The sequence below is a fragment of the Ralstonia sp. 1B3 genome (assembly GCF_036631435.1).
Map to the genome: position 1 here is coordinate 57,672 of NZ_JAPNUG010000010.1, position 54,696 is coordinate 112,367.

General features: G+C 64.9%; 45 protein-coding genes and 11 pseudogenes (1 of these 56 cut by a window edge). 34 read left to right on the forward strand and 22 right to left on the reverse strand.

The genetic code is table 11. The annotated features are described in order from the left end of the window. The 6 genes from OWR21_RS02820 to OWR21_RS02845 form a co-directional block, all read left to right on the forward strand. Positions 1-836, forward strand: partial view of an efflux RND transporter periplasmic adaptor subunit gene (locus OWR21_RS02820; RefSeq protein ID WP_332394565.1) — the 3' portion only. Its footprint begins 310 nt before the window's first position; the window shows 836 of its 1,146 coding nt (coding positions 311-1,146); its start codon lies beyond the left edge, outside the window; the stop codon is at positions 834-836. Further along, positions 833-3,928 carry an efflux RND transporter permease subunit gene (locus OWR21_RS02825; RefSeq protein ID WP_147215258.1) on the forward strand — a complete coding sequence of 1,032 codons (3,096 nt, stop codon included), beginning with the start codon at positions 833-835 and terminating at the stop codon, positions 3,926-3,928. Before OWR21_RS02820 ends, OWR21_RS02825 begins: the two co-directional genes overlap by 4 nt. 48 nt (positions 3,929-3,976) lie before the next feature. Next, entirely contained in the window at positions 3,977-4,747 is a 771-nt protein-coding gene (locus OWR21_RS02830) for a crotonase/enoyl-CoA hydratase family protein (protein ID WP_332394566.1), read from the forward strand. Positions 4,748-5,131: 384 nt separating this feature from the next. Next, positions 5,132-5,815: a CsgG/HfaB family protein gene (locus tag OWR21_RS02835; RefSeq protein WP_004634882.1), complete on the forward strand. Its 684-nt coding sequence runs from the start codon at positions 5,132-5,134 to the stop codon at positions 5,813-5,815. Positions 5,816-5,864: 49 nt separating this feature from the next. Continuing rightward, positions 5,865-6,230, forward strand: a complete 366-nt coding sequence (locus tag OWR21_RS02840; protein WP_004634880.1) for a DUF4810 domain-containing protein — start codon at positions 5,865-5,867, stop codon at positions 6,228-6,230. Continuing rightward, positions 6,230-6,892 carry a DUF799 domain-containing protein gene (locus OWR21_RS02845; protein ID WP_147215261.1) on the forward strand — a complete coding sequence of 221 codons (663 nt, stop codon included), beginning with the start codon at positions 6,230-6,232 and terminating at the stop codon, positions 6,890-6,892. The genes OWR21_RS02840 and OWR21_RS02845 overlap by 1 nt, the downstream gene beginning before the upstream one ends. 73 nt (positions 6,893-6,965) lie before the next feature. Here OWR21_RS02845 and metE read toward each other — a convergent pair whose 3' ends face one another. Beyond that, positions 6,966-9,296, reverse strand: coding sequence for a 5-methyltetrahydropteroyltriglutamate--homocysteine S-methyltransferase (gene metE, locus OWR21_RS02850; RefSeq protein ID WP_147215263.1), 2,331 nt, complete (start codon positions 9,294-9,296; stop codon positions 6,966-6,968). A 124-nt stretch (positions 9,297-9,420) separates the two neighbouring features. Between metE and OWR21_RS02855 the strand changes: the two genes are divergently transcribed. After that, a complete protein-coding gene (locus OWR21_RS02855; protein ID WP_027680114.1) occupies positions 9,421-10,338 on the forward strand; it encodes a LysR family transcriptional regulator in 918 nt (305 codons plus the stop codon). On the opposite strand, the gene OWR21_RS02860 is transcribed toward OWR21_RS02855, so the two are convergent. Beyond that, entirely contained in the window at positions 10,339-11,259 is a 921-nt protein-coding gene (locus OWR21_RS02860) for a LysR family transcriptional regulator (RefSeq protein WP_206272010.1), read from the reverse strand. A 112-nt stretch (positions 11,260-11,371) separates the two neighbouring features. Here OWR21_RS02860 and OWR21_RS02865 point away from each other — a divergent pair, with 112 nt between their 5' ends. Beyond that, on the forward strand, positions 11,372-12,529 hold the full coding sequence (locus OWR21_RS02865; RefSeq protein ID WP_332394567.1) for an acyl-CoA dehydrogenase family protein: 1,158 nt from the start codon (positions 11,372-11,374) through the stop codon (positions 12,527-12,529). A gap of 104 nt (positions 12,530-12,633) precedes the next feature. Beyond that, positions 12,634-13,272 carry an FMN-binding negative transcriptional regulator gene (locus OWR21_RS02870; protein WP_332394568.1) on the forward strand — a complete coding sequence of 213 codons (639 nt, stop codon included), beginning with the start codon at positions 12,634-12,636 and terminating at the stop codon, positions 13,270-13,272. Positions 13,273-13,311: 39 nt separating this feature from the next. Here OWR21_RS02870 and fahA read toward each other — a convergent pair whose 3' ends face one another. The 3 genes and pseudogenes from fahA to OWR21_RS02885 form a co-directional block, all read right to left on the reverse strand. After that, a complete protein-coding gene (fahA, locus tag OWR21_RS02875) occupies positions 13,312-14,583 on the reverse strand; it encodes a fumarylacetoacetase (RefSeq protein ID WP_332394569.1) in 1,272 nt (423 codons plus the stop codon). 299 nt (positions 14,584-14,882) lie between these two features. Beyond that, positions 14,883-16,227 (reverse strand): annotated as a pseudogene (gene hmgA, locus OWR21_RS02880) (homogentisate 1,2-dioxygenase). 63 nt (positions 16,228-16,290) lie between these two features. Then, a pseudogene (locus OWR21_RS02885) lies at positions 16,291-17,689 on the reverse strand (MFS transporter). A gap of 133 nt (positions 17,690-17,822) precedes the next feature. On the opposite strand from OWR21_RS02885, the gene OWR21_RS02890 reads away from it, so the two are divergent. Beyond that, positions 17,823-18,740: a LysR family transcriptional regulator gene (locus OWR21_RS02890; protein WP_332394570.1), complete on the forward strand. Its 918-nt coding sequence runs from the start codon at positions 17,823-17,825 to the stop codon at positions 18,738-18,740. Between the two features lie 3 nt (positions 18,741-18,743). Here the strand turns inward: OWR21_RS02890 and OWR21_RS02895 are convergent, their stop codons facing one another. Genes OWR21_RS02895 through kdgT form a run of 4 tightly spaced genes read right to left on the reverse strand, consistent with a single transcriptional unit; the run spans position 18,744 to position 21,910 of the window. Further along, entirely contained in the window at positions 18,744-19,592 is an 849-nt protein-coding gene (locus tag OWR21_RS02895) for an ureidoglycolate lyase (RefSeq protein ID WP_332394571.1), read from the reverse strand. 38 nt (positions 19,593-19,630) lie between these two features. Then, positions 19,631-20,392, reverse strand: coding sequence for an SDR family oxidoreductase (locus OWR21_RS02900; protein WP_332394572.1), 762 nt, complete (start codon positions 20,390-20,392; stop codon positions 19,631-19,633). Next, on the reverse strand, positions 20,389-20,847 hold the full coding sequence (locus tag OWR21_RS02905; protein ID WP_332394573.1) for a nuclear transport factor 2 family protein: 459 nt from the start codon (positions 20,845-20,847) through the stop codon (positions 20,389-20,391). The genes OWR21_RS02900 and OWR21_RS02905 overlap by 4 nt, the downstream gene beginning before the upstream one ends. A 46-nt stretch (positions 20,848-20,893) precedes the next feature. Then, a complete protein-coding gene (kdgT, locus tag OWR21_RS02910) occupies positions 20,894-21,910 on the reverse strand; it encodes a 2-keto-3-deoxygluconate transporter (RefSeq protein ID WP_027680125.1) in 1,017 nt (338 codons plus the stop codon). 277 nt (positions 21,911-22,187) lie between these two features. On the opposite strand from kdgT, the gene kduI reads away from it, so the two are divergent. The 4 genes from kduI (at position 22,188) to OWR21_RS02930 (ending at position 25,911) form a co-directional block, all read left to right on the forward strand. Further along, positions 22,188-23,024, forward strand: a complete 837-nt coding sequence (kduI, locus tag OWR21_RS02915) for a 5-dehydro-4-deoxy-D-glucuronate isomerase (RefSeq protein WP_332394574.1) — start codon at positions 22,188-22,190, stop codon at positions 23,022-23,024. A gap of 4 nt (positions 23,025-23,028) precedes the next feature. Further along, on the forward strand, positions 23,029-23,814 hold the full coding sequence (gene kduD, locus OWR21_RS02920) for a 2-dehydro-3-deoxy-D-gluconate 5-dehydrogenase KduD (protein WP_147216520.1): 786 nt from the start codon (positions 23,029-23,031) through the stop codon (positions 23,812-23,814). An 83-nt stretch (positions 23,815-23,897) separates the two neighbouring features. Continuing rightward, positions 23,898-24,749 (forward strand): DNA-binding transcriptional regulator KdgR, encoded by an 852-nt coding sequence (gene kdgR / locus OWR21_RS02925; protein WP_147216518.1) that lies wholly within the window; start codon positions 23,898-23,900, stop codon positions 24,747-24,749. 109 nt (positions 24,750-24,858) lie between these two features. Continuing rightward, positions 24,859-25,911, forward strand: a complete 1,053-nt coding sequence (locus OWR21_RS02930) for an aldo/keto reductase (protein ID WP_147216516.1) — start codon at positions 24,859-24,861, stop codon at positions 25,909-25,911. Here OWR21_RS02930 and prfH read toward each other — a convergent pair. The 5 genes and pseudogenes from prfH to OWR21_RS02955 form a co-directional block, all read right to left on the reverse strand. Beyond that, positions 25,908-26,300 (reverse strand): peptide chain release factor H, encoded by a 393-nt coding sequence (gene prfH / locus OWR21_RS02935; RefSeq protein ID WP_332394575.1) that lies wholly within the window; start codon positions 26,298-26,300, stop codon positions 25,908-25,910. The two genes, OWR21_RS02930 and prfH, sit on opposite strands and share 4 nt — an antisense overlap. A gap of 223 nt (positions 26,301-26,523) precedes the next feature. Further along, the gene (locus OWR21_RS02940) at positions 26,524-27,651 is read right to left on the reverse strand and encodes an RNA ligase RtcB family protein (protein ID WP_147216512.1); all 1,128 of its coding nucleotides are present in this window, start codon (positions 27,649-27,651) and stop codon (positions 26,524-26,526) included. Between the two features lie 262 nt (positions 27,652-27,913). After that, complete coding sequence (locus OWR21_RS02945; RefSeq protein WP_147216510.1) at positions 27,914-28,120, reverse strand: DUF2783 domain-containing protein; 207 nt, start codon at positions 28,118-28,120, stop codon at positions 27,914-27,916. 18 nt (positions 28,121-28,138) lie between these two features. Next, positions 28,139-29,814 (reverse strand): annotated as a pseudogene (locus OWR21_RS02950) (FAD-dependent oxidoreductase). Between the two features lie 2 nt (positions 29,815-29,816). Then, entirely contained in the window at positions 29,817-30,776 is a 960-nt protein-coding gene (locus OWR21_RS02955) for an MBL fold metallo-hydrolase (RefSeq protein ID WP_332394576.1), read from the reverse strand. Between the two features lie 297 nt (positions 30,777-31,073). Here OWR21_RS02955 and OWR21_RS02960 point away from each other — a divergent pair. From OWR21_RS02960 to OWR21_RS02975, 4 genes and pseudogenes are all read left to right on the forward strand, one after another. Continuing rightward, positions 31,074-31,955: pseudogene (locus OWR21_RS02960) on the forward strand (IclR family transcriptional regulator). A gap of 114 nt (positions 31,956-32,069) precedes the next feature. After that, a complete protein-coding gene (locus OWR21_RS02965; RefSeq protein WP_147216502.1) occupies positions 32,070-33,122 on the forward strand; it encodes a branched-chain amino acid ABC transporter permease in 1,053 nt (350 codons plus the stop codon). 4 nt (positions 33,123-33,126) lie between these two features. Beyond that, on the forward strand, positions 33,127-34,953 hold the full coding sequence (locus OWR21_RS02970; RefSeq protein ID WP_332394577.1) for a branched-chain amino acid ABC transporter ATP-binding protein/permease: 1,827 nt from the start codon (positions 33,127-33,129) through the stop codon (positions 34,951-34,953). 11 nt (positions 34,954-34,964) lie between these two features. Continuing rightward, positions 34,965-35,708 carry an ABC transporter ATP-binding protein gene (locus OWR21_RS02975; protein ID WP_102065191.1) on the forward strand — a complete coding sequence of 248 codons (744 nt, stop codon included), beginning with the start codon at positions 34,965-34,967 and terminating at the stop codon, positions 35,706-35,708. Between the two features lie 18 nt (positions 35,709-35,726). Here OWR21_RS02975 and OWR21_RS02980 read toward each other — a convergent pair whose 3' ends face one another. Continuing rightward, a complete protein-coding gene (locus OWR21_RS02980; protein ID WP_332394578.1) occupies positions 35,727-36,065 on the reverse strand; it encodes a hypothetical protein in 339 nt (112 codons plus the stop codon). A 104-nt stretch (positions 36,066-36,169) separates the two neighbouring features. Continuing rightward, positions 36,170-36,679: a GNAT family N-acetyltransferase gene (locus OWR21_RS02985; RefSeq protein WP_332394579.1), complete on the reverse strand. Its 510-nt coding sequence runs from the start codon at positions 36,677-36,679 to the stop codon at positions 36,170-36,172. Positions 36,680-36,841: 162 nt separating this feature from the next. Between OWR21_RS02985 and OWR21_RS02990 the strand changes: the two genes are divergently transcribed. Continuing rightward, on the forward strand, positions 36,842-37,711 hold the full coding sequence (locus OWR21_RS02990) for a D-amino-acid transaminase (RefSeq protein ID WP_332394580.1): 870 nt from the start codon (positions 36,842-36,844) through the stop codon (positions 37,709-37,711). A gap of 65 nt (positions 37,712-37,776) precedes the next feature. Continuing rightward, positions 37,777-38,330, forward strand: a pseudogene (locus OWR21_RS02995) (surface-adhesin E family protein). Between the two features lie 42 nt (positions 38,331-38,372). Here the strand turns inward: OWR21_RS02995 and OWR21_RS03000 are convergent. The 5 genes and pseudogenes from OWR21_RS03000 to OWR21_RS03025 all read right to left on the reverse strand — a co-directional run. Beyond that, positions 38,373-38,681 carry a hypothetical protein gene (locus OWR21_RS03000; protein WP_316874331.1) on the reverse strand — a complete coding sequence of 103 codons (309 nt, stop codon included), beginning with the start codon at positions 38,679-38,681 and terminating at the stop codon, positions 38,373-38,375. A gap of 96 nt (positions 38,682-38,777) precedes the next feature. Next, positions 38,778-39,725: pseudogene (locus tag OWR21_RS12555) on the reverse strand (alpha/beta fold hydrolase). 81 nt (positions 39,726-39,806) lie between these two features. Then, entirely contained in the window at positions 39,807-40,247 is a 441-nt protein-coding gene (locus OWR21_RS03015) for a substrate binding domain-containing protein (RefSeq protein ID WP_332394590.1), read from the reverse strand. A 5-nt stretch (positions 40,248-40,252) separates the two neighbouring features. Continuing rightward, positions 40,253-40,447 carry a LysR substrate-binding domain-containing protein gene (locus OWR21_RS03020; protein WP_332394582.1) on the reverse strand — a complete coding sequence of 65 codons (195 nt, stop codon included), beginning with the start codon at positions 40,445-40,447 and terminating at the stop codon, positions 40,253-40,255. A 196-nt stretch (positions 40,448-40,643) separates the two neighbouring features. Next, positions 40,644-40,790 (reverse strand): annotated as a pseudogene (locus OWR21_RS03025) (hypothetical protein); the annotation flags it as partial. A gap of 39 nt (positions 40,791-40,829) precedes the next feature. Here OWR21_RS03025 and OWR21_RS03030 point away from each other — a divergent pair. From OWR21_RS03030 to OWR21_RS03040, 3 genes are all read left to right on the forward strand, one after another. Then, positions 40,830-41,081, forward strand: a complete 252-nt coding sequence (locus OWR21_RS03030; RefSeq protein ID WP_332394583.1) for a DUF2798 domain-containing protein — start codon at positions 40,830-40,832, stop codon at positions 41,079-41,081. Positions 41,082-42,049: 968 nt separating this feature from the next. Beyond that, entirely contained in the window at positions 42,050-42,445 is a 396-nt protein-coding gene (locus OWR21_RS03035) for a hypothetical protein (RefSeq protein ID WP_332394584.1), read from the forward strand. Positions 42,446-42,524: 79 nt separating this feature from the next. Continuing rightward, on the forward strand, positions 42,525-42,992 hold the full coding sequence (locus OWR21_RS03040; RefSeq protein WP_316902207.1) for a GNAT family N-acetyltransferase: 468 nt from the start codon (positions 42,525-42,527) through the stop codon (positions 42,990-42,992). 12 nt (positions 42,993-43,004) lie between these two features. Here OWR21_RS03040 and OWR21_RS03045 read toward each other — a convergent pair whose 3' ends face one another. After that, a complete protein-coding gene (locus OWR21_RS03045; protein ID WP_147216479.1) occupies positions 43,005-43,208 on the reverse strand; it encodes a hypothetical protein in 204 nt (67 codons plus the stop codon). Between the two features lie 99 nt (positions 43,209-43,307). Between OWR21_RS03045 and OWR21_RS03050 the strand changes: the two genes are divergently transcribed. From OWR21_RS03050 to OWR21_RS03100, 11 genes and pseudogenes are all read left to right on the forward strand, one after another. Next, positions 43,308-43,613, forward strand: a complete 306-nt coding sequence (locus OWR21_RS03050; protein ID WP_316874325.1) for a recombinase-like helix-turn-helix domain-containing protein — start codon at positions 43,308-43,310, stop codon at positions 43,611-43,613. Positions 43,614-43,692: 79 nt separating this feature from the next. After that, entirely contained in the window at positions 43,693-44,760 is a 1,068-nt protein-coding gene (locus OWR21_RS03055; protein ID WP_004634822.1) for an aromatic ring-hydroxylating oxygenase subunit alpha, read from the forward strand. Further along, positions 44,753-45,526, forward strand: coding sequence for an SDR family oxidoreductase (locus OWR21_RS03060; RefSeq protein ID WP_332394585.1), 774 nt, complete (start codon positions 44,753-44,755; stop codon positions 45,524-45,526). The genes OWR21_RS03055 and OWR21_RS03060 overlap by 8 nt, the downstream gene beginning before the upstream one ends. A gap of 58 nt (positions 45,527-45,584) precedes the next feature. Beyond that, positions 45,585-46,094: a cupin domain-containing protein gene (locus OWR21_RS03065; RefSeq protein ID WP_332394586.1), complete on the forward strand. Its 510-nt coding sequence runs from the start codon at positions 45,585-45,587 to the stop codon at positions 46,092-46,094. A 4-nt stretch (positions 46,095-46,098) separates the two neighbouring features. Next, entirely contained in the window at positions 46,099-47,001 is a 903-nt protein-coding gene (locus tag OWR21_RS03070) for an alpha/beta fold hydrolase (RefSeq protein WP_332394587.1), read from the forward strand. 12 nt (positions 47,002-47,013) lie between these two features. After that, positions 47,014-47,841, forward strand: coding sequence for an IclR family transcriptional regulator (locus tag OWR21_RS03075; protein WP_024974095.1), 828 nt, complete (start codon positions 47,014-47,016; stop codon positions 47,839-47,841). A gap of 86 nt (positions 47,842-47,927) precedes the next feature. Next, positions 47,928-50,365, forward strand: a pseudogene (locus tag OWR21_RS03080) (thiamine pyrophosphate-binding protein); the annotation flags it as partial. 32 nt (positions 50,366-50,397) lie between these two features. Continuing rightward, positions 50,398-51,201 (forward strand): aspartate dehydrogenase, encoded by an 804-nt coding sequence (locus OWR21_RS03085; protein WP_147216471.1) that lies wholly within the window; start codon positions 50,398-50,400, stop codon positions 51,199-51,201. A gap of 16 nt (positions 51,202-51,217) precedes the next feature. Further along, positions 51,218-52,717 (forward strand): annotated as a pseudogene (locus OWR21_RS03090) (aldehyde dehydrogenase). 36 nt (positions 52,718-52,753) lie between these two features. Further along, positions 52,754-53,715, forward strand: a pseudogene (locus OWR21_RS03095) (VOC family protein). Positions 53,716-53,765: 50 nt separating this feature from the next. After that, a pseudogene (locus OWR21_RS03100) lies at positions 53,766-54,682 on the forward strand (PDR/VanB family oxidoreductase). Positions 54,683-54,696: the final 14 nt, after the last annotated feature.

Genomic DNA, 54,696 nt, shown 5'->3' on the forward strand with positions numbered 1-54,696 from the left:
CCATGCGAGCCGATGTGGCCGCGCAGCGTGCCAGCCTGGCCGAAGCCGAGGCATCGGCCGCGCAAGCCGCCGGCGAGGCGCACCGCGCGCATGAACTCGACAAGAGCGGTGCGATCAGCCAACAGGATCTGATCCAGTACGACACGCAGGCCAAGACGGCGGCTGCCAAGCTGGCCGCCGCCCGGGCGCAGTTCGAGAGCCAGCAATTGCGCTTGCGCTACACGCGTGTGGTCGCGCCCGACGACGGCGTGATCAGCGCACGCACGGCCACCGTGGGCGCCGTGGTGTCGTCCGGCACCGAACTCTTCAAGCTCATCCGCAAGAATCGCCTGGAATGGCGCGCTGAAATGCACGGCGACGTCCTGCCGCGCATCCAGCCCGACCAGGCCGCGCGCGTGCGCCGCATGGATGGCGGGGTGGTGAACGGCCGCGTGCGCCAGGTCGCTCCCACTGTTGACGCCAACACGCGCAATGGCCTCGTCTATGTCGATCTGCCGCCGGAAGCTGCAACGTCCGGCGTGAAAGCCGGCATGTATCTCTCGGGCGATGTGCTGCTGGGTGATGCGCCGGCCGCGACCTTGCCGGAGACCGCTGTCTTCTCGCGCGATGGTTACGACTACGTGATGGTGATCGGCCAGCAAGGCCGCGTGCGCCAGACCAAGGTCACGGTCGGCCGCCGCCAGGCCGGAAACGTCGAAATCGTGCAGGGCATCGGCGCGAATGACGGCGTGGTCGCCGCGGGCGCTGCCTTCCTGAGCGATGGCGATGTGGTCCGTGTGGCGGCCGCCGGTGCAGCGTCCACACCCGCAGCGCCGGCAGCCGGAGCCAAGCCATGAACTTTTCCGCCTGGGCGATCCGCAAGCCGATCCCCTCGATCCTGCTGTTCATCCTGATCACGGTGGCGGGGCTGGTGTCGTTCAAGATGCTGTCGATCCAGAACTTTCCGGACATCGACTTTCCAGCGGTTTCCGTGACGGCCAGCCTGCCGGGCGCCACGCCCACGCAGATGGAAACCGAGGTCACGCGCAAGATCGAAGACAGCATTGCGAGCATCGGCGCGATCAAGCACATCACGTCCACCATCAACGACGGCAGCTCGACCACGATGGTCGAGTTCCAGCTCGAGAAGGATGTGCAGGAAGCCGTGAACGACGTGCGCGATGCGGTCAGCCGCATCCGCGCGCAGTTGCCGTCCGACGTGCAGGAACCGGTTATCTCGCGCGTGACGTTCGCCAGCCTCCCTGTGCTGACGTACGCCGTGGAAGCGCCTGACATGGATGCGGAGGATCTGTCCTGGTTCGTCGACAACACGGTCAACAAGCGGCTGCTGTCGGTGCATGGCGTGGCCAAGGTGACACGCCAGGGCGGTGTGGACCGCGAAGTGCGCGTGCAGCTTGACCCCGTGCGCCTGCAGGCGTTGAACGTGTCGGCGGCGGATATCAGCGCCCAAGTGCGCGGCATGCAGCAGGAAGCGCCGGGTGGGCGCGGCAACATCGGCGGGCAGGAGCAGGCCGTGCGCACGCTCGGCACGGTGAAGAGCGCGCGCGAACTGGCGCAGATGGACATCCCGTTGTCCGACGGCCGGCGCATTCGCCTGTCGGATGTGGCCGACGTGCGCGATACCGCGGCTGAGCCGCGCCAGATGGCGCTGTTCGACGGCAAGGCTGTCGTGAGCTTCCAGGTGTTCCGCTCGCGCGGCGCAAGCGAAATCTCGGTGGCCAAGGGCGTGCGCGAAGCGCTGGCCGCGCTGCAGGCCGAGCGGCCCAACGTGCATGTGACCGAGGTCTACAACATGGTCAAGCCAGTGTCGGACGCGTACACCGCGTCGATGCACGCGCTGTACGAAGGCGCCATCCTGGCGGTGATCGTCGTGTGGCTGTTCCTGCGCGATTGGCGGGCCACGTTCGTGTCGGCCGTGGCGTTGCCGTTGTCGATCATCCCGACCTTCGCGGCCATGCAGTTGCTCGACTTCACGCTCAACGGCATCACGCTGCTGGCGCTCACGCTGGTGGTCGGGATTCTCGTTGACGACGCCATCGTGGAGGTGGAGAACATCGTGCGCCACCTGCGCAATGGCAAGAAGCCGCTGGAGGCCGCCATGGAAGCGGCGCAGGAGATTGGCCTGGCCGTGGTGGCGACATCGCTCACGCTGGTGGCGGTGTTTCTGCCGACGGCCTTCATGGGCGGTATCTCGGGCAAGTTCTTCAAGCAGTTCGGATGGACGGCGTCGCTCGCGGTGCTGGCCTCGCTGCTGGTGGCGCGGCTGCTCACGCCCATGATGGCCGCCTACATGCTCAAGCCGCAGGACGAGCCCAACCGCGACAGCTGGATCATGACGCGCTATCTGCAGGCGGCACGCTGGTGTCTGGTGCACCCGTGGAAGACGGGCGGCATGGCGGCGGCGTTCTTCGTTGTGTCGGTCGCCATCATCGGGCTGATTCCCGCAACGTTCCTGCCGCCCGAAGACTGGGCGCAGCTGCAGATGACGGTGGAAAGCCCGCCCGGCAGCACCATCGCGCAAACGCGCGACAACACCGAGCGCGTGCGCAAGATCGTGATGCAGCACAAGGAAGTCCGTCACGTCTATACGGCCATCGGCTCGGGCGTGATGGCTGGCGTGCCGGGCTCCAGCGGCGGCGAGGTGCGCAACGGCACGCTCACGATCTCGCTGACTGACCGGCACGATCGGCACGTCAAGCAGCAGGACGTCCAGCGCCAGTTGCGCGAAATGCTCGAAGGCGTGCCCGGCGTGCGAATCTCGTTTGGCGCGGTGGGTTCCGGCGAACAACTCCAGGTGGTGCTAACCGGCGACGACCCGGCCACGCTTCAGCAAGCCGCGCGCGATGTGATGCGCGATCTGCGTACCGTGCCGGGGCTCGGTGCGGTCACGTCGTCAGCGAGTCTGCTGCGGCCCGAAATCGTCATCCGCCCGGACTTTGCGCGCGCGGCACAGCAAGGGGTGACCGCCGCAGCGATTGGCCAGGCCGTGCGTGTGGCCACCGCAGGCGACTACGACGTCAACCTGCCGAAGCTGAACCTGCCCGAGCGGCAGGTGTACATCCGCGTTGAACTCGATCCGAAGGCGCGCAACCAGATCGACACGATCCGCCAGTTGCGCGTGCCGGGCCGCAACGGCGCGGTGCCGCTGGAAAACATCGCCGATATTTCCATCGGCAGCGGCCCCGCACAGATCGACCGGTATGACCGCAGCCGCAACGTCACCATCAGCGTCGGGCTGGAAGGGCGCGCACTGGGCGACACCAACATGGCGGTGGAGGCGCTGCCGTCCATCAAGAACTTGCCGCCGGGCGTGCGCCGCATTGCCTCGGGCGATGTGGAGGGCATGCAGGAGCTGTTCAGCAGTTTCTTCCTCGCCATGTTTGCCGGCGTGCTGTGCGTGTATGCGGTGCTGGTGCTGCTGTTCCACGACTTCACGCAACCGGTGACGATCCTGGCGGCGCTGCCGCTGTCGGTGGGCGGAGCGTTCGGGCTCTTGGCGCTGTTTGGTTTCAGCTTGTCGTTGCCGGCGTTGATCGGCTTGCTGATGCTGATGGGCATCGTCACCAAGAACTCGATCCTGCTGGTCGAATACGCCATCGTTGCGCGGCGCGATCTCGGCATGTCGCGCACCGAGGCGATCATCGACGCGTGCCACAAGCGCGCCCGCCCCATCGTCATGACCACGGTGGCCATGACGGCCGGCATGGTGCCGATGGCGCTCGGCTTAGAAGGCGATGCCGGCTTCCGCGCACCGATGGCCGTGGCGGTGATCGGCGGTCTGCTGACTTCTACGCTGCTGAGCCTGCTCGTGGTGCCGGTGGTGTTCGAGAAGGTGGACGACTTCAAAGAGTGGGCCTTGCGCAAGTTCCGCGGCGTGCGCCATCACGGGCACCGCGCCGAGGCCGCGTCGGAGCACGGTCCGCGCTAGGTGTAACATCGGGCGGTCTGCCAACGTACCGCGCTGCGGAGACCGCCCATGCCCGATGCTGTGCTCTTCCAGACCGATGGCCCGGTCTGCACCATCCTGCTCAACCGGCCCGAATGCCGCAACGCGGTGGACGGGCCGACTGCTGCCGCGCTGCTCAATGCGTTCGAGCGTTTCGAAGCCAATGACGCGCTGCGCGTTGCCGTGCTTGGCGGCACCGGCGGCCACTTCTGTGCCGGCGCCGACCTGACGGCCGTCGGCGATCCTTCCAGACGCAATCATCTCGATCCTAACGGCGGCATGCCCGGCCCGATGGGCCCTTCGCGCATGGCGCTGTCCAAGCCGCTCATCGCCGCGGTAAGCGGCTATGCCGTGGCGGGCGGGCTGGAACTTGCGCTGTTGGCCGACCTGCGCGTCATGGAGCGCGACGCCGTATTCGGCGTGTTCTGCCGGCGCTGGGGTGTGCCGCTCATCGACGGCGGTACGGTGCGCTTGCCGCGCATCATCGGCATGGGCCGAGCGTTGGACATGATTCTGACCGGCCGCGCTGTTTCCGCTGACGAGGCGCTCGCCATGGGGCTTGCCAGTCGTGTGGTCGGCCCCGGTGAGTCGCTTGCCGCGGCGCAGAAGCTTGCCCGAGACATCGCCGCCTTCCCGCAGCAATGCATGCTGGCCGATCGGGCGTCGGCGTATGCGCAGTGGGATTTGCCGTTGGCGGCAGCGCTGCAGCAGGAAGGTGCGCGCGGCACGCCGATGGTGTTTGCCGAAGGGGTGGAGGGCGCCGCGCGATTTGCAGGTGGTGCTGGCCGGCATGGCCAATAACCGAATCGCTCGCCGAGCAGGTTTTGCCCTTTAAAAAGTCAACCCGAAATCCGAGGGGGCTTTGAGTTGACCGATTGCTGCCTTCATCCACCGCGTCAGCCGTTACAATTCGCGCTTTGCTGAGAATAATGGACGCAATGACGTCCAGATAATGCAAGGGTGAGGTGGGAGTTTCGTCGCGGCATACAGCGTTGCCAACGCTGTCGGCGCGCGCATCCGCGATGGGTTTGCCTCTCGCGCGGAGCGGTGCGGCCGATCCAAATTTCCTCTGTTTTCGAATCAAGCGCGGGCCATCCCGTGCCGATAGTGCCTGTGCGCTTCGCGTGAGTGCTCGAAATAATATTTTAGAAAATCAGATTTAAGAATTTTTAAGGGAGAAGTCGAATGAAGCAAACCTCGAAATTGATGATTGCCGGCGCCGCAGCGGTGGCACTCGGCATGCTCGGCGGGTGCGCGACCGAATCGTCGCAGGCGCTGCCGGTTGCCAAGGTGGAAAGCGCGAGCCGCCCATACGCCGGCGTGCGGGCCCCGATTGCGGTAGGCAAATTCGATAACCGCTCGGCGTACATGCGCGGCGTGTTCTCGGATGGCGTGGACCGCTTGGGCGGCCAGGCCAAGACCATCCTGATCACGCATCTGCAGCAGACGAACCGCTTCTCGGTGCTCGACCGCGACAACATGGCCGAGATCAAGCAGGAAGCCGCCATCAAGAACACCGCGCAGAAACTCAAGGGCGCCGACTACGTCATCACCGGCGACGTGACCGAGTTCGGCCGCAAGGAAACCGGCGATCAGCAACTGTTCGGCATCCTCGGCCGCGGCAAGGAGCAGGTGGCCTACGCCAAGGTCGCGCTGAACGTGGTGAACATCTCGACGTCGGAAGTCGTGTATTCGGTGGGCGGCGCGGGCGAGTACAAGCTGTCGAACCGTGAAGTGATCGGCTTTGGCGGAACGGCCAGCTACGACTCGACGCTCAACGGCAAGGTGCTGGACCTGGCCATGCGCGAGGCGGTGAACAACCTAGTCAACGGCATCGAAAGCGGTGCCTGGAAGCCGGGCGCGCAATAAGCTCAGGCGCAGTCAAAACAAAAACACGAAATAAGGGGTAACAACAGTCATGAGCAAGGTGTTTGCGATGTGGCGCGTGGCGGCCGGTGTGGCCGTCGGGAGTGCAATGCTGGCCGGTTGCGCTGGTCCGAAGCCGCTGTACCAGTGGGAAGGCTACCAACCGCAGGTGTATCAGTACTTCAAGGGTGAAGCGAAGGAAGCTCAGGTGGCTGAGCTGGAGCGCGGCCTGGAGAAGATCAAGGCGACGAATGGCGCCGTGCCGCCGGGCTATCACGCCCAGCTGGGCATGCTGTATTCGGGCCTGGGCAAGGACGACCAGATGGTCCAGGAGTTCAATACCGAGAAGGCACTGTTTCCGGAATCGGCGACGTACATCGATTTCCTGATGAAGAACGTGAAGAAGGGGACCAACTGATGGCAAAGCGCTTTCTGAAACTGTTTGCCGCGGCCAGCGTGGTGACCCTGATGGCGGGTTGTGCTGTGCCAACCAAGAACGTCGACTATGCAGCTTTCAAGGCCAGCAAGCCGCGTTCGATCGTGGTGCTGCCGCCGCTGAATGAATCGCCCGACGTGGGCGCCACCTACGGCATGCTGTCGCAAGTGACGGTGCCGCTGGCAGAGGCGGGTTATTACGTACTGCCGGTCGCGCTGGTGGATGAAACGTTCCGCCAGAACGGCCTGAACACCGCAGGTGACATCCACGGCGTGCCGGTGGCCAAGCTGCATGACATCTTCGGTGCAGATGCGGCGCTGTACATCACGGTCACGCAGTACGGCAGCAAGTACATGGTGGTGAGCAGTGCCACCGTCGTGTCGGCCGATGCCAAGCTGGTCGACCTGAAGAGCGGGCAGACGCTCTGGACCGGGCACGCCAGCGCGTCCAACAACGAAGGCGGAAACAACTCCGGCGGCGGCCTGATCGGCATGCTGGTGTCGGCGGCCGTCAACCAGATCATCGCCAACGTGACCGACCAGGGCTACAAGGTGGCCGGTACGACCAGCGCGCGTCTGCTGTCGGCCGGGCAACCGGGCGGACTGCTGTATGGTCCGCGCTCGCCGAAGTACGGTACGGACTAAGCTGCCGTCTGCCGCAAGAAAAAACGCCAACCAGCGCAAGCCGGTTGGCGTTTTTATTTGGTGCTATCGACTTTTAAGCCGTCGCACCTTCGCGCTGCGTAGCCTTGCTGCCCGCATGCAGCGCATTGGCATGCTTGGCGCGCAAGCGGCGCGTGGCTTCCACCATGCCTTGCAGTGCCGCTTCCACTTCCGGCCAGCCGCGCGTCTTCAGGCCGCAGTCGGGGTTGACCCACAGGCGTTGCACGGGCACGACCTGCGCGGCCTTGTCGAGCAACGCTTCCATTTCTTCCACACGCGGCACGCGCGGCGAATGGATGTCGTACACGCCCGGCCCAATCTCGTTCGGGTACGCAAACTCCCCAAACGCGTCCAGCAGTTCCATGTTCGAGCGCGAGGTCTCGATCGTGATCACGTCGGCGTCCATCGATGCGATGGCCGGCAGGATGTCGTTGAACTCCGAATAGCACATGTGCGTGTGGATCTGCGTGTCGTTACGCACGCCGGAGGCCGACACACGGAATGCACGCGCCGCCCATTCCAGGTAGCCCGGCACATCGGCGGCGCGCAACGGCAGGCCTTCGCGGAAAGCCGGCTCGTCGATCTGGATGGCGGCAATGCCGGCGGCTTCCAGATCGCACACTTCGTCGCGCAAGGCCAGGGCGATCTGCAGTGCGGTCTGCTCGCGCGGCTGGTCGTCGCGCACGAACGACCACTGCAGCATCGTCACAGGGCCGGTCAGCATGCCCTTCATCGGCTTGGTGGTCAGGCTTTGTGCGTACTTGGACCACTCGACCGTCATCGCTTCCGGGCGATACACATCGCCGTAGATCACGGGCGGCTTTACGCAGCGCGAGCCGTAGCTCTGCACCCAGCCGTTGGCGGTGAAGGCGTAACCCCACAGCAGTTCGCCGAAGTATTCGACCATGTCGTTGCGCTCGGCTTCTCCGTGCACGAGCATGTCGAGGCCGAGCGCTTCTTGGCGGCGCACGACGTCGGTAATTTCGGCGCGCATGCGCTGCAGGTAATCCAGCGCCGGGAGTTCGCCGCGCTTGTGTTGCGCGCGCGCCTGGCGAATCTCGGCCGTCTGCGGGAACGAGCCGATGGTGGTGGTCGGCAGCAGCGGCAGGTTCAGGCGGGCTTGCTGCGCTTCTGCGCGGTCGGCGTAAGGTGCGGCGCGTTCTGCATCTTCTGCGCGGATCGCGGCCACACGTTTCTTGACGCCGGCGTTGTGCACGCGGCGGGATTGGGTGCGCGAGGCGATGGCAGCGCGGTTGTCATCCAGCGCCTTCTGTACGGCAGCCTGGCCTTCGACCAACGCGAGCTTGAGGATCGCCAGTTCGTCGAGCTTCTGGCGCGCGAAGGCCAGCCAGCCTTTGAGTTCGTCGTCGAGCTTGGTTTCGGCGGACAGGTCCACCGGCACATGCAGCAGCGAGCAGCTCGGCGCCACCCACAGGCGATCGCCAAAGGCTTCGGCCAGCGGCGCCACGCGTTCGAGCACGCGCGCAAGATCGGAGCGCCAGATGTTGCGGCCGTCGACCACGCCAACGGAGAGCACCTTGTCTGCGGGCCACGGTGCGAACGCGCCAAGCTGTTCCGGCGCACGCACGAGATCCAGGTGCACGCCATCGACCGGCAGGGATTTGATCAGTGCGGCGTGGTGAGACGCGGCTTCGAAGTACGTCGCCAGCAGCAGCTTCGGGCCGTTGGCAGCGGCCAGCGCCTGGTAAGCGGGGCCGAATGCGCCCACCCAGGCTTGCGGGAGATCCAGCACCAGCGCCGGTTCGTCGATCTGCACCCATTCCACATTCAGCGCGGCCAGGCGCTGCAGCACAACCGCGTAAGCCTGAAGCACTTGCGGCAGCAGCGCGAGCTTGTCGGCCAAGCCGTTGCGAGCCTTGGCCAGATGCAGGAACGTGACGGGCCCGATGAGCGCCACCTTCACGCGGTGCCCGGCAGCCTGTGCCTCGCGCACTTCTTCGAACAGCCACTCCGTGCCGGGGCCCCATTGCCGATCGAGGAGGTCGGGCGTGAGTTCAGGCACGAGGTAGTGGTAATTCGTGTCGAACCACTTCGTCATTTCCATGGCCGCGTGGTCGGCATTGCCGCGGGCAAGCACGAACGATTGCGCCAGCGTCAGTTGCGCGGCGTCAAAGCCGTAGCGCGTGGGAATGGCGCCGAGCAGGGCGGCCGTTTGCAGCACCTGGTCGTACCAGGCGAAATCGCCCACGGTTACAAAGTCGAGGCCGGCGTCGCGCTGGGCAGTCCAGTGGCGCTCGCGCAGGGCGCGGCCGGTGGCACGCAGGTCGTCTTCGGACGAGGCGCCCTTCCAGAACGATTCGAGCGCGAACTTCAGCTCGCGTTGCGCGCCGATGCGCGGGTAGCCGAGGGTGTGGATGGTCGTCATAGTGGTCGCAGGAGAGGCGATTCGGTTTTCAGTCCTGCGATGATCGGCGACCCGTTGTCATGAATCAAATGATATTATTTTCGATAACGTTGAATGAAATTCATATATTGGAAATCCCACGAACATGCTTGAAATCCGCCATCTGCGCACGCTGATCGCCCTGGCCGACGGAGGCTCCGTCTCGCGCGCGGCCGAGCGGCTGCACCTGACGCAATCGGCGCTGTCGCATCAATTGCGCGCGCTGGAGTCGCACTATGGGTTGGCCGTCGTCCGCCGCAAGGGCCAGACGGTGGAATTGACCGAAGCCGGCGAGCGCATGCTGGAACTCGCGCAAAAGGTCGTCGCCGACATCCAGACCGCCGAGCGCGACCTTGAACGCATCAAGGGCCGCGCGGCCGGCACGCTGCGCATCGCGCTGGAATGCCACACCTGCTTTGACTGGCTGATGCCCGTGATGGACGCCTTCCGCCAGCGCTGGCCGGAAGTGGAGATGGACCTCGTGTCGGGCTTCCACACGGATCCGCTCGCGCTGCTCAAGGACGGCCGCGCCGACGTCATCATCGGCTCCGACGCCAAGATGCGACGCGGCGTGGTGTTTGCACCGCTGTTCCGCTTCGAGATCCTCGCCGTGCTGCCCGTTGACCACGCGCTGCGCAACAAGAAGTGGCTGGAGGCGAAGGACTTTACGGACCAGACGCTTATCACCTACCCCGTGCCCGAAGAGCGCATCGATCTGATCCGCCAGGTGCTGACACCGGCCGGCATCGCATTCAACCGCCGCACGGCAGAGCTGACCATCGCCGTGCTGCAGCTCGTTGCCAGCCGCCGCGGGCTGGCCGCGCTGCCGAGTTGGGGCATCAAGAATTACGTCGATTACGAATACGTGGTGGCCAAGCGTGTCGGCAAGGAAGGCCTGTGGAGCGATCTCTACGCCGCCATGACGCGCGACTATGCGCAGGCGCCGTTTGCGCAGGACTTTATCGAGACGGCCAAGTCCATCTGCTTTGCGCAGTTGCCGGGCTTGATGCCGCTGGAAGCGTAATCAGGCGTGCCCCTTGCGGGGCAGGCGCGGCAACTTGCCTTGCAGACCGTCTTTCAGGAAGTCGAGCAAATGCCGCGTCGCGAGTGTGCGGTATCGACTCGGCATTGCCAGCATGTAAAGGCGGCTGCCAAACACGCTGAACCGATACGCGGGCAGCACGCGTTTGACGTGGCCGTCGCGCAGATCATCGGCTGCGGCGTAATAGGGCAGGATTCCGAGCCCATTGCCCGAACGCACGGCGGCTTGCAGGAACAGGTAATTGTCGGACGAGACGCCCGGGTCCAGCGTCACGAGTGTCCGCTCATCGCCCAGTTGCGCCGACAGCCGCAACGGTTGTCCGACGGCCGGCGCGCTGACGATGGTGTGGGCTGCGAGGGCGTCGAGCGTCTTCGGCACGCCATGCACGGCCAAGTAGTCCGGCGCGGCGCACAGCACCCAGTCGACTTCATCGAGCAGCGTGGCGACGAGCGATTCCGGCGGGTTGGAGACGATGCGCAGCGCCACGTCGACGTCCTCGCCAATCAGGTCGGACACGCGGTTGTCGAACCGCACATCCAGCCGGATGTCCGGATACGCACGCTTGAAGGCCACCAGCAGCGGCGACACCAGCAAATGCCCCAACCCCGTCGGCACCGACAGCCGCACGCTGCCTTGCAACGACTTGCCGAGCGACGAGACGAGCGCGTCGGCGGCGGCCATTTCGCGCAGGATGCTTCGGCCGTGTTCGTAGATGCCGGCGCCCACCTCCGTGGGTTCCACGCGGCGCGTGGTCCGGCGCAGCAGTTGCACGCCCAGTGCGCGCTCAAACGCCTTCAGCCGGTGGCTTACGTTCGAGCGCGTGGTCTGCAGCCGGCGTGCCGCCGCCGACAGGTTGCCCGCGTCGACGATTTCCACGAACAGCTTGAGCGCATTCAGATCCATGACGGCCCGCCAGATTGGTGAATGAGACTCGACATTCTGTTGATGCCGGCCCGGATTGTCAAAACGTGCCAACCCGGTAACATCGGCCGGAACATCCCCAGGAACCAGCGACATGGCGCTCGACGACGAATCCTTCGGCCTGCTGCAGCAATCGGTGCAGCGCTTCATCCAGGAACGGCTCATGCCGGCGGAAAACATCCTCGAGGAAGAGGATGACGTGCCCGCCGACATCGTTGCCGACATGAAAGAGATGGGCCTGTTCGGCCTGTCGATTCCGGAGGAGTACGGCGGCATTGGCCTGGCGATGGGCCAGGAATGCGAGGTGGTGTACGACCTCGGGCACACGGCGCTGGCCTTCCGCTCGGTGTTCGGCACCAACGTCGGCATTGGCTCGCAGGGCATCCTGATGGACGGCACCGATGCGCAGAAGGGCGATTATCTGCCGCGCATTGCCAGCGGTGAGCTGATCGTCTCGTTCGCGCTGACGGAGCCGAACGCGGGTTCGGACGCCGCATCGCTGCAGACGCGGGCCACGCTGGACGGCGATCACTACGTCATCAACGGCACCAAGCGTTTCATCACCAACGCGCCGCGCGCCGGGGCGTTCACGCTGATGGCGCGCACAGGCAGCGAGGGCGCGGGCGGCATCTCCGCCTTCATCGTGCCGGCCGATACGCCGGGCATCACGCTCGGCAAGGCCGACAAGAAGATGGGCCAGCGCGGCACCAAGACCTGCGATGTCATGCTCGATAACGTGCGCGTGCCGGCGGCCAACATCATTGGCGGCGTGGCGGGGCAGGGCTTCAAGACGGCGATGAAGGTGCTGGACCGCGGCCGCTTGCACATCTCGGCGCTGGCATGCGGCATGGCGCACCGGCTGCTGACCGACGCAGTGGCCTACGCCAAGGAGCGCAAGCAGTTCGGCCAGCCCATCGCAGACTTTCAGTTGATCCAGGCCATGCTGGCCGACAGCCAGGCGGAGCTGTACGCCGGCATGTCGATGGTGCGCGACTGCGCGCGCCGCTACGACGCCAAGCCCATCGGAAAACAGGACCACGAAATCAGCATGCTGGCGTCCTGCACCAAGATGTTCTGCACCGAGATGGTCGGTCGCGTGGCGGATCGGGCGGTGCAGATTCACGGTGGCGCGGGCTACATTGCCGAGTACAAGGCCGAACGCTTCTATCGCGATGTGCGTCTGCTGCGCCTGTACGAAGGCACCACGCAGATCCAGCAGCTCATCATCGCCAAGAACCTGCTGCGCGACTAGGCTGGCTCTAATAATTTGCCTGAATCTGGCTCTATTTTGGAGCCACGTTCTGGTTCAGAATGGGCGCTTTCCTGTTCGATTGCACGATCGTTGCCGGAGTCGCCATGTACATCCCCGCCCACTTTGAAGAATCGCGTCCTGACGCGTTGCACGACCTGATCGCGCAGAACCCGTTCGGGACGCTCGTCACGCATGGCGAGCAGGGGCTGGATGCGAACCACATTCCGTTCTTGCTGCTGCCCGAAGAGGGCCAGCTTGGCGTGCTGCATGCCCACGTGGCGCGCGCCAACCCGGTGTGGAAAGACGTCGCCAACGGCGATGAAGTGCTGGTCATCTTCCGCGCGGGCGATGCGTACATCTCGCCGACGTGGTATCCGAGCAAGCACGAGCACCACAAGGATGTGCCGACCTGGAACTATCGCGTGGTGCATGCGCATGGCCGTATCACCGTGTGTGACGACGCGCGTTTCGTGCGCGGCGTGGTGGCTCGCCTGACGCGCGCGCATGAGGCCGCGCAGCCTAAGCCGTGGAAGATGTCGGACGCGCCTGCCGACTACATCGATGAGTTGCTGAAGGTGATTGTCGGCATCGAGATCGAGATCACGCGCCTTGAGGGCAAGCTCAAGCTCGGCCAGAACCGGGAAGCGCGCGATGCACGCGGCGCTGGCGAGGCGCTCAAGGCCAGCGGCGCGCATGTCGTGGGCGACGCGATGCTTGCTGCGCTGGCGGCAAAGACGGAATGATGCGAGCGGCGGACTGTTAATCCGTCGCTCCACACCGCGTTACTTCACACTGCGCGCCGGCAGAATCTCGCCGCGCACTTCCCCAAAGCCCACGCGATAGCCATTGCCCTGGCACCAGCCCGTCATGGTGACTTCGTCGCCGTCTTCCAGGAAGGCGCGCGTGGTGCCGTTGCCGAGGTCCAGCGGCTGCTTGCCGTTGACAGTCAGCTCCAGCAGGCTGCCGTAGGAATCTGGCGTCGTTCCGCTGATGGTGCCCGAGCCCATCAGGTCACCCACGCGCACGTTGCAGCCGGACACGGTGTGGTGCGCAAGCTGCTGCGCCATCGTCCAGTACATCGCGCGGAAATTCGTGCGCGCGATCGTGGTGCGCTCCCCGCCGTGCGGACGCAGCGCGGTTTCGAGGGCGATGTCGTAGGCGTTCGGCCGGCTCTGGCGCAGGTATTCCAACGGCTCAGGCGATTGCGCGGGGTTGGCCACGCGGAACGGCTCCAGCGCTTCCATCGTCACGATCCACGGCGAGATCGATGTGCCGAAGCCCTTCGAGTTGAACGGGCCGAGCGGCACGTATTCCCATTGCTGGATGTCGCGCGCGCTCCAGTCGTTGAGCAGCACGACGCCGAACATGTAGTCGGGTGCGGCGTCCACGGAAACCGGTTCACCCAGCGCACTGGGCTTGCCGACTACAAAGGCCATCTCAAGCTCGTAGTCCAGCTTGCGGCAGGCCGTGAAGATCGGGCGCGGCTGGTCGGGCAGCTTGATCTGGCCCATCGGGCGGTGCAGCGGTGTGCCGCTCACCACCACGGAGCTGGCGCGGCCGTTGTAGCCGATCGGGATTTCCAGCCAGTTGGGCAGCAGCGCGTTCTCGGGATCTCGGAACATGCGGCCGACGTTGGTGGCGTGTTCTTTCGATGAGTAGAAATCCGTGTAGCCGGGGATGTCGATCGGCAGATGCATCACCGCATGCGCCTGCGGCACCAGCGCGCGGGCGTGCAGCGTGGCGTTGTCGCGCACGTGGGTGTCGGCCACGCTGAACAGCGCCTGCAGCTTCTTGCGTGTTTCTGCCCACACGGGCTTGCCAAGGGCGATGAATGTGTTGAGTTTGCCGGTGCGGAATGTGCCGCGTGTTGCTGCGGGGAGCAGGCCGGCGTCATCCAGCACGCCGAGATCGATGACCTGATCGCCCAGGGCTACGCCTGCGCGCGGCGACGGGTTTTCTTTGGTGGAGAAGATGCCGAAGGGCAGGTTTTCCAGGGGGAAGTGGGTGTCGGGGGTGTTGGCGGATTCTAGCCAGCTTAGTTGGCGGGTGGTCATGATGGGGCGATGGTTTGTTTGTTGAGTCGGTTATTGCTTGACGTTGCTGGTGCATCCCTTGTTTCACCCTGCCGGGGCCGACTCACTTTCTTTGTCTTGCCAAAGAAAGTAAGCAAAGACGCGCCCGAGATGGCGAAAGATTCCTTGAATTTCCGTAACCGGGCGGAGAAGGACCGAAACTCGCTGCGCTCAGACAGCGGTCCTTCTTTTTCCGCCCGCTTACGAAAATTCAAGGCGCCATCTAGGGCAAGGTACGGCCACACCTTCTGGATGCTCGCGTTGGCGCCAAGGCGAAGTTCTTAGGGCTTGGTCGGGTCGAAATGCTTCTTCAGGCCTTGCCAGCATTCGAAGTACTTGGCTTGCAGTTGCGCCGATTCCGCTGCGAAGCGCGTGGGGCGGATCACGGCTGGCGTTTCGAACATGAAGGCCATCGTTGCGTCGACCTTGTGCGGCTTGGTGGTGTCGCCGTTGCTGGCTTTCTCGAACGTGTCGGCGTCGGGGCCGTGGCCGCTCATGCAGTTGTGCAGGCTGGCGCCTCCAGGCACGAAGCCTTCGGCCTTGGCGTCGTACACGCCCTGGATCAGGCCCATGAATTCGCTCGCGACGTTGCGGTGGAACCAGGGCGGGCGGAATGTGTTTTCGGCGGCCAGCCAGCGCGGCGGGAAGATCACGAAGTCGATCGTGTCCACGCCCGGCGTGGCGGAGGGGCTTTGCAGCACCAGGAAGATCGACGGGTCCGGATGGTCGTAGCTGATCGACCCGATGGTGTTAAACAGGCGCAGGTCGTACTTGTACGGCGCGAGGTTGCCGTGCCAGGCCACGACGTCCAGCGGCGAGTGGCCGATCTTCGCGCTCCACAGGCTGCCCTGGAATTTTGCGACGAGTTCGAAATTGCCCTCGCGGTCTTCGTACCACGCGTGCGGGGTGAGGAAGTCGCGCGGGTTGGCCAGGCCGTTCGAGCCGATGACGCCCAGGTCCGGCAAGCGGAAGAGCGCGCCGAAGTTCTCGCAGATGTAGCCGCGCGCGTCGCCATCCGGCAGTTCGACGCGGAAGCGCACGCCGCGCGGGATGACGACAATCTCCAGCGGCTCGACATCGACCACGCCCATCTCCGTCAGCAGGCGCAGGCGGCCTTGCTGCGGGACGATCAGCAGTTCGCCGTCGGCGTTGTAGAAGAAGCGGTCGGTCATTGACGCGTTGGCGGCGTACAGGTGGATGCCGCAGCCGGTTTGCGCGTCCGGCCCGCCGTTGCCGGCGAAGGTGACGATGCCGTCGATGAAATCAGTGCCGGCGGCAGGTGCGGGCAGCGGGTCCCAGCGCAGTTGGTTGGGCGAGGGCGGCACCTCGTTGAAGTTGCTGTGGAAGCGTCCCTGCGCCATGGCCTCGAACGGCAGATGCACGGCGCCCGGACGGATGCGATACAGCCACGAGCGGCGGTTGTGCGCGCGCGGGGCGGTGAACGCCGTGCCGGAAATCTGCTCCGCATACAGGCCATACGGCGCCTTCTGGGGGAGTTCTGGCCGTGCGGCAGCGCGCCGGGCAGGGCTTCGGTGGCGAACTCGTTGCCGAAGCCGCTCTGGTAGGCGGGCCGGTCCAGCGACGCGGGGTGAATGCGTTCTTGACCGTCGGGGCGAGCATATTCATGGTGAAGTCCTTGGAGAAAAAGTCAGGAGCGTCTTCAGGGAAAGCGTAGTCGTTACCGGGCCATCAGGCGGGCTTGCTGGTTGCGCGACGTGAGGCAAAGCGTGCGGCGTCCGGGCCACTGGCGGCCAGCGTAAGCGCCAGCACCATGCCGAATGACATCATCGCCGGCACCGCCGCGGCCGAGAACAACGCGGGGCCGCTCCACTGCATGGCAATCAGTTGTCCGCCGATTACCGGGCCGATGACGGAGCCGATGCGGCCCACGCCCAGGCTCCAGCCGATGCCGGTGGCGCGCAGCGTGGTGGGGTAATACGTGGCGGCCAGCGCATTTACCGCAGGCTGTCCGCCGACGATGCAGAAGCCCGCCACGAACACCACCGCCACCAGCACGGGCAGCGCAGCCGCCACATGGCCGATCAGCCCGACGGTGACGCAGGCGATCAGGAAGCACACGGCCAGCACGCGCACAAAGCCCAGGCGATCGATCAGCCGGCCCAGCGTGAGCGTGCCGATCACACCGCCTACCTGCAGCGCGGTGGCGACCAGCACAGCGGTATCCGTCGGGTAACCGGCATCGCGAATCAGCGTCGGCAGCCAGTTCGACAGGAAGTACAGGTCGATCAGGTTCATGAAGTTGATGACCCACAGCACGAGCGTGACCTTGGCGCGGCCTTCCGTGAAGAGCGCCGAGACCGGCATGCCCCGCGCCGGCGCCTCGGGCACCACGAATCGCGTCTGCGCGTTCACCTGCAGTTGCGGGGCGAGCTTGCCCAGCCAGCGAGCCAGACGTTGATGGCGCGTCTGCGAATCACCCTTGAGCACGAGGTATTGGAGGGATTCCGGCAGCCACAGCACCATCATCACGCCAATGGCGAGGGTACAAGGCCGCCCACCAGAAACACCGACTGCCAGCCGAAGCGTGAAAGCAGCGCTGCGCTCACAAAGCCGCCGAGTGCCGCGCCGACGGTAAAACCGCATGACACGAGCATCATCCAGGTCACGCGCGTGCGTGCGGGGCTGAACTCGCCGGCCAGCGCCATCGCGTTGGGCATGATGCAACCCAGCCCCAGGCCCGTGATAAAGCGCAGCACCAGCAGCGCCTGCACCGTTTCCACCTGCGTGGTGGCCAGCATGCACGCTGCAAAAAGAAGGTCGCAACGATCAGCACCGGCCGCCGCCCGAAGCGGTCGCCCAGCACGCCAAACACCAGCGAGCCGACCAGCATGCCGAACAGCCCCGCGCCGAACACCGGCCCGAGGCTCGCTTTGGTGATGTTCCAGTCCTTGATGATGGCGGGCGCCACATAGCCCATGGCCTGCACATCAAAGCCGTCGATGATCAGGCACAGACCGCAGATGGCGAGCAGCAGGATCTGGAAGCCGCCGACCTTGCCTTGATCGATCAGGCGGGCGAGGTCGATGGGCGTGGATGGCGCTTCATGAGCAGCGGGGGCAGGGCGCATGGTGGTCTCCGGTGGCGGCGTTGCCGCTCTGTTTTGGATTCTTGGTATGCGCGTATTGTCCGGATCGGATGAAAATTTGGAATATCAATGCGAGAATGAACGCTATTGAAATTGTGAATGTTGGGGCGCTGCCATGCTCAACCTGCGGGATGTCGACCTGAACCTGCTGGTGCTGTTTCAGGAAATCCTGCGCGAAAAGCGCATCTCCGTCGTGGCCGAGCGGCTGGGCCTGTCGCAGCCGGCGGTAAGCAACGCGCTGTCGCGCCTGCGCCAGACTTTCGACGACGAACTCTTCGTGCGCACCCCGCGCGGCATGATGCCGACCGCACTTGCCGAGCAATTGGCCGAACCGGTGGCGATGGCGCTCGACACGCTGCAGCGCGCCTTCGGCCAGCGCACGCATTTTGAGGCGGCCACTTCCACGCGCACCTTCACGATTGCCATGAGCGATGTCGGCGAGGTGTATTTCATGCCGGTGCTCGCGCAGTTGTGTGCCGAGCAGGCACCAGGTGTGCGGCTCGACACGCTGCGTGCGGGCGGGTTCGACATGAAGGCCGAAATGGAGGCTGGCGCCATCGACCTTGCGATCGGCGCGTTCGATGATCTTTCCGGCGAGAGCCTCTTCCAGCGCCGCCTGTTCCGGCAGGATTACGTGACGATGTTCCGGCGCGGCCATGCGCTGTCGGAGGGCAAGCTCACGCTGGAGCGCTTTCGCGCAGCGTCGCACCTGGTGGTGGCGAGTTCGGCCAGCCCGTACAGCGCGATCGGGCCGCTGCTCGACAAGGCGGGGATCACGCAGTCGGCGCGCTTTTCGGTGCCGCACTTCGTGGCGGTGCCGTACATCGTCAGTACGACCGACCTGGTGGTGACGGTGCCGCGTAAGCTGGCCGAGCGTGCGGCGCCGCCGTTCGGGCTGGAGTTCGTGGCGCCGCCGCTCAAGCTGCCCGCGTTGCAGACCAATGTCTTCTGGCACCGGCGTTTCCATCAGGACGCCGGCAACCAGTGGCTGCGCAACCTCGTTGCGCAGCGCTTTGCCGAACTGGAAGGTTAGGCGTCAGCCGGCCGAGACCGTGCGTTGCAACTGTTCGCCCAAGCCGGCGATGCCCAGGCGCATGGTCTGCCCAGGCTTGAGGTAGACCGGGTTCGGCTTGATGCCCAGTCCCACGCCCGGCGGCGTGCCTGTGGAGATGACATCGCCGGGCTGCAGGCTCATGCAGCGGCTTAGATACGCCACGAGTTGCGCGACACCAAACACCATCGTCCGCGTATTGCCGTTCTGATGGCGGTGGCCGTCCACCTCCAGCCAGAGGTCCAGTGCCTGCGGGTCGGGCACCTCGTCGCGCGTGACCAGCCACGGCCCGAGCGGACCGAACGTGTCGAAGCCCTTGCCCTTGTCCCACTGGCCGCCGCGCTCGATCTGCCATTCGCGCTCGGAAACGTCGTTGACGATGCAGTAGCCGGCCACGTAGTCCAGCGCGTTGGCTTCGTCGATGTACTTGGCGGGCTTGCCGATGACCACGCCCAGTTCGACTTCCCAGTCGGTCTTGACGGAGCCGCGCGGGATTTCGATGTCGTCGTTCGGGCCGCAGATGGCGCTGGTCCATTTGTTGAAGACGACCGGCTCGGACGGTACCGGCAGGCCGGATTCCGCAGCGTGGTCGGCGTAGTTCAGCCCGATGCAGATGAACTTGCCGACACGCCCGACGCACGGGCCAATGCGGGGTTGCCCGTTGACGGCCGGCAGCGTGGCAGGGTCCACGTCGCGCAGCTTGGCGAGCGATGCATCCGACAGCACGTTGCCCGCAATGTCGTCGACGATGCCCGACAGATCACGGAGAGTGCCGGTGGCATCGAGCAGGCCGGGTTTTTCTTGGCCTTGGGGGCCGAAGCGCAGCAGTTTCATGAAAAGCTCAGATCGGTTGGGGGAAAGGCATCAAGGTATCAATTTGACCAGCCGCCGTCGATCAGGTGGACTTGCCCCGTCGTAAAGGCGGCCTCGTCGGAAGCCAGATAGGCGGCCAGCGCGGCAATCTCTTCCGGCTGCCCGAGGCGCCCCATCGGCTGGCGTGCGACGAACGCCGCTTCGACTTCCGCGCGCGGTTTGCCTTGCGTGCGGGCTTGCTCATCGATGCGCTGGGCGAGCGATGGCGACACCACCGTGCCGGGGCAGATCGCATTGCAGCGGATACCGCGCGCCACAAAGTCTGCCGCCACGGATTTGGTCAGCCCGATCACCGCCGCCTTCGATGCGCCATACACAAAGCGGTTCGGCACGCCCTTGATGCTCGACGCGGCGGACGACATGTTGATGACACTGCCGCCGCCGCGTTCCAGCATGCCCGGCAGGAACGCGCGGAGGGTGCGGTACATCGACTTGACGTTGAGGTCGAACGAGAAATCCCACGCATCCTCATCGCACTCCAGCACCGAGCCGGCGTGTACGAAGCCCGCGCAGTTGAAGAGGATGTCGATGCCGCCAAGCTCGGCAGCGAGCGCATTGACCTGCTGGGTATCGCGCACATCGAGGCGGCGGACCTCGAACGGCACATCGTTCAACGCATCGATGCGCAGGTCGGTGGCGATGACGCGTGCACCTTCGCGGGCGAAGCGCTCGGCGCAGGCACGGCCGATGCCTTGCGCAGCGGCGGTCACGAGCGCGGTCTTGCCTGCCAGGCGCCGCCCGGGAAAAGCAGCGCCGCTCATTCTTTGGGCAGCAGGTAGGCCTGGCGCGCAAACAGGCGCCAGCCGTCCGGATGCTTCTTCCACACCTGCAGCACGCCGATATGCGCGGTGCTCGTCTTGCCGTCGGGCAGGTTGTTGACGGAGTCGAACACGTGGCGCACCCAGGCGTTGTCGCCGTTGACCTGCACGGTCTGGTTGGTCAGCGCAATCGACTTGAATGAATTCGTGCCGTCCAGCGTCTTCAGGAAGGCCGCGCGGTCTTCCAGCTTGCCCGACGAGTGGCCGTAGGTCAGATCGTTCTCGATCAGCTTGGTGAGCGTGGCGCCATCGCTGGCCACCATGGCAACGCGCAGGCGCTCCACGGCTTGCGCAACCGTGTCGGCATCGGTGGCCGCATGGGCGGGGGCGCTACCGGCTGCGAGCGCGGCGGTCATCGCAACGCCCGCAATGCGGCGGACAAACGTGTGCAACAGCATGGGCAATCTCCTCTCTGATGGTGTGTGCGCTGCATCGCAGGCGGGGTCAGAAATGGGCTTCGCGATGCGCGGCCTGGGGCGGCAGGCTCGCGGTTTCCGGCTCGGGCAACGGGGCCGCGCGGCCCACACGCCGCACCCACATCGCGGTCAGGATCGGCACGAGAATCGCTGTGACGAGGCAGGCTGTGGCCACCAGCGCCGTGGCAGCCGGCACCATGGGTTTGAACCGGGGAATCATCTCGCCGATGATGGCCGGATTGGCGACCGCCGCTCCGGCCGTGGACGATGCCGCCAGCCCTGCGGCGCCGTTGCCGCCGGCGATGAACTTGTCCGCCAGAATGAGCGGCACGCCTGTGATGACGATCACCGTCAGGCCGAGCAGCAGGCCCGAGAGCCCGCTGTTGGCAATCACATGCAGATCGATGCCGTTGCCCAGCGCAAAGCCGAAGAACGGAATGAGCGGATGCACGCAGCGGCCGAACAGCTCGCGCAATTCACTGTCGAGATTGCCCAGCGTAAAGCCGATCAGGAACGGCAGCACCGCCCCCACGAACAACCGGGGCTCGAACACCGCAACGCCCGTCGCCCCCAGGATCAACATGCTGACGAGCGGGCCCGATTCGACCGACATCAGCACGAACGCGCCGGCTTCTTCCTTGGTGCCGTACTGCTGCATGACCGCGGCGTAGAGGCCGCCGTTGGTCATGTCCATCGACGTGGTGATTGCCAGCACCGACAGCCCGGCAAGGATGCCGGTCTTGATGCCTTCGTCCGGAATGAACTGCGCAGCCACCAGCGTCGCCAGCCACGCCACGGCAATCTTGGTGACGAGCAGCGTGCCGGACTTGCGCAGCACCACGCCGGTGGCATGCAGGTCGATGGTCGCGCCCATGCAGAAGAACCACACCGCCAGGATCGGCACCGTGCCGGTGATCAGGCCGTTGGTGAACGAGCCGAAGTACTTCCCGGCATCGGGCGCGAACGTATGCACGCATGCGCCCAGCAGCAGCGGCACGAGCATCAGCCCGCCCGGAATGCGGTCAATCGCCTTCTTGATCTTCACGTCTCCTCCATGAGCCTCTATGGGCTCGGTTGGTCAGGGTCCAACATCGTGGAGTGACTATAGCGGATGATGTGGAACGATGTTCCATGTTTTTTGACGTCGTGGATTTATCGTTTACCCTCAGGCGCAAATGTGTGCGGCGCAGCGTGACCCAGCTTGATTTCGGCTTCATCTCAAAAATATGGATCGACGTTCCGTATTTCTGTTTTGTGCTTCAATCCAACCCAGAACGGCCGGCGGCGCAGGACATGCCGGTGCATCCCAACGGAGAAACGGCATGGAAGTGCGGCAAGGAATCCACAGCGAACACGCAAAAACCCTCGACACGGCGGGGCTGCGCCGGCAGTTTCTGGTGGAACAGGTGTTTGAGCGCGATGCGCTTCAGTTCACGTACAGCCATATCGACCGGATCATCGTTGGCGGCGCGTGGCCGGCGACGCGGCCGGTGGAGGTGCCGGCATCGCTGGCCAAGTCGATGGGCGTGAGCCATCTGCTGGAGCGCCGCGAGCTGGGTGCGATCAACATTGGCGGCGCGGGCTGGGTGGAAGTCGATGGCACGCGGCACGCCGTTGGCAATGAAGAGGCGATCTACATCGGCCAGGGCGGTCAGAACATCGTCTTCGGCAGCGACGATGCAGCGCGGCCCGCCAAGTTCTACATCAACTGTGCGCCGGCCCATACGGCGTATCCCACGCGCACGATCACGCTGGCGCAGGCGTCGCCCGAAACGCTCGGCGATCCGGCCACGAGCAACCGGCGCACGATCTACAAGTTCATCGTGCCCGACGTGCTGCCCACCTGCCAGCTCTCGATGGGCATGACCAAGCTGGAGCCCGGCAGCCTGTGGAACACCATGCCGTGCCACACGCACGAGCGCCGAATGGAGGTCTATTTCTATTTCAACCTGCCGGACAACGCCGCCGTGTTCCACATGCTCGGCGAGCCGCAGGAGACGCGCCACATCCTCGTCCACAACGAGCAGGCGGTGATCTCGCCAAGCTGGTCGATCCACTCCGGCGTGGGCACCCGGGCGTACACCTTCATCTGGGGCATGGTCGGCGAGAACCAGGTGTTCCACGACATGGACCACATCGCCATTGCCGACTTGCGCTGACACCATGCGGCTCGAGAATCCCTATCTGCAGAGCGCAAGCCTGTTCGACCTGACCGGCAAGGTGGCCATCGTCACCGGCAGCAACACGGGGTTGGGCGCGGGCATGGCGACGGCGCTCGCGGCGGCTGGTTGCGACATCGTCGGCGCCAACCGGTCCGACCCGGCCCAGACGGCCGCGCGCGTGGAAGCGGCCGGGCGGCGGTTTGTCGACGTGCGCGCCGATCTATCTTCGCTCGAGCCGATCGGCAGCATTGTCGAAGCCGCGATGGACACCTTCGGCCGCGTCGACATCCTCGTCAACAACGCCGGCATCATCCGCCGCTGCGACGCGCTGGAATTTTCCGAAGCCGATTGGGATGCGGTCATCGACGTCAACCTCAAGGGCGTGTTCTTTCTCTCGCAGGCGGTGGCACGGCAGTTCGTGCAGCAAGGCGGGCGCGGCAAGATCATCAACGTGGCGTCGATGCTGTCGTTCCAGGGTGGCATTCGCGTGCCGTCTTACACGGCATCCAAGAGCGGTGTGCTGGGGCTTACCCGGCTGCTGGCGAACGAGTGGGCGGGGCGCGGCATCAACGTCAACGCCATCGCGCCGGGCTACATGGAAACCGACAACACAGCGCAACTGCGCGAAGACCGGCAGCGCAGCGAAGAGATCCTGGCGCGTATTCCGGCCGGGCGCTGGGGCGTGCCGGACGACCTTGCGGGCGCCGTGGTGTTTCTGGCGTCGGCCGCATCGGACTACGTGCACGGCCACACGCTCGCGGTGGATGGCGGCTGGCTGGCGCGATAGGCAAATCGGCGGGTGGATTGATGGAACGCGGTATGAGACCGGTTATGCTCTCTCCAGATTTTGAAATCACGGAACCACGAGAGATGAAAGCCACGCCCCGGCAACGCAAGCCGGAAGATCCGTCCGCCAACGAACCGCTTGATACCGGTGCGGATAAAGCCGAATCGGTCTCGGCGGTCGACAAGGTGTTCACCATCCTGGCCGCGATGGGCGAGCTTGGCGCCGTTGGCCCGAGCGAACTGTCGCAGCGGCTCGGCATGTCCAAGACGACCGTGCACCGTTTCCTGCAGTCGCTCAAAGGCCTCGGCTATGTCGCACAGGAAGGCGACACCGACCGATACCGGCTGACCATCCGCTTGTTCGAGCTTGGCGCCAAGGCCCTGGAAAACGTCGACCTCGTTCGCGAGGCCGACACCGAAATGCGCCGCATTGGTCAGCTCACACGCGAGGCCGTCCACCTCGGCGCGTTTGACGAAGACGCCATCATCTACATCCACAAGATCGATGCCGATTACGGCTTGCGCATGCAGTCGCGCATCGGCCGGCGTAATCCGCTGCACAGCACGGCCATCGGCAAGGTGCTGCTGGCCTACATGCCGCCGGAAGAGGCACGCGAGGTGCTGTCGAAGGTCGAGTTCAAGAAGTCCACGCAGAAGACGCTCGCTTCGGCCGAGGCCGTGCTGAGCATCCTGCCGCGTGTGCGCCAGCAAGGTTTTGGCGAAGACAACGAAGAGCAGGAAGACGGATTGCTGTGCATCGCCGTGCCGGTATTCGATCGCTTTGGCCGCGTGATTGCGGGGCTGTCGATCTCGTTCCCGACCATGCGTTGCGGCGCCGATACCAAGGCGCATTACGTCGCGCTGCTGCAGCAGGCAGGGGCGGCGATCTCGTCGCGTCTTGGGCATCACCCCGCATCCGCATCCGCATCTGACTGAGCGCTCTGCAGGATCAGCCAGTCCGTCCTATCCTCTGCGTTGTCTCTCGCATCTGAGATCTGAGCCTGTGCGCTCTGCATTCCATTCCCACCGTATTGGAGTCGATCACATGCGTTACAACCAGTTGGGCCGGACCGGCCTGTTCGTATCGGAGCTGTGCCTGGGCACGATGACCTTCGGCGGCAACGACGGCATCTGGCAGCACATTGGTGATTTGCAGCAGGCCGATGCCGAGCGCCTGATCGGGCGTGCGCTCGACGCGGGCATCAACTTCATCGACACGGCGGATGTGTACGCCAACGGTGTCGCCGAGCAGATCACGGGGCAGGCGCTCAAGAACCTGAAGGTGTCGCGCGACAGCGTGGTCGTCGCCACCAAGGTGTTCGGCCAGACCGGTGAGAGCGTGAATGCGCGCGGCGCTTCGCGTTTCCACATCATGGACGGCATCAAGGCCAGCCTGAAGCGCCTGCAGCTCGACCATATCGACCTCTATCAGATCCATGGTTTCGACCCGGCCACGCCCATCGAGGAAACGGTGCGTGCGCTCGATACGCTCGTCCAGCACGGTCATGTGCGCTATGTGGGCGTATCGAATTGGGCGGCGTGGCAGATCGTCAAGGCGTTGGGGATTGCGGAACGCCTGGGCTGTGCGCGCTTCGAAAGCCTGCAGGCGTATTACACCGTCGCCGGCCGCGACCTCGAGCGCGAACTCGTGCCGATGCTCCACAGCGAAGGCCTCGGCCTGATGGTCTGGAGCCCGCTGGCCGGCGGGCTGCTCAGCGGCAAATACACGCGCGAGCAGCACGGCGAGCAAGACAGCCGCCGCAACAAGTTCGACTTCCCGCCGGTGGACCAGGCGCGCGCCTACACCTGCGTCGATGCCATGCGCGTCATGGCCACGGTGCGCAGCGTGTCGGTCGCGCAGATTGCGCTCGCCTGGCTGCTGCATCAACGCGCGGTCACCACCGTGATCGTCGGTGCGAAGAAGATCGAACAGCTCGACGACAACATCGCTGCCACCAAGGTTGAGTTGACGGCGGAAGAGCTGTCGCAGCTCGATGAACTCAGCAAGCTTCCGCCCGAATACCCGGGTTGGATGCTGGAGCGGCAAGGCGAGTACCGGCGCGGCCAGCTTGCCGGAATCCGGCACGCTGCGCGCTAGTCTGCCGGCGCAAAACGTTCGCCTTTGAAAACGCGGCGCGGGTTGCCGCGCTCCAACTGGTGATGGAGCGCGCGCCGCTGCGCACGCTGTGCCGCATCGGCAGCCGCTTCGTGCTCCGCCAGCTTGTGAGCGAGCAGCAGCACCGCCAGCCGCTTGTTGGCGTGCTGGCTGCGCTCCGTCTGCACCTTCACGCTGATGCCCGTGGCGATATGCGTGGCCCGCACGGCCGACTCCGTCTTGTTGACATGCTGGCCGCCCCGTCCCGAAGAACGCGTGGTCTCGAAGCGGATCTCGCCCGGTAGCGTTTCCGACGGCGCCGCACAGCGCGCCACCCCGAAGAACCAATTCTTGCGCGCGTGCCGCGGTCGGTAGGGCTCGGGCAGGTCCATTGGATCGTGCCTTCCCAGGCTCGCGCCACGGTCTCCTCAGCATGGCCGTCCAGGCTGATCAAGGCGGAACGCAGCGTGCCGGCGTATTCACCGTCTCCCTGTTCCAGCAGTTCGAGTTGGACGCCCGCGTTTGCGGATTCGCGTTGCAGGCGGTCCAGTGCTTTCGCCACGGCCAGCTCGCATTCGGCTGGACCTTGCGCAGAAGAGAGTTGCAGCAACACCATCAGCAGCACTCCCCACGCGTCTTGTACGTCAACACCGGGCGCAGGCGCGCGAGCACCTTGACCAGGCCAGCGTCCACCAGCGGCGCGATCACGCTTTCGATCGGCTTGTAGGCTTCGGGCGCTTCTTCGTAAATCAACTGCTTGTCTTCGCAGATGACGTGGCCGCCGAGCTTTGTGCGATTGAGCTGCGCAGGCGTGAAGCGGCGGACCAGCCGGTCCTTGCACTCGCTGCGCATCCACTTGCGGCCCGCGCCGTGGGCGAGCGAAAACAAGCCGTGCTCGCTCGGGCGTGGCGCGACGAGGTAGCTGTAATCGCCGCGCGAACCGGGAATGACGACCACGCCGGCATCCGACGGCGTCGCGCCCTTGCGATGCAGCCAGCCGCGTTCGCCAAACACCGTGGCCGGTGCGACAAAGTTGTGATGCACGTCGAGCAGCGCCTTGCCCTGCGCGTGCAGGCGATCAAGCATGCGACGCGCAATCAGTTCGCGGTTGGCCTTGGCAAAGTGCAGCGCCGTGTCGTGGCGCGTCAGATAGGCGGCGCACGCCGCATCGTCCTGCGCGAGCCCGGCGTGCCCATACGCGCGCACGTGCTCATCGAGGATGGCTTGGCCGAGCCCGCGCGAGCCGCTATGCACGAGCAGCAGAAGCTGGCGCGGGTCCAGCGGCAGTTCCTCTGCATCGTAGATCTCATCGATGCGCTGCAGCTCTGCAAAGTGGTTGCCGCCGCCGATGGTGCCCAGCGCGGCATCGAAGCCCGTATCCGCCGGCGCCAACGCGGCGGCAAGCTCGCGCCAGCTTTCGTCGAGCGGCGTATCGATGTTGCCCAGACGCTTTTCAAGCTTGTCGAGGCTGACTTTGCTGGCATCGAGGTCGGTCGACCACAGCGTCATGCCGCAGCCGATGTCGTTGCCGATCAGCGCCGGATACAGGCGGCCAACGGAGAAAAATGCGGCGCCAACGGGATAACCGCGACCGGGATGCAGGTCGGGCATGCCGGCCACATGGCGCACGCCGTCGAGCGCTTTGGTGGTTTGAAGTTGCCGGATCGCGTCGCCTTCAATCCAGGTGTCGTCCGAGGCGATCAGCGAGACGCCGTCGAACAAATGCAAGATGCAATTGCCCATGAATGGTCCATATCAGGTCTGAAGAAAAATCTGATGTGGCAGGCCGAAGGCCGGGGCAATGCGAAGACGCTGCGAACTACAGCGCGAGAGATTCGATCAACCCAGGCAAGGGCCTGCAAAGGGGAAAGCAAGGTGACGCATGATGTTTTTTCCTCCTATGCAAAATGGTTGATCGGTAAGCGGGGCGGATACTAGCACCGCGCTTTGCGCACTCGCAAGTACGATCAAACGTAAGTGTTGGATTGTTGAAACGCGACCGCGCTCAGGCGGCCCCGGCAGGCAATGCCAGTCGCGCCGCGGTCAGCGCTTCGCGCAGGACCGCCATGTCGCCGATATGGTTTGCGAGCAGCAGAATCAATTGCGCATTGAGCATCGCGCTCTGCTCGTCGCTCAGGTTGCGGTGCGCATCGATCAGCGCCTCGTAGAAATCGTCCGGGCGAGGCAGGTTGGGTTGCGTGTTCAGCGGCATGGTGATCGCGGTATTGGCTCAAGCGGAGACGGCCGCGCGCGACGTTGCCGCAGGCGCGGTCTGGCCGGTGGCGCGGAGCAACGCGGCGGCCAGCTTGGCCGGCACAAGCGCGCGCCAGCGTGCGCAGACGTGCTGGTCCGGGCGGACAAGATAAATCGTGCCGGGGCGTGCGTCATAGCGTTGCGCGACCAGCCCGTCGATGTCTTCCAGCGCCGTCACGTTGGCCGAGACTGTGCCCATGCCGCCAGCCGGGAAGATGGCCAGCGTCGACAGCGGCAGCGCGTCGACGTGTTCTCCCGCGCCGCAGAAGCGCAAGGCGGTGAAGCCGCCGTGCAGATGGCTGAGGAGCCAATCCGCGCGGCCATCGGCCTGGCGTACCGGCGCATCGAGTGCGACAGCGCCGGGCACGAGCGTGCCGGCGAAGGGCGCTTCATCCGCGGTCTGCAACGGAGAACCTTCAAGCACCGTCGGCATCGAGAGCCGCCCGCTGTTGACCAGCGTCCGCGCAAACGGATAGTGCTTGGCCAGGCGCAGCGTGGCATCGCGAAAGAGCCGGCTGACGGCGCTCTTGGGTGTGATGAAATCGGTTGAGCGGGTGGAGTGGCGGATGTTGTCGTCGGCGGCAAACTCGCGCTCGCTCGCGTAGGTGTCGAGCAGCGTGTCGGGCGCATCGCCGGCCAGCACCATGCGCAGTTTCCACGCGAGGTTTTCGGCGTCTTGCAAACCACTGTTGGCACCGCGCGCACCGAACGGCGAGACGCGGTGTGCCGCATCGCCGATAAAGAGCACGCGGCCGTGGCGGAACCGATCCATGCGTTCGCACGAGAACGTATAGACGCTGACCCATTCCAGTTCGAAATCGACGCCTTCCCCCAGCAGCGCGCGCGTGGGATGACGCGCTCGGGTTGCTTCTCGGCTACGGGGTCGGCGTCCCAGCCGAGCTGGAAATCGATGCGCCAGACGTTGTCAGGCTGGTGGTGCAGCAGCACCGACTGATTCGGGTGGAACGGCGGATCAAACCAGAACCAGCGCTCGCTCGGGAAGGGCGCATCCATGCGCACGTCGGCGATCAGGAAGCGGTCTTTGAACGTCTGGCCGCGGGCTTCGAGGCCCATCATGTGGCGTACCGGGCTGCGCGAGCCATCGGCGGCGACCACGTATTGAGCACGCTGCTCGTACGTGCCGTCGGGCGTCTCGATGCTGAGCGTCACGCCGTCGGCATCCTGCGTGAGGGCCGTCACCTTGTTCTTCCAGCGCAGCTCGATGTTCGGCAAGGCTTGCGCGCGTTCAACGAGAAAGCCTTCCACGTAGTACTGCTGCAGATTGATGAACGCTGGTCGGCGGTGGCCGGTTTCTGGCAGCAGGTCAAAGCTGTAGAGCAGTTCGTTCTTCAGGTAGACCTTCCCGACGTTCCAGCTCACGCCCTTGTCGACCATGCAGTCGCCGCAGCCGAGCCGATCGAAAATCTCCAATGAGCGCTTGGAGAAACAGATCGCGCGCGAGCCGGTCGACAGCGTGCAATCGTCGTCCACAACGACCACGGCCACACCTTGCTGCGCCAGATCGATGGCCGTTGCCAACCCTACCGGCCCCGCGCCGACGATGACGACGGGGCGAGCTGCAGGTGCCGCGCCGGGCTGCTGCTCGGCACACGGCGCATACGCGAAGACGCGATTCTGGAAGTCGGGATTCATGTTCAGCCTTGCAGGGCGGCCCACATTTCCTTGTCGCGCTCGGCTGTCCAGATGCGCGGGTGCTTGATGCCGCTGGCCTCGTCAAAGGCGCGCGTCACGTCAAACGGCAGGCAGTGCTCGTAAATGAAGACGCTGCCGAATTTCGGGTCCATGGCCGCGCGGGTGTGCGCCATGGCGGCCTTCAGGTCCATCTTCTGCGCGACGGCTTCTTTGCCACGTTGCAGCAGCGTCGACACGAAATCCCGCGTATAGGCGAGGCCCTTGTCGACCTCGGCCGGATTGAGCAACGCGGGGCCGCGGCCCGGCACGAGCTTGTCGGCGCCGAGCGCGCGCAGCGCATCGAGTGTGGCGGGCCATTCTTCGAGCTGCGCGTCGCCACAGTAGCAGGCGGCGTCGTATTCGACGAGGTCACCGGAGAACAGCACCTTCTGCGACGGAATCCACACCACCGTGTCGCCCTTCGTGTGGCCGGGGCCGAGGTGCAGGATCTTCACTTCCAGCTGGCCAAGGAACAGCGTGAGTTCGCGCTCGAATACCAGCGTCGGCCAGGTCAGGCCGGGCACGGTTTCAACGCCCGCGAACAGGCGCGGAAAGCGTTCGATCTCGGACTTCATATCGGCTTCACCGCGCTCGACGATCATTTCGTACGTGCCGCGGCTGGCAATGATGTTCTGCGCGCCCTCGGTAAAGTACGCCGACGCGCCCAGCACGCGCACCGCGTGATAGTGCGATAGCACCACGTGCTTGATCGGCTTGTCGGTGAGGGCGCGGATGCGCGCGATCAGGTCTTGCGCCATCGCTGGCGTGGCGGTGGTGTCGACGATCAGCACCGAGTCGTCGCCGATGATGACGCCCGAGTTCGGGTCGCCCTCGGCGGTATAGGCGTAAGCGTTGGGGGAGAGCTGGGTAAAGGTGACTTGTTTGGCCTCGAGGTCGGCTTGCGAGGCGAAGGCTTTGGCCATTCTGTCACTCCTGGTGTAGTGAATTACGGTTGGGGGAATTATTCGTCTACGTGTATGGGCGGAAACGCCAGGGTTGGGATGCGCTGATACCCGGCCATACCAAACGCAGGCAATCATAGACCGCAGGGTCGGGAGATGCGCCTAGGGTATACGTGAATTATGATTAGAAGCATTGTTTCTACAATGCATAAAAATTAAAAACTGGCCGTCAGCGCGGAGCTGCGTGCTACGCTCGCAGCACTTTGTCGGCCCAGCCTGGGCCAGCCCCGCCGAGCCAATCCAATCCGCCCCCGAGACATGGAGACCACGGAAGTCGAAGACGACCTGCCCCCCGACGGCGATGCAGAAGACGCGCGCACAAGCCGTGACCGCTCGGGCATTCAATCCATCGAAGTCGGCACGCAATTGCTGGTGGCGCTCACGTGCCATGCGGGCGATGGCGCTCGGCGATCTGGCGCGCGCGGCGGGCATGCATCCGTCCAAGGCGCACCGCTACCTGGTCAGCCTGCAGCGGGTGGGCGCGGTGTCGCAGGACCCGCTGACTGGCCGCTACGAACTTGGCCCGTTTGCGCTGCGCCTAGGTCTCGCCAGCCTCAACCGCTCCGATGCCATCGTCCGCACGCGGCCGTTGTTGGCCGGTCTGCGAGACCAGACCGGTCACACCATCGGCATTGCAGTGTGGAGCGATCGTGGCCCGACCGTCGTGCATTGGGAAAAAGCCGGTGGTGCGCCCGGCGTCAACCTGCGCATTGGCGACGTCCTGCCGATGCTCAATTCCGCCACCGGCCGCCTGTTCGGCGCCTATCAGCCGATGGAGCAGACGCTGCCGCTTGTTGAACGAGAGCTGCACGAGCGTGCCGGTGACGATCTCCCGGCCTGCCGCGCTCTCTGACGGATTACTACCGCCTGTGCGAAGACGTCCGCACCGAAGGCGCATCGTGGGTGACGGGCAGTCTGCTGCCGGGCGTGAATGCGCTGTCGCTGCCCGTGTTTGGCGCGCGCGGTCAGCTTGTGCTGGTGTTGATCGCGCTGAATCTGCAACCGCTGTTTCACGCGCAGCGCGGCGGCGAGCTGGAGCACACGCTGCGCACGTTCGTGATGCGCTTGTCTGCCATGCTGCAGGCGCCCGCGGAAAGTCCTCCGAAGGCCGGCGGCCGACGGAGCAAGGCGGCGCGTTAGGGTTGTCGCCAATTTCATCCTGTCGTAAGAAATTTACTATCTCGTAACTCGTGGCGCCCCCTTGCCCGGCCTACATCCGGTGCGAACTCCACGACTACAAGAACGAGGAGCTTCATGGACTTGTCGATTGCCGCCATCCTGGCGCAAGACGGCGTGACATCGGGCGCGATCTACGCGCTGCTGGCGCTGGCGCTCGTACTGGTGTTTTCCGTCACGCGCGTGATCTTCATCCCGCAGGGCGAATTCGTCGCGTATGGCGCGCTCACGCTGGCGGCCATCCAGGCCAACAAGGCGCCGCTCTCGGCCAGCATGCTCGTCGCGCTGGGTGTGCTGACGTTCCTCGTCGAGATGGGCCGCACGCTGCTGCAACCTGAACTGCGCCTGCATGCGCTGCGCACGGGTGCCATCTATGCGGGCAAATACCTTGTCTTTCCGATTGCCGTGTACGTCGCTGCCCGCATGCTCGCCCCGATGACGTTGCCCATGATTGCGCAGGTCGCGTTGACGCTGCTGATCGTCATTCCCATGGGCCCGATGATCTACCGCCTGGCCTATGAGCCGTTGGCCGAAGCCAGCACGCTGGTGCTGCTGATCGTTTCGGTGGGCGTGCACTTTGCAATGGTCGGCCTCGGTCTTGTGATGTTCGGCGCGGAAGGCTCGCGCACGGATGCGTTTTCCGATGCGCGCTTTGATCTGGGCGCGCTCAGCGTGTCAGGCCAGAGCCTGTGGGTGGTGGCCGTGTCGGTGCTGATGATCGTGGGGCTGTACTTCTACTTTGGCCGCACGGTGTCGGGCAAGGCGCTGCGCGCGACGGCGGTGAACCGGCTGGGTGCGAGGCTGGTCGGCATCGGCACTACGCAAGCGGGGCGCCTGGCGTTCACGCTGGCGGCGGCGTTGGGCGCCCTGTGCGGCATCCTGATTGCGCCGCTCACCACGGTCTACTACGAGTCCGGTTTCCTGATCGGCCTGAAGGGCTTCGTTGGGGCGATCGTGGGCGGGCTCGTGAGCTATCCGGTGGCGGCACTGGGCGCGCTGCTGGTGGGGCTGCTGGAGTCGTATTCATCGTTCTGGGCGTCGGCGTTCAAGGAGGTGATCGTGTTCACGCTCATCATTCCGGTGCTGCTGTGGCGATCGCTCACCACCAAGCATGTCGAGGAAGAGGAATAAGCCGATGAACACGCTGACTAAATCTTCCGAAGGCACGGCGCAGCGCGGCTGGCTTTCGCGCAACCGCGTGCTGACCGCGTTGTTCGTCGTCGTGCTGGTGTTGATCCCGATCGTCCCCACGCCCGAGTTCTGGATCACGCTGCTGAACTACATCGGGCTCTATAGCCTCGTGGCGCTGGGGCTGGTGCTGCTCACGGGGGTGGGCGGGCTGACGTCGTTCGGGCAAGCGGCGTTCGTCGGGCTTGGTGCATACAGCACCGCGTATCTGACAACGCAGTACGGTGTCTCGCCGTGGATCGGCCTGTTGGCCGGGCTGGCGATTACGGTGGTCAGCGCCTACGTGATCGGCCTGATCACGATGCGCATGTCGGGGCATTACCTGCCGCTGGCGACGATTGCGTGGGGCCTGTCGCTCTTCTTCCTGTTCGGCAACCTGGAATTCCTCGGCAAGTACGACGGGCTGAACGGCATTCCGGTGCTGAACGTGCTCGGCAAATCGCTGCAGACCGGCCGCGAGATGTTCTACCTGATCTGGGCTGTCGTTGTCGTGGCGGTGCTGGCGGTGCAGAACCTGCTGAATTCGCGCCCGGGCCGCGCCATCCGCGCGCTCAAGGGCGGCGGCACGATGGCCGAGGCGATGGGCGTGAACACCGCGTGGATGAAGGTGGTGATCTTCGTATTTGCGGCGGTGCTCGCGTGCATTTCGGGCTTTCTCTATGCGCATCTGCAGCGCGCGGTGAACCCCACGCCGTTCGGCCTGAACTATGGCATCGAATACCTGTTCATGGCGGTGGTCGGCGGCGTGGGCCACGTGTGGGGCGCGGTGCTTGGCGCGGGTTTGCTGACCATCCTGAAAGACAGCCTGCAGAGCATCCTGCCGAAGCTGCTGGGCTCCAACGGCAACTTCGAGATCATCGTGTTCGGCGTGCTGCTGGTGCTGCTGCTGCAGTACGCGCGTGATGGTGTCTGGCCGTTCATCCGCAAGCTGTTTCCATCTGCGCCGACGGCCCACGCACCCGACGACGCGCCTGCACTCAAGCAGCGCGAGAAGCCGCAAGCCGGTGAACTGATCCTCGACGTACGCGCCGCGCGCAAGGAGTTTGGCGGCTTGGTTGCCGTGAATGACGTGAGCTTCCAGGTGAAGGCCGGCGAGATCATCGGCCTGATCGGCCCCAATGGCGCGGGCAAGTCGACCACCTTCAACCTCGTGACCGGCGTGCTGCCAGTCACGCGTGGCGAGGTGCTCTACCGCGGCGAGCGCATCAGCGGCAAGCCTTCGCGCGAGATCGTCAAACGCGGTATCGGTCGCACCTTCCAGCATGTGCAATTGCTGTCGGGCATGACGGTGCTGGAAAACGTCGCGCTAGGCGCGCACCTGCGCGGCGATTTTGCGGCGCAGGGTGGCGTGCTCGCCAGCGTGGTGCGCATGAACCAGGCAGAAGAGCAGAAGCTGCTGTTTGAAGCGCGCCGCCAACTGGAGCGCGTGGGTCTGGCCGATTGCATGTACCAGGAGGCCGGCAGCCTCGCGCTGGGTCAGCAACGCATTCTGGAGATTGCTCGCGCGCTGTGTTGCGACCCGGCGCTGCTGCTGCTCGATGAGCCGGCCGCCGGCCTGCGCTACAAGGAAAAGCAGGCGCTGGCTGCGCTGCTCACCAAGCTCAAGGCCGAAGGCATGAGCGTGCTGCTGGTCGAGCACGACATGGACTTCGTCATGAACCTCACCGACCGGCTGGTCGTCATGGAATTCGGTACCAAGATCGCCGAAGGGCTGCCGCAGGAAGTGCAGCAGAACCCCGCGGTGCTGGAAGCCTACCTGGGCGGCGTGGAATAAGGAGAACGCGCATGTCAGTCATCCTGGAAGTGAAGGACCTGCACGTCCGCTACGGCAAGGTGGAAGCGCTGCACGGCGCCAACCTGAAGGTAGAGGCGGGCCAGATCGTGACCGTCATCGGCCCGAACGGCGCGGGCAAATCGACCATGCTCGGCGCCGTCATGGGCGCGCTACCGACCAACGGTTCGGCCAGCGGCGTGGTCTCGTATCTCGGTCATAACCTGAGCGGTTTGCCGGTGGAAAAGCGTGTGGCACGCGGCATGTGCCTCGTTCCGGAAAAGCGTGAGCTGTTTGCCACCATGAGCGTGGAAGACAACCTCGTGCTCGGCGCGTACCGCCGCAAGCGTGCGGGCGAGCGCAACTATCTGGACCAGATGGAGGTGGTGTACGACTTGTTCCCGCGTCTGAAAGAGCGCCGCGCGCAGGAAGCCGGCACGCTGTCAGGCGGCGAACGTCAGATGCTGGCCGTGGGCCGCGCGTTGATGGCCAAGCCGCAGTTGCTGATGCTGGATGAGCCCAGCCTCGGCCTCGCGCCGCTCATCGTCAAAGAGATCTTCCACATCATCAGCGACCTGCGCAAAACCGGCGTGGCAACGCTGCTGATCGAACAGAATGCGCGTGCCGCCCTGCAGGTGGCCGATTACGGTTATGTGCTGGAAACGGGCGACATGACGCTCGAAGGCCCGGCGCCGGAACTGGCCGTCAATCCGCGCGTGATCGAAACCTACCTGGGTCTGGCCAAGAAGGCCGCTTGAACGCGGCTCGGTGCAGGATCAATCGTCGTAATCGCGACGATGATGCCGGCGCCATTCACGCTCGCGCCAGCGTTGTTCGCGCCATTGGCGTTCCTGCCATTCGCGGCCCCGACCACCGTCGTAGTAGCCGGGTGCAACGATGACCGGCTGCGGCGCGACATAGGCGGGCGGCGCGTAGTAAGCCGGCGGCGGGGGTGGGGCGTACACCGGCGCCGGTGCATAGACCGGCGCGGGCTCGACATAAACCGGTGCAACAGGCACGCCGATTCCAATATCGACATTGACGCGGGCCAGGGCCGCCGTCGACGACAGCGCGGCGGCGGCTGCCAGCACGTACAACGCGAAGTTCTTATGCATGTAGGAATTCCTCAAGACGTCGCACTGTAGTTCAACGGGGTGCGGGCGGTCTTACAGAAGATATACGGATGTTGCAAATTGTAACGGAGTGACGCGGCGGCCGCTCAAGGCAATCGCCGCTCCATCATTTCAGCATTCGCTCCGTACACGGCGCGCAACGCTGCCAATGCGGCGCTGTCCATGTCGGCGGATTGGTAACCAAGGCGTCGCCAGAACACATCCGCGCCTTGCACCGCCACCAGCCGCGATTGGCGCAGGCCCTGCTCCCGCGCGCTGGCGGATGCCATGGCGTAAAGTCGCTCGCCCAAACGCTGGCCACGGCCCGCTGGCGCGATGGCCATGTCATGCACGAACCACAGCACGTTGGCCGCATTCGCGGCGGGGAGCGGCACGTGCAATTTGGGCGGCATCCATGCGTGCCACGCATGCGAAAGCAGGTAGCCGACCACCTCGCCGCCGCGCAGCGCGACCAAGCACATGGCCGGGCTGCGAGCCCAGCGGCTGGCGAGCGCATCGCCCGGTTCCAGAAACCCGTCGCCATAGCACGCCCGCTGCACGGCCAGGATGCCGTGCAGGTCGTCTGCAGCGATCGGGCGGATGGTGAGTTCGGGCATAGGATGCGTTTGCCAAAAACGGGAAAGTCTACCGGAGGGGCCGTCTGCATCATGCCGTTTTCGCATAACGTGGGCACACATCGGTATTCGCGGCATGGCGCACGTATCCTGTAGATTCGTTGGCAGGGCAGTCCCGCCCGCACTTGAATCCTCTCTCCCAGCATGTCGCGAATCATCTTCCTGAACGGCCAATACGTGCCGGCCGCCGAAGCCACCGTCTCTGTCATGGACCGTGGCTTTACCTTTGCCGATGGCATCTACGAAGTGACCGCCGTGGCGCGCGGCAAGCTCGTCGATAACGACGCGCACCTTGCCCGCCTGACGCGTTCGCTGTCCGAGATCGGCATCGACAACCCGTACACCTCTGCTGAATGGACGCGTGTATGCGAAGAGCTGGTGGCGCGCAATGGGCTGGAAGAGGGCGTGGTCTACATGCAGGTCACGCGCGGCGTGGCTGAGCGCGATTTCGGCATCCCGGCCGACATCACGCCGACGGCCGTGGCGTTCACCCAGGTCAAGTCCATCGTCGACAGCCCGCTGGCCAAGAAGGGCGCAACCGTGGTGACGGTGCCCGACCTGCGCTGGAAGCGTTGCGACATCAAGAGCGTCGGCTTGCTACCGCAGGTGATGGCCAAGCAGATCGCCGCCCGCGCCGGCGCGCATGAAGCCTGGATGACCGACGGCGACCGCGTGACCGAAGGCGCGTCGTCGACCGCGTTCATCATCACCGCCGATAAGCGCCTGATCACGCGTCCGCTGTCGAACGCCGTGCTGCCGGGCATCACGCGTGTGTCGATCCTGGCGCTGGCGCGTGAACATGGCCTGACGTTGGAGGAGCGCACCTTTACCGTCGCCGAAGCCCAGCAAGCCGCTGAAGCGTTCTATACGAGCGCGTCGACGTTCGTGATGCCGGTGGTGTCCATCGACGGTGTGCAGATCGGTAACGGTCAACCCGGCCCGCTCACGCAGGCCCTGCGTACGCTGTATCTGCGTTTTGCCGGCGTGGACGTTGCCGAGCCCGCCGAGATGTGACGTAGGCGGTTGCGCCAGCACGGTAAAATCGCCCGCTAAGTTTTTGTAGCAAGGCGAGACATCCCATGAAAACAGGAGGCTGGCGCTGGCAAAGCGCCATCGCGGCGACCGCTCTGGTTGCCGCGCAGTGGGCAGCGATGCCCGTATCCGCACAAACCATTTCTGCGTCGGCCGCTGTGCCGACGGGGCCGCGCAAGCCGTTTCGGGCGATGCGGCACCCGCCCTGGAATCAGCCAGCGCCGATTCCCGGTGGCGCCGCTTCGAGAGCATCAACGGCATCGTTTCGTATATCGACCGGCAATCGGTCAAGCCGGAGCCCGGCGCCGAGACGGATGCCAATTCGCACACCGTGCATTTCCGGTTGCTGCGCAACGTGCTGCCCGACTTTACGATCAAGACGGCTGATGGGCAGCCGATTCGCTCCTCGGTTAAACAGGTGGTGCTCGATTGCGCGCGACACAGCTACACGGTGATTGCGCAAACGCTCTATCGCGCGCGCAATGCCACCGGCAAGCCGCTTTACCAGATCCACTACGGCGACGAAGCGCAAAGCCGCTCGCTGCGCGAAGGCAGCGTGTTCGAATGGATCGCCGGCCGCTTCTGCGGGGCGGGCCGCTAACGTCGTGACAAACCTGGGCGGCGTCAATGCCGCCCGGCGTGGTCAGATCGGCGCGGGTTCCCGGCTGTCGCTTCCGTCCTCACTTTCTTCGCGGCCTCGCGCGTAAGGCTGGCGTTCCTGCTCAAGCTCCGGATACCGGCGTGACGCGAAACCCATGGCGGCTTCGTACGAGCCGAACTGGTTGGATTCGGCGGCCACGCCGTCGTTGACCAGGATTGCGTACCACTTCCCGTAGAGCGGGCCGTACACCACGACCTTGCTTTTCATTGTCTTGTCCCTGTTTCTTGTATCGATGGCCGGCAACGCGGTTTGCGCGAAGCGGCGGCTCGAGCCGTCCGGGCGCCAGGTCATGGCGCGCCGTCAGCGTGGTGGCGGACGATGATTACAGTGTGTTACACGCGCGTCAACGTTTGCGTTGGGCGCAATCCTCTAGTGGCTCCAGTGGCGTCAGGCCGGTGCCAGCGTGCCGGCCACGCGGGCCTGCTGCAGTTCAGCGGGCTCGTGGCCTGAGTCGACGTAGTCGGCAAAGCAGCGGATGCAGTCCGCCACCCAGTCGGGGCGACGCAGAGGCAACCAGTGGCCGGCGTCGACCTCGTGGCGCCAGTAGTGCGATACCCAGGCTTCCACAGCGCGCGTCACGGCGGGGCTGACGTAGCGATCGCGCGTGGGCACGATCAACTGCACGGGGGCATGCGGCGCACGTGCCTGGGGGCGGGCGAGGCGCTCCCGAAAATTCGCGCGATACATCCGCACGCCGTTGCAGGCATCCCGCACAAGCGTCGGTCGCTGGGCCTCGATGCGGATGCCTTCCGTCTTGTGCAGCCACCACGGCCAGGCGCGCGAGACCCACAGCCGCCACGACCATTCCGGCACCAGCGGCAAGTGGAAATACCCCATACCAGGATTGCAGCCGCTGCTTCCACACCGCACGTTTGGCGGCCCATGTGCCGGCATCGAGCTGCGCGCGCATCCAGTGGCCGACGTGGTCCAGGCACGGGCCCGAGATCGACGTGTACGACGCGATGCGCCCGCGCAGCCGATCGGTCGTCACCGATTCCCAGCTGTGGATGGAGCCCCAGTCGTGTCCGACCAGATGAAAGCGCTCGCCGGGCAGCAGCGCGTCGGCCACGGCGGCAAGGTCGTCGACAAATCGGGGGATGCGATAACCGGTGGTATCTGCGGGCGCATCTGACAGGCCGGCACCGCGCACGTCGAAGGTGAGCACGCGGCGATCATGCGCCAGGTATCGCGCACGCCGTGCCAGACGGAACTGTCATCCGGATAACCATGCACGAGAACGATGGCGGGACGCTGCCGTGCAGACGCGTCGGCAGGCAGGGTCATTCGGGCATGCAGGCGAAGGTCGCCGGAGCGCACCACGTGGCTGCTGTGCATCGGGTCTCCAGTGAAATTGGCGCGGGAGTCTCCAGCCTACGGGGCGATCGGCTGATGCGGCAACGCGTGTTTTTACCCGTTTCAAGCAGTGCCTGAGGCACTCGGGGCGGGTTCGGCCTGCAGCAGTGGTGTCGCCGCCGTGAAGGCCGCCAGATGCTCCAGCAACGTCCGCACCTTGCATGGCAGCTGTTGCTGCGGCCACACCGCGTAGATGGGCCGCTGCGGTGTCCGCCATTCCGGCAGCAGGCGTATCAGCCGGCCCGCCTCCAGCGCCTGGTGGCAGAGCGTGTGCGGACAGTACAGCAGGCCGAGGCCCGTTTCAGCCAGCGTCACGCCCAGTTCGATGTCGTTCAGGTCGCAGCGTCCATGGGGCTGCAGTTCGATGGTTTCCTCGCCATCGGGAGAGGTGAAGCGCCATGTCGACAGCGGCGACGACACCAACAAGCGATGCGCCTGGAGGTCATGCGGATGGGTCGGCGCGCCATGCGCGGCCACATACGAAGGCGACCCCACCAGCACCATCCCGATCACGCAAGCCGCCGCTGCCGCAGCTTCGGGTCGTCCTGCTGGCCGACGCGGATGGCCAGATCGGCGCCATGCCGCCACACGTCTTCATTGCGGTTGCTGAGCGACAGCTCCAGGCGGATCTCCGGCCACGTCGCCATGAAGCTCGCATAGGCGGGTGCGAGCAGCCCGCGCGACAGGTTCAGCGGCGCGAGCACCCGCAGCGTGCCTTTGACCTGGTTGAGATCGTCGTCGAGCGTGGCCGTAGTTTGCGCAAGCGCGGTCAGCAGTGGGCGGCACTGCTCGTAGTAGAGCTGCCCCTCCGGCGTCGGCTTGAGGCTGCGGGCGCTGCGCAGCAGGCTGGCAGCCCAGCGAAGCCTCCAGCTTCTGCAGGCGTCGTGTCAGCGTGGCGGGCGGCAGGTTGGCGTGACGCGCTGCGGCCTGCAGGCTGCCGTGGTCCACGATGGAAACAAAAGGGCCAGATCGTCGAGCATGATTCCATTTATGGAATTTAAGTTTCAATAAACGTCTATAGTTTCTTGAAACGCGGTTGTCTAGCATACCGTCAATCACATTTGATGGCTTGCAAGGAGAACCGCCATGTCGACACCCGTTTCCACTGCCACACGTCTGCGCGTCATTTTTGCCTGGCTGATGTCGGGTCTGATGTCGCTGTTGATGACGGGCTGGATCGGCTGGATCAACGCCGGTATCAGCCCCGACTTTCTTACCCGCTGGGCGCATGCCTTCGTGCTCGCCTGGCCGGCGGCCTTCACCATCGTGCTGGTTGCCGCGCCGGTGGTGCAGCGGCTGACACAGCGCCTCGTGGTGCCCAATCCGGTGCAGCCTTGAAAGAAAACAGCCCACCGGGAGGACGGTGGGCGCAAGGTTGACAGCAGGAAAGACCGATGGAAACGGACGCCGGACTGACATCCCGTAGAGTCCGGCGATGCGGCTGGTACAACACCCGACCCTTATCGTAGTGACGCCGATGTGCGTGGAGATCGCACTGCCCGATACCGGGTCGTGACCGGGCCATGGGGCGCACTGTAGAGGGTCGATGCTTTCGGCAAACTTTCTTCTGGCGGCTGGCGTCCTCCGGGCAATCCCCAGGTTCTTGCAACGGCGCACACGCTGCATTGCTGCCGCCGGGCGAAGAGACACGAGTAGACGTAGTCAACATCAGCGCGTAGTGCCGTTAGGCTGGTCCGATTCTCAACGCTAAGGAAACAGCATGACGATGATGATCGACGGCCATGGCCCTGGGTATCAGGCGGTGCAAACGCGGCCCAGCATTCAGGATTGCCTGGCGACACTGAAGAAGTTTGTGAATGAGGCCGCCTCGCCAACGGTGACTGTGCAGGATCTGCTCGTAGCCAGCCGGGCCACCAAAGACGACAACGCGCAATGGTGGGATCGGGATCGCCTGAATCTGCCGGCTGATCCGAGCGACGCGGATATTGACGCGGCGCGCACGCGCGTGGGCCACGCAATGGTCGATGAGCAGGACGCCACGGTCGCGCTACGCAACCTTGACTCGTATCTGGAGGACGGTGCGCTGGGTGACGTTGGCAAGAGCGGCGTCAAAGCCCTCGTGGATGACGTCACCAAGAAGATCGGTGCTACCAGCCGCACGGTACAGGACGCCAACATTGAGGTGTACTCGGGCGACTCTTCTCGGACCGACTGGGGCCAGTACCTGGAGTACCACCAGAGCGAGGCGGCTGCGGCCCGAAAATTGCCGACCCCGTTAAGCAGGCGTTTGACCGGGGCGGCAACCCCGACCGGACGCCGACCGTGCTGCACAGACAATCAGCGTCGTGACCGGGCAGTTCCTCGATGCCGCCGCCGCGGCACAGGCGCTGCGCGAGGCTGGCGTACCGGTCAATGCGCCGCAGCGGCAGGCGAATGCGCAACAACTGCAGACAGAGCTGGTGGGCGGCATGAACCGCGTGAGCGACGCCGCACGCGTTCTGGACGCCGCCAACGACACGTCGACGGCACTGCTCAACGCCGACCGTGATTTCTCTTACCTGTACAAGACGAGCGCGCTGGATGCAGCGGACCAGCACACACAGGCATTTGTGCAGCAGCACATACCGCCGGGGCTGCATACCATCTTCGGGTACGGCTCCCCGAACGACGCGGCCCGGCACAAGGTTCAGGACGAGTTGTTGCAGGACGGCGTCGACCTTTCGGCGCTCGGCGTTCGTTAAGCCGTCAGCAGGAAAGCCGGCTGCACGTGCGACAGCCGGCTGGCAGAATGCCGGAGCGTTGCCACCCGTCCAGCTCACCATGCCAGCATCTGCCGACCTCCACATCCGCCCCATCCGCCAAGACGACTTTGCCGCGTGGAAACCGCTCTGGGATGGCTACAACGCCTTCTACGGCCGTGCGGGCGAGACAGCGTTGCCCGACATCGTCACGCAGACGACTTGGCAGCGCTTCTTCGACGAAGCGGAGCCCGTCTACGCGCTGGTGGCCGAGCGTGGCGGTGAGCTGTTCGGCATCGTGCATTTCCTCTACCACCGCAGCACCACGCAAATCGGCATGAGCTGCTATTTGCAGGATCTGTTTACGGCGCAGGCCGCGCGCGGGCAGGGCGTGGGCCGGGCCTTGATCGAAGCGGTCTACCGTCGCGCGCAGGCCGATGGTTTGCCGCGCGTCTATTGGCAGACGCACGAAACCAACACGACCGCCATGCGGCTGTATGACACGTTGGCGGACAAGTCGGGCTTCGTGGTCTACCGCAAATTGTTCTGAGCCGTTCCGGCATCAACAATCGAATTTCGGCACGTCGAAGCGGTTCCAATCGCTACCGCCTTCGGCGCCGTAGCGGATGTGCTCATCGTTCCGACCTTTGAGCTCGACGGTGGTGGTGCCGCGCGCGACACGAAGGCCTAGGCCCATTGCGCGATCCGGCGGATCGGCCGCCCCCTGCCGACCCATTTTTTCGCAAACCATAGGGTAATCCCGCATCTGCGATTTCGAAGACGCGGTCTATAGTTGCACCTGTGTTCCAGATATTAACAGACGTTTCATAGGTAAAACAAGCGAAACGTGATGGAGTCGACAGAAATGCAATCGCAATACAACCCCGACCTCGCTCCGTGGGAGCCCATTTCTCCGAACAACGTCGCTGGCAAGGGCCGTGTCGAGCGCCCCGGCCACGTCGCCAATCTGGTGTGGCAAACACGCGCCGCCGAGCCGACCGCCTATGAGAACCAACTGGCCGATTCGCTGGAAGCGGCATTCCTGGGCGGCGCGCAAACGCCGGCCGACATCGTGGCCGTGCTGAATGAGCGCGGCCCGCGCAATGCGGCCGGTGGCGAGGCCTGGACGGAAGACACCTTCCTGGCCGAGATGCGCCGCCTGGGCGCCTGAGACGAGGCCGGTTCCAACACGATTCGACGCCGCATTGCCCGCAGAGGCGCACGGCTCAACCCATCAGAAGAGGCAAGCAATGGAAGGCAACAAGGAAGCGCAGAAGGAAGCGCGCATCAACACCGGTCTGCGCAACTACTGGTATCCGGTGGCGGCGTCGTGGAATGTGAAAAACGCGCCGGTGGGCATCACGCGTTTGAGCCAGAACATCGTGTTGTGGCGTGACACCGCCGGCCAGGTGCATGCGCTGGAAGACCGCTGCCCGCATCGTGGTGCGCGCCTGTCGATGGGTTGGAACCTGGGCGACCACGTGGCTTGCTGGTACCACGGCGTTGAAGTGAACGGACAAGGTACGGTGACCAGCGTGCCAGCCGTTGACGCTTGCCCCATGGAAGGCAAGACCTGCGTGCGCAGCTACCCGGTGCAGGAACGCGCCGGCGCCATCTTCCTGTGGTTTGGCGACAAGGCCCCCTCCGAGTTCGACGACGCGGTCGGCACGCTGCGCTTGCCTGAAGAGCTGACCAGCGACGAGCACAGCCACTTCCTCTGCTTCGCGCATTGGAACGTCAACTACCGCTATGCCATCGACAACGTCATGGATCCGATGCACGGCGCCTACCTGCACGCCGTGTCGCACTCGATGGCCAGCGGCGAGAAGAAGGCCGTGATGGAAGTGGTTGAAACCGACCACGGGATCATGTTCCAGAAGACCGGCCAGCGCGGTGTGAACTTTGATTGGACCGAGTTTGGCGAGACCGGCACGATGTGGCTGCGCCTGTCGATTCCGTATCAACCGAAGGTCGGCCCGGGCGGGCCGTTCACCATCATCGGCATCGTGACGCCGGTGGATGAGGAGCACTGCATCGTCTACTTCTGGCGCACGCGCCACGTGCAGGGTTGGCAGCGAGACGTGTGGCGCTTCCTCTATCGCAATCGCCTCGAAGGCCTGCACTGGGATGTGCTGGAACAGGACCGTGTCGTGCTGGAGTCGATGGCACCCGAAGCGCGCGAGCACGAGACGCTGTATCAGCACGACATCGGCATCACGCGTATCCGCCGTGTGCTTGCACGCCGCGCCGCCGCTGAACTGGCCGACGCGCCTGTCGCCATGCTCAAGCCGGTTCCCACGGAAGCCCAACATGCCTGAGCGCCATTCAACTGCCGGGCTGCTGGCTGGGCGCAAGGTGCTCGTGACGGGCGCCGCGCGCGGCCTGGGTCTGGCCTTTGCCAAGTCGATTGTCGAAGCCGGTGGCGCCGTTGCGCTGGCCGACATTCTTGGCGAGCGCGTGCAGGAAGAGGCCGCGGCGCTGCGCGCGGCAGGCTTTGATGCGCATGGTTTCACGCTTGATCTTGGCGATCCGGCTTCCATTCAGGCATGCGCTGCTGCGGCCGCACAGGCACTGGGCGGGCTCGACGGGCTCGTCAACAACGCGGCCATCACGAACTCGGGCGGGCGCGATGCATCGTCGATCGACATCGAGACCTGGGACCGCGTGATGGACGTCAACGTGCGCGGCACATGGTTGATGACGACGGCTTGCCTGCCGGCGCTCAAGGCTTCCGGCCGCGGCGCCATCGTCAATCTGTCGTCGGACACTCCGCTGTGGGGCGCACCGAACCTGCTGGCGTATGTGGCGAGCAAGAGCGCCGTCATCGGCATGACCAAGTCTCTGGCGCGCGAATGCGGTGCAGACGGCATCACCGTCAACGCCATTGCGCCGGGCCTGACGCTGGTGGAAGCCACCGAATACGTGCCGGCGCACCGCCACGCGCTGTACCGCGACCAGCGCGCCATCTCGCGCGACCAACTGCCGGACGACGTGTGCGGCGCCGTGCTGTTCGCGCTGTCCGACCTTTCCCGATTCGTGACGGGCCAGACGCTGGCCGTCAACGGCGGTTTCGTCATGCAGTAATGCATCAACACACCATTCAGAAGAGGTATTCGATGAGCGATCTCTCGAACAACAGCAAGTGCAACGCACGTGGGACCGCCCGGAAGGCGCGTCGTTTGAAGATTGGATGAACAGCCGCGTGGCCCGCTTCTCCACCCGCCGTTACGACTGGGACGCCCTCAAGTTCCAAGCCGACTTCGACCCGAAATACCGCCGTGCGCAAATGCGCTACCTCGGCACGGGCGGCACGGGCGTGGCGGCTGACACCAACACCGTGCCGGCGGAGCACTTCACGTTTTCGACCATGGTCATTCCGGCCGGCCACGAAGGCCCGTCGCACCTGCACACCGATGTGGAAGAGGTGTTCTTCGTCATTCGCGGCAAGCTCAAGCTGGTGCTGGAGAAAGACGGCGAACGCTACGAAACCATCCTGACCGATCGCGATCTCGTCTCGGTGCCGCCCGGCGTGTACCGCGAAGAAATCAACATCGGCGATGAAGACGCGCTGATGTGCGTGATGCTCGGCGCCAAGAAGCCGATTACGCCGACGTACCCGCCCGAGCATCCGCTCGCCAAGGTCAAGCGTTGATGCCATGAGCGCGCAGGCTGTCATGTCTTCCCCTCCGTTCCGCGTTGCCGACGCGCTTGCCGTGCTCGGCGCCGGGTTTGCCGAACGCACCGTCGCCATCAACGCGCACGGCGACCGCATCGGCTATCGGCAATGGGGCGAGCGCGGGCCGGTGGTCGTGCTGTTGCACGGCATCAGTTCCAGCGCTGCGTCGTGGCTGCCTTGCGCGCAGGTTCTTTCGCACAACATGCGCGTGCTGGCATGGGATGCGCCGGGCTACGGCAGCTCCACGCCGCTTGCAGACGCTGCACCGCGCGCTGCCGACTACGCTGGGCGGTTGCAGGCGTGGCTTGCCGCGCTGGATGTGATGCCCGATGCAATCGTCGGTCATTCGCTGGGCGCGCTGATGGCATCGGCGTATGTGGCCGCCGCGCCAGTGGCGATGCAGCCGAAGTGCCTGTTGCTTTTGAACCCCGCGCAGGGCTACGGCCAACCGGGGCAGGAAGAGACGTCCCGCAGCGTGCAAGCCCAGCGTCTCGCAACGCTCGACCAGCTTGGCATCGACGGCATGGCGGAGTCGCGCCACGCGCATCTGCTGCGCCCGAATGCCACCGACGAAGAACGCGCCTGGGTGCGCTGGAACATGAAGCGCCTCAACGACGGTGGTTATCGCCAGGCTGTGGCGATGCTGAGCGGCGACGACATCGGCGCCTATCTGAGCAAACGCCCAGCATCCACACCCACGCAGATCGCATGCGGCGATGTCGACGGCATTACGCCGCCGCAGGGCTGCGAAGCGCTGGCGAAGACGTTCGATCTGCCATTTGCGCTTGTGCCGTCAGCCGGGCATGCCTCCTATATCGATGCGCCTGACGCTGTTGCAGGCTGGATCGAACACGCTGTTCTCTCCCAATCCCAAAACGCCTAAGCGCCAAGACGTATGAGCAACGACCTCATCCCAGAAGACGTGCAGGAAAAGTACATCGTGCCGGGCCTCGAACGCGGCCTGCGCCTGCTGTGCGAGTTCAGCCACAAAGACCGTGTGCTGTCTGCGCCGGAACTGGCGCGTCGCCTGAAGGTGCCGCGCTCCACGGTGTTCCGTCTGCTGACCACACTTGAAGTGATGGGCTTCATCGAACGCGTTGACGGCGGCCGCGATTTTCGTCTCGGCATGGCGGTGCTGCGCCTGGGCTTTGAATATCTCGCGTCGCTGGAATTGACCGAGTTGGGTCGCCCGCTGCTCGATCGTCTGCGCGACGAGATTCACTACCCGTGCAACCTCGTCGTGCGCGATGGCCGCTCGATCGTCTACGTGGCGAAATCCGTCGCGCCCACACCGTTCACCAGTTCCGTGAATGTCGGCACGCGCCTGCCGGCTCACGCCACGGTGCTGGGTCGTGTGCTGCTGGCTGATCTGTCGCTGGCCGAGCTGCGCCAGCTTTATCCGGAGCCGCAGCTGGAAGTGTTTTCCGCCAACACGCCGCGCACGGTGGAAGAGCTGTTCGAGATGGTGCAGCGCGACCGCGAACACGGCTACGTGCTGCAGGAAGGCTTCTTCGAAGCCAACATCTCGACGATTGCTGCACCGGTGCTCGACCGCGCCGGCAAGGTGGTGGCCGCGCTCGGCACGACGATTCCGTCGCCGCGCATTGAACCTGCACAGCTCGATCTGATGATCGACAAGGTGCGTGCCGCTGCCGGCGAGCTGTCTTATCTGCTGGACTACCGCCCCGCAGGCGGCAAGGTCGTCAACCTGTTCCGCGAATGACCATGCCGATGATCGACCTGACTGGCAAGACCGCTGTCGTGACGGGCGGCTCCTCCGGCATCGGCCTGGCCACCGTTGAACTGCTGCTGGAAGCCGGTGCCGCCGTGGCGCTGTGCGGCCGCAATGCCGAACGCCTCGCGCAAGCCGAACAAAGTTTGCGCAGCCGCTTCCCCAACGCCCGGCTGTTTGCTGCAACGTGCGACGTGCTCGACGCCGCGCAGATGGCAGCGTTTGCCGACGCCGTGGAGCAAGCGCTGGGTCCCGTCGACATGCTCGTCAACAACGCCGGCCAAGGCCGTGTCTCGACGTTTGCCGATACCGACGATGCCGCGTGGACGCAGGAGCTGCATCTCAAGTTCTTCTCGGTGATCCATCCCACGCGCGCTTTCCTGCCGCAACTCGAGCGCTCGGCGCACGGCGCGATCGTCTGCGTGAATTCGCTGCTCGCGCAGCGGCCGAGCCGCACATGGTGGCCACCTCTGCCGCGCGTGCGGGTGTGCTCAACCTTGTGCGTTCGATGGCGACCGAATTTGCACCGAAGGGCGTGCGCGTCAACGGCATCCTGATCGGCCTGGTGGAGTCCGGCCAATGGCGCCGCCGCTTCGAGGCTCGACCCGAAGAAGATCGCCATCTCGACTGGGCTGCGTGGACGCGTCGCCTGGCCGCGCAAAAACACATTCCCCTTGGACGCCTGGGCGTGCCCGAAGAGGCGGCCCGCGCCATTCTGTTCCTTGCCTCGCCGTTGTCTTCGTACACCACGGGCAGCCACATCGATATCTCGGAGGACACTCCCGTCATGCTTAAACGACAACAACAGGAACAACAGCTGGTCACGGTGGGCCACGCGATTGCAGCCTTCCTGGAGGCCTGCGAGGTCAAGGCCGCTTTCGGTGTCATCTCGATCCACAACATGCCTATCCTCGATGCGATGGGCGAGCGCGGCAAGATCCGCTTTGTCATGGCGCGCGGTGAAGCCGGCGGCGCCAACATGGCCGACGCCTATGCCCGGACCACGGGCGGCCTGGGCGTCTGCCTGACCAGCACCGGCACCGCTGCCGGCAATGCGGCAGGCGCCATGGTCGAAGCCCTGACCGCCGGCACGCCGCTGCTGCATATCACGGGCCAGATCGAAACGCCGTACCTCGACCAGAGCCTCGCGTACATCCACGAAGCGCCGGACCAGCTCACGATGCTCAAGGCCGTCTCCAAGGCAGCCTTCCGCGTGCGCAGTGCCGATACGGCCATCAGCACGATGAAGCTGGCCGTGCAGACCGCGTTGACGGCCCCGGCCGGCCCGGTGAGCGTGGAGATTCCCATCGACATCCAGGCTGCGCTGATTCCCATGCCGGACGACCTGCGCCCGCTGCTGGTGCCGCAGCATGTGCCGTCGGCCCACGCGCTGGACGAACTGGCTGAACGTCTGTCGCGCGCGCGCCGTCCGATGCTGTGGCTCGGCGGTGGTGCCCGCCACGCTGCGAAGCAGGTCAAGCGCCTGATGGATCTGGGCTTTGGCGTGGTCACCAGCACGCAGGGCCGCGGCATCGTGCCGGAAGATGACCCCCGCTCGCTGGGCGCATTCAACCTGCACAAGCCGGTCGAAGCGTTCTACCAGACGTGCGATGCCATGGTCGTGGTCGGCTCGCGCCTGCGCGGTAACGAAACGCTCAAGTACGAGCTGAAGCTGCCGCGTCCGCTGTATCGCATCGATGCGGATGCATCGGCGGAAGGCCGGTGCTACGCCAGCGACTACTTCGTGTGCGGCGATTCGGCGCTTGCGCTGGATGGCTTGGCCGATCGGCTGGAAAAGAAGATGCAGATCGACGCGACATTCGCCGCCGACCTGCGCGCCGCACACGACGCGGCCGTAGGCGGGCTGATCGACGGCCTTGGTCCGTACGCCAAGCTGGTGGAAGCTTTGCAAGCCGCCGTGGGGCGCGAATTCAATTGGGTGCGCGACGTGACCGTGTCGAACAGCACGTGGGGCAATCGGCAACTCCGCATCTTTGACTCGCGTGCCGGCGTGCATGCGCTGGGCGGCGGCATCGGTCAAGGTTTGGCAATGGGCATTGGCGCGGCCATCGGTGCGGCTGCAACCGGATCGGGCAAGACCACGTTCTGCCTGGCCGGCGATGGCGGCTTCATCCTGAACCTCGGTGAATTGGCGACTGCGGTGCAGGAGCGCGCCAACCTCGTCATCGTGCTGATGAACGACAAGGGCTACGGCGTCATCAAGAACATCCAGGACGCGCAGTACGGCGGCCGCCGCCATTACGTGGATCTGCACACGCCGGACTACGCGGCGCTCGCCCAGTCGCTGCAACTGCGTCATCGCCGCGTCTCGGATCTGGCAGACGTGAGCAGCGCGCTGAAGGAAGCCACCAGCGGCGAAGGCCCGTTCCTGATGGAGATCGACATGCTTTCCATCGGCAGCTTCAAGACGATCTTTGCAGGCCCGCCGGTCAACCAGCAGGCCAAGGACGGCCAGGGCGAGCGCGCAGCCGAGCGCACGACGGTGGTGGCGTGAATCTGCAACCGAGCCAATTGAAGGAGCCGGACATGCTGCATGTATCGATGGTCGGGTGCGGAGCGATCGGGCAGGGCGTACTGGAACTGCTCAAGAGCGATCCGGATGTGTGCTTTGACGCCGTGATCGTGCCCGAGCACGCGATGGACAAGGCGCGCGAGGCCATCGCCCCGTTCGCACCGAATGCGCGTGTCACGACGCATCTGTCGGCCGACGCGCATCCTGATCTGCTCGTCGAATGCGCTGGCCATGATGCGCTTGAAGAGCATGTGTTGCCGGCGTTGGAGCAGGGCATCGACTGCCTGGTCGTATCGGTGGGTGCGTTGTCGGAACCCGGCGTGGCCGAACGGCTGGAGGCTGCGGCCCGCCGTGGCAACGCGCAGGTGCAGCTGCTGTCGGGCGCCATCGGCGCCATCGACGCACTGGCCGCTGCGCGCGTCGGCGGGTTGGATGCGGTCATCTACACCGGCCGCAAACCGCCGCGCGCCTGGAAGGACACGCCGGCCGAACAGCAGTTCGACCTCGATGCGCTGCGCGAGCCGACCGTGATCTTCGAAGGCAACGCCCGTGAAGCTGCGCGTCTGTTCCCGAAAAACGCCAACGTGGCGGCCACGCTGTCATTGGCAGGCCTCGGTCTTGAGCACACGCACGTCAAGCTGCTGGCCGATCCAACGGTGGACGAGAACATCCATCACGTCGAAGCGCGCGGTGCCTTTGGCGGCTTCGAGCTGACGATGCGCGGCAAGCCGCTGGCGGCCAATCCCAAGACTTCTGCGCTGACGGTGTTCAGCGTGGTGCGTGCGCTGGGCAACCGCGCGCACGCCGTTTCGATTTAAGCGAGGCCATAGCGCCATGACTGTTTCCAACCCGAACGCAACCGCAACGTCCGTGTTGCCCATCTGCATTGCCGGCGATTGGCGCCTCGGCACGGGCGAGCGCTATGCCACGCGCTACCCGGCCACCGGTGAAGTCGTTGCAGAGCTCAATGCCGCCAGCGTCGCCGATGTGGAAGAGGCGGTGGCAGGCGCCTACCGCGCCTTCCTCTCCAGCGGTTGGGCGCAGCGCAAGCCGCACGAGCGCGCGGCCGTTCTGTACCGCGTAGCTGAGCTGATCCGCTCGCGCAGTGAAGCGTTGGCACAACGCCAGCGCCTGGATAACGGCAAGCCGATCAACGAGACGCGCGCTGGTGGCAAGCGCTGCGGCCACGTTCCAGTTCTTCGGCGCCGCATGCGAGACGCTGGAAGAGTCGCTCACGCCCATGCGTGGCGATTGCCTGACGATGAGCGTGCATGAGCCCATGGGCGTGGTGGCCGCCATCACGCCGTGGAATTCGCCGATTGCCAGCGAAGCGCAAAGATGGCGCCCGCGCTGGCCGCGGGCAACGCCGTCGTCGTCAAACCGGCGGAAGTCACGCCGCTGATGGCGCTGGAACTTGCTGCCATCTGCGAAGAGGCGGGCGTGCCCAAGGGCATGATCAGCGTGCTGCCGGGCAAGGGCTCCGTGATTGGCGATGCGATTACGAAGCATCCGCTGGTGCGCCGTGTGTCGTTCACGGGTGGCACGAACACGGGCAAACACATTGCCCACATCGCCGCTGACAAGATGATGCCGGTGTCGCTGGAACTCGGCGGCAAGTCGCCGACGATGGTGTTTGAAGATGCCGACCTCGACCACGCCGTGAATGGCGTGCTGTACGGCATCTTCAGCTCGTCGGGCGAGTCGTGCATCGCCGGTTCGCGCCTGTTCGTGGCGCGTTCGCTGTACGAGCCGTTCATGGATCGCCTCGCCGCTGCCGCAGCACGTCTGCGTGTCGGCAATCCGGCCGATGAATCGACGCAGATGGGTCCGCTGATCACCGACCGCCACCGCGAGACCATCGAGTCGTACGTCGCGATGGGCGTGGGAGAGGGCGGCCACCTGCGCACGGGCGGTTTGCGCCCCGCAATCGCCGGCTGCGAGTCGGGCTATTTCTACACGCCGACCATCATCGAAGGGCTCACCAACAGCGCCCGCATCTGCCAGGAAGAAATCTTCGGCCCGGTGCTCGTCGCCATGCCGTTCGACGATGAAGACGAATTGATCGAACAGGCCAACGACAGCGTCTACGCATTGGCCGCCGGGATCTGGACGCGCGACTACAAGCGCGCATGGCGCATCGGCCGCGCGGTGCAGGCCGGCAACGTGTGGATCAACACATACAAGCAGTTCTCGATTTCGACGCCGTTTGGCGGCTGGCGCGACAGCGGCCTGGGCCGCGAGAAGGGCCGCCTCGGCATCCTGCAATACATGGAGCAGAAGAGCCTCTACTGGGGCTTGAATGAACAGCCGCTGGCCTGGGCCAACGCCAACTGAAGCTGAAACAAAACACCCAGACCACAGGAGATGAAGATGAACACGATTCGGGGCATCGACGAAATCGTCTACGGTGCCGAAGACCTCGCCGCCTGCAAGCAGTTCTTCCTGGATTGGGGCCTCGCCCTGCAATCGGAAGACGCCAGCGGCCTGCTGTTCGAGACACTCAACGGCTGCCGCGTACGCGTCAAGCGCAGCGACGATGCCACGCTGCCGCCGGCCATGGAAGCCGGCCCGACGCTGCGCGAAGTGATCTGGGGCACTGATTCGCAGGCTGTGCTCGATCGCCTGCTCGACACGCTGGCTGACCAGCCCGGCTACGTGCACGCCGACGGCCGCGTCGGTTGCACCGACCCGAACGGGCTGGCCGTGCGCGTGCAGATGACCACGAAGCGCGACGTCGACGTGCAATGCGCTGCCATGAACACGTGGACGGACAAGCCACGCCGCAACCAACCCAGCCCGATCTACGAGCGCGCCACGCCCATCGAAGTCGGCCACGTGGTCTTCTTCGTCAAGGACGTGGCGGCCACGGAGCGCTTCTATGTCGAGAAGCTCGGCTTTGTGCCGTCCGACCACTACCCGGGCCGCGGCGCGTTCCTGCGCTGCGAGCCCGAAGGCGGCCACCACGACCTGTTCCTGCTGCAGACGCCGCAGGAAGAAGCGGCCTCAACCACGTCGCTTTCACCGTGCGCGACATCCATGAGGTGTTCGGTGGCGGCATGCACGTGTCGCGCTGTGGCTGGGATACGCAGCTGGGCCCCGGCCGCCATCCGATCTCGTCGGCGTACTTCTGGTACTTCAAAAACCCGGCTGGCGGATTGATCGAGTACTACGCCGATGAAGACCAGCTTGACGCCGACTGGCAGCCGCGCGATTTCGAGCCCGGCCCGACCGTGTTTGCCGAATGGGCCATCGACGGCGGCATTGACGGCAACACACGCCGGCAGAAGAACGTCGCCGGCCCGGAAGGCAAGTTCTTGACGGAAAAGCGCTGAAACGTTGCAGAGACGTGCTATGAATTCCCCTCAACCTGCGCGTGCATGCCATGCGCTACGAAGCCCAAGGCATCGTGAGCGTGGAGCTGCGCGATGTCGACGGCAAGCCTTTGCCCGAATACGCACCGGGCGCGCATATCGAACTGCATCTCGGCAACGGGCTGGTGCGCAGTTATTCGCTGTGCGGCGCGCCAGAGGTGCGTGACCGCTACGTGGTCGGCGTGCTGCTTGACCGCAACAGCCGCGGCGGCTCGCGCTATGTGCACGAGCAGTTGCGCGTCGGTTCGACGCTCAAGATCGGCGGCCCGCGCAATCACTTCGAGCTGGACGAAACCGCGCCGCGCACCGTGCTGGTTGCAGGTGGCATCGGCGTGACGCCCATCGTCTGCATGGCGCGTCGCCTGGCCGAGCAGGGCAAGGCGTTCTCGATGCTGTATTGCGCGCGCTCGCGTGCCGAAGCGGCCTTTGCCGATGAGCTGGCCGCCCATGGCGATGCGGTGCGTTTTCACCTGGACGCAGAAGCCGGTGGGCCCCCGATCTGAAAGCGCTGCTTGCAGGGCATCCGGCCGATACGCATTTCTATTGCTGCGGCCCCGGCCCGATGCTGCGGGCATTCGAGGCGGCCTGTGAGGCGCTGGGCTACACCAACGTTCATATCGAACGCTTTGCGGCCGACCCCGGTGTGGAATCGGTGCAGGAGGGCGAATACCAGGTCAAGCTCGCGCGCAACGGTGCTGAACTGTGTGTGCCGGCAGGCAAGTCGCTGCTCGACGCGCTGTTGGAGATTGGCGTCGAGGTGGAACACAGCTGCAAGGAAGGCGTGTGCGGCTCGTGCGAAACGCGCGTGCTCGAAGGCGAGCCCGACCACCGTGACAGCGTGCTGTCCAAGAGCGAACGCGCATCGAACCAAACGATGATGGTTTGCGTATCCGGCTGTAAGGGCAAGCGCCTGGTGATCGATCTGTAAGCGCAGGATGGTTT

What these genes read in the sequence shown, in the direction of transcription:
- kduI (WP_332394574.1), top strand. Translation starts at nt 22,188, where the DNA reads ATGGAAGTGCGGCAAGGAATCCACAGCGAACACGCAAAAACCCTCGAC.
- OWR21_RS03055 (WP_004634822.1), top strand. Translation starts at nt 43,693, where the DNA reads ATGGAAGGCAACAAGGAAGCGCAGAAGGAAGCGCGCATCAACACCGGT.
- OWR21_RS02835 (WP_004634882.1), top strand. Translation starts at nt 5,132, where the DNA reads ATGAAGCAAACCTCGAAATTGATGATTGCCGGCGCCGCAGCGGTGGCA.
- OWR21_RS02940 (WP_147216512.1), bottom strand. Translation starts at nt 27,651, where the DNA reads ATGGGCAATTGCATCTTGCATTTGTTCGACGGCGTCTCGCTGATCGCC.
- OWR21_RS02845 (WP_147215261.1), top strand. Translation starts at nt 6,230, where the DNA reads ATGGCAAAGCGCTTTCTGAAACTGTTTGCCGCGGCCAGCGTGGTGACC.
- OWR21_RS02930 (WP_147216516.1), top strand. Translation starts at nt 24,859, where the DNA reads ATGCGTTACAACCAGTTGGGCCGGACCGGCCTGTTCGTATCGGAGCTG.
- OWR21_RS02830 (WP_332394566.1), top strand. Translation starts at nt 3,977, where the DNA reads ATGCCCGATGCTGTGCTCTTCCAGACCGATGGCCCGGTCTGCACCATC.
- OWR21_RS02895 (WP_332394571.1), bottom strand. Translation starts at nt 19,592, where the DNA reads ATGAAACTGCTGCGCTTCGGCCCCCAAGGCCAAGAAAAACCCGGCCTG.
- OWR21_RS02870 (WP_332394568.1), top strand. Translation starts at nt 12,634, where the DNA reads ATGTACATCCCCGCCCACTTTGAAGAATCGCGTCCTGACGCGTTGCAC.
- kduD (WP_147216520.1), top strand. Translation starts at nt 23,029, where the DNA reads ATGCGGCTCGAGAATCCCTATCTGCAGAGCGCAAGCCTGTTCGACCTG.
- OWR21_RS03000 (WP_316874331.1), bottom strand. Translation starts at nt 38,681, where the DNA reads ATGACCTGGCGCCCGGACGGCTCGAGCCGCCGCTTCGCGCAAACCGCG.
- OWR21_RS03040 (WP_316902207.1), top strand. Translation starts at nt 42,525, where the DNA reads ATGCCAGCATCTGCCGACCTCCACATCCGCCCCATCCGCCAAGACGAC.
- prfH (WP_332394575.1), bottom strand. Translation starts at nt 26,300, where the DNA reads ATGGACCTGCCCGAGCCCTACCGACCGCGGCACGCGCGCAAGAATTGG.
- OWR21_RS03060 (WP_332394585.1), top strand. Translation starts at nt 44,753, where the DNA reads ATGCCTGAGCGCCATTCAACTGCCGGGCTGCTGGCTGGGCGCAAGGTG.
- fahA (WP_332394569.1), bottom strand. Translation starts at nt 14,583, where the DNA reads ATGACCACCCGCCAACTAAGCTGGCTAGAATCCGCCAACACCCCCGAC.
- OWR21_RS02840 (WP_004634880.1), top strand. Translation starts at nt 5,865, where the DNA reads ATGAGCAAGGTGTTTGCGATGTGGCGCGTGGCGGCCGGTGTGGCCGTC.
- OWR21_RS02965 (WP_147216502.1), top strand. Translation starts at nt 32,070, where the DNA reads ATGGACTTGTCGATTGCCGCCATCCTGGCGCAAGACGGCGTGACATCG.
- OWR21_RS03085 (WP_147216471.1), top strand. Translation starts at nt 50,398, where the DNA reads ATGCTGCATGTATCGATGGTCGGGTGCGGAGCGATCGGGCAGGGCGTA.
- OWR21_RS03050 (WP_316874325.1), top strand. Translation starts at nt 43,308, where the DNA reads ATGCAATCGCAATACAACCCCGACCTCGCTCCGTGGGAGCCCATTTCT.
- OWR21_RS02945 (WP_147216510.1), bottom strand. Translation starts at nt 28,120, where the DNA reads ATGCCGCTGAACACGCAACCCAACCTGCCTCGCCCGGACGATTTCTAC.
- OWR21_RS03045 (WP_147216479.1), bottom strand. Translation starts at nt 43,208, where the DNA reads ATGCGGGATTACCCTATGGTTTGCGAAAAAATGGGTCGGCAGGGGGCG.
- OWR21_RS02955 (WP_332394576.1), bottom strand. Translation starts at nt 30,776, where the DNA reads ATGGCCAAAGCCTTCGCCTCGCAAGCCGACCTCGAGGCCAAACAAGTC.
- OWR21_RS02990 (WP_332394580.1), top strand. Translation starts at nt 36,842, where the DNA reads ATGTCGCGAATCATCTTCCTGAACGGCCAATACGTGCCGGCCGCCGAA.
- OWR21_RS03070 (WP_332394587.1), top strand. Translation starts at nt 46,099, where the DNA reads ATGAGCGCGCAGGCTGTCATGTCTTCCCCTCCGTTCCGCGTTGCCGAC.
- OWR21_RS03015 (WP_332394590.1), bottom strand. Translation starts at nt 40,247, where the DNA reads ATGGTGCTGGTGGGGTCGCCTTCGTATGTGGCCGCGCATGGCGCGCCG.
- OWR21_RS02975 (WP_102065191.1), top strand. Translation starts at nt 34,965, where the DNA reads ATGTCAGTCATCCTGGAAGTGAAGGACCTGCACGTCCGCTACGGCAAG.
- OWR21_RS02855 (WP_027680114.1), top strand. Translation starts at nt 9,421, where the DNA reads ATGCTTGAAATCCGCCATCTGCGCACGCTGATCGCCCTGGCCGACGGA.
- metE (WP_147215263.1), bottom strand. Translation starts at nt 9,296, where the DNA reads ATGACGACCATCCACACCCTCGGCTACCCGCGCATCGGCGCGCAACGC.
- OWR21_RS02900 (WP_332394572.1), bottom strand. Translation starts at nt 20,392, where the DNA reads ATGAGCGGCGCTGCTTTTCCCGGGCGGCGCCTGGCAGGCAAGACCGCG.
- OWR21_RS02890 (WP_332394570.1), top strand. Translation starts at nt 17,823, where the DNA reads ATGCTCAACCTGCGGGATGTCGACCTGAACCTGCTGGTGCTGTTTCAG.
- OWR21_RS02860 (WP_206272010.1), bottom strand. Translation starts at nt 11,259, where the DNA reads ATGGATCTGAATGCGCTCAAGCTGTTCGTGGAAATCGTCGACGCGGGC.
- OWR21_RS02985 (WP_332394579.1), bottom strand. Translation starts at nt 36,679, where the DNA reads ATGCCCGAACTCACCATCCGCCCGATCGCTGCAGACGACCTGCACGGC.
- OWR21_RS03075 (WP_024974095.1), top strand. Translation starts at nt 47,014, where the DNA reads ATGAGCAACGACCTCATCCCAGAAGACGTGCAGGAAAAGTACATCGTG.
- OWR21_RS02825 (WP_147215258.1), top strand. Translation starts at nt 833, where the DNA reads ATGAACTTTTCCGCCTGGGCGATCCGCAAGCCGATCCCCTCGATCCTG.
- OWR21_RS02905 (WP_332394573.1), bottom strand. Translation starts at nt 20,847, where the DNA reads ATGCTGTTGCACACGTTTGTCCGCCGCATTGCGGGCGTTGCGATGACC.
- OWR21_RS02980 (WP_332394578.1), bottom strand. Translation starts at nt 36,065, where the DNA reads ATGCATAAGAACTTCGCGTTGTACGTGCTGGCAGCCGCCGCCGCGCTG.
- OWR21_RS03030 (WP_332394583.1), top strand. Translation starts at nt 40,830, where the DNA reads ATGTCGACACCCGTTTCCACTGCCACACGTCTGCGCGTCATTTTTGCC.
- kdgR (WP_147216518.1), top strand. Translation starts at nt 23,898, where the DNA reads ATGAAAGCCACGCCCCGGCAACGCAAGCCGGAAGATCCGTCCGCCAAC.
- OWR21_RS02970 (WP_332394577.1), top strand. Translation starts at nt 33,127, where the DNA reads ATGAACACGCTGACTAAATCTTCCGAAGGCACGGCGCAGCGCGGCTGG.
- OWR21_RS02865 (WP_332394567.1), top strand. Translation starts at nt 11,372, where the DNA reads ATGGCGCTCGACGACGAATCCTTCGGCCTGCTGCAGCAATCGGTGCAG.